A 56,496-nucleotide genomic window follows, 5' to 3' on the forward strand; every position below is an offset into this window, starting at 1 on the left:
GGCCTGGACTTGGATGACGGCTGTGGCAGGCGCCGAGGTGTTGCCATTGCGGTCGGTCACAGTGACGGTGACGGTCCGATCCACCGTGGCGGGCGCATCACTGGCGTTCGAAAAGGTCACGGCGCGGATGGCGGCTTCGTAGTCAGCCAGCGATGCAACGCCGCTGAAGGTGATCGTGTGGCCTGAGACTGACGCGCTGATGCCGGCGGGAAGTGATCCGAAACTCAACACGTCATTGGGTTGCGGATTGGTCAAGGTGACGCTTGCGCCGGTGAGGCTGGGGGAATCCGGGTCGTCGATCCTCAGGTCGATGTCGCCAATGGATACCGGTGAACCGTTTTCTGTGAACGTGGCCGCATACCCGGTGCCGGGTTGTGAGGCATCGAGATCTATCACGGGCGGCTCGATGTCGGCCGCCAGGGTGACAGAGGCGCTGCTGCCCGGGTTCCCGGCCAGGTCGGTGTAGCTGCCCGCGGTCACGGCGATGCTGGGCCTGTCCGAGCCGGACTGCGTGAAGGTGGCGGTCCAGGTGTTGGGGCCGATCTGCGTGAGTCCTGAGACGATGCCTCCGGTCACCGTGATGTCCGAGGCATCGAAGCCAGAGACCGGCTCGCTGAAGCTGAAAGTGAGGGTGGTGGAGTCGCCGGGGGCCAGCAAGACGTCCGCTGCGGAGATCGTGAGGGTGGGAGCCGTGGCGTCGAGCGTACCGGGAGCTCGATCTGCGGACGATGCGGTTTGGCCCAATTCGGTGGTGGCGGCGGCGTCGGTGTTCGTGGGGAGCTCGAACGACCGGCTGCCGATGGTTTCGGTGATACGTTCGACGCGCAGCCCCGGTGGCAAGCCACTGTTGCCGCCTGCATCGGCGGTCAAGCCGGCTGCCGGCGCATCTTGTTCGTTGGCGACCCCAGATTCCAACGATTCGATCACGCGGTCGATCTCGGCCGTGGCACGTTCGCCATTGCGAGATGCACCCTCGGCGGGAAGTCCAGCGGGCAGGGCATTTGCGTCGAGGACTTCGACATGGCGCGGTACGAACGTGGCCCCTGCCGGATCTTCAAGCTCGATGCGGGCGCCTTCGGCCAATACCAGGATTTCGTCAGCATGGACGACGTCACCCAGTTGCAAACGACGCATCCGTCCCGATGGATCGCGAGCGTAAACGATGCCTGAGAGGGCGGAGACGGTTCCGATGACAGCGGAGGCGGCTTGAGACATGGCGTTGACCTGGGTCGAAGCTTGTTGCATTTAGTGACGGTTTTATGGCGTCAGGATAAAGATCTGCCGCGGCTCGGGCCCCCTTCTTTTTGGGGGGCGTGGTGTGAATTGCTTCACAACTGAAGGCAGTTTTTTCGTCGATTGCACCCATTCGGGCTGGGGGCCGCCGATGCCAGGCGCCTGCGGGCGCTGCGAAATGCAAATCGATCGAAAAACGCCGCTCTTTCGTGACTGAGATCACGATTGAGCCTTCGATCGGGGCGTTTTGGGAGCGTGGGGCACTCAGCGTTCGGTCAGTGCCACGGATTTGGCTCGCAGTATCGGCTTGAGCAGATAGCTCAGCACAGTCTTGTTGCCGGTCAGGATGTCGACTTCGGCGGTCATGCCGGGAATGATCGGCAAGTGTTCCCCCAAGGAGGGGCGGTCGGTGCGTACTCGCACGACATAGTACGCATTGCCGCGTTCATCGACGACGGTGTCGGGACTGATGTTTTCGACTTTCGCACTCAAGCCGCCGTATATGGCGAAGTCGTAGGCCGTGAACTTGACCATGGCTTCTTGGCCCGGGCGGATGAAGGCGATGTCTCGGGGCATGACGCGGGCCTCCAGCAGCAGTGCATCGTCCAAAGGCACGATTTCGACGACATCGCGGCCGGGTTGGATGACGCCGCCCACCGTATTGGCCAGCAAGCGTTGCACGGTGCCTCGTACTGGAGAGCGCACGGCGGTTTTGTCCACCCGGTCAGCCAGCGCCACACTGCTTTCGTTCAGCGCGGCCAATTTGGCCAAGACTTCGGACAATTCTTTGCGGGCGTCGTTGCGGAAGGAGATTTCCGTCTCCTGGATTTTGCGTTGCGCCTCGACGATGGCCGCTTGCACTCTGGCGATCTGGGCCGTGGTTTGCTCGGTTTCACCGCGCAGGCGGGCGACTTCGCGTTCGAGCCGCAGCACATCCACTTCGGAGACGGCGCCAGAGGCCAGCAAGGGACGGGTTTTGTTCAGCTCTTGCTGAGCCAGTTCCAGGGCTTGTTGTGCCGATTGACGGCGTGCGCGGATTTCAGCCAGCTCTTGCTGGCGCTGCAACAACTGTTGCTGATTGATCGACAACAGATTGGCCAATTCGGCCTGACGAGCTTCAAGCAAGCGCCGCTCTTCCTCGACGATACGGGTTTCTTCGGGGTCGTGATCCGTCACAGCCGGGGGCTTGAAGGCGCCACCTTCGGCAATGGCACGCAGCCGGGCCTCCCGGGCGCGCAGGGCGAAGGCTTGAATGCGGCTTTCGTTGACGCCGGAAGCGGCTCGGGTTTCGTCGATGCGGAGCAACAACTGCCCGGGCTCGACCACTTCACCCTCACGCACGAGGATTTCGGCCACCACGCCGCCGTCGAGCGATTGCACCACTTGGAGCTGTCGCGACGGAATCACACGTCCTTCGGCTCGTGTGATTTCATCCACGCGGGCCAAGGCCGCCCACACCAGCAGCGCAGCGGTGACGATGACCGCGATTCGGACGATGCGTTGAGCCCGGTGTGTGGATCGCTGGCTCATCAATTCCTCGGCTTCCAGCTCGAAGCCATGGAATGAGCGCTGGACCTCCGCGGGGGAGGGGTCCTGTGCCAGTTGGCGCCATCGATTCCACCAATCCCGAATCATGCGGCCCTCGCAATCTTGCCGGCCGACAGTGCTTCAAGGATGCGATCGCGCGGGCCGTCGGCCACCACTTTGCCTGCGTCCACCACGATCACCCGGTTGACCAGTGACAGCAAAGACGTGCGATGCGTGACCAGCACCACCGTCTTGCCTTGGGCGAAGCGGCTGATCTTGGTGTTCACATGCGCTTCACTGGAGAAATCCATCGCGCTGGTGGGCTCATCGAGCAAGAGTACCGGGGCGTTGTGCAGCACGGCGCGGGCGATGCCGACGGCCTGGCGCTGCCCACCAGAGAGCGATTCGCCGCGCTCGCCGACCATCATGTCGAAGCCCAGCGGGTGACGATTGACGAATTCCATCAGGCCAGCGACCTCGGCAGCGGCCAGCAAAGCGGAGTCATCCGCATACGGCATCCCCAGGGTGATGTTGTCGCGCAGCGAGCCATAAAACAGCGTCACGTCTTGCGAGACATAGGCCACGTTGCGGCGGATGTCGGCCGGATCGAGCTGTCGCACATCGATGCCGTCGAGCAAGACGGCACCTTGGTCGGGGCGGTACAGCCCGAGGATGAGCTTTTGGATCGTCGATTTGCCCGAGCCGACGCGGCCGATCAGTGCCACACGGTCGCCTGCGGCGATCTTGAAACTCACGCCGTCCAAGGCCTGGTCTTGCCGGTGAGGGTAGGCAAAGCGCACATCACGAAATTCGATCTCGCCGGTGAACTCTTTGCGTTGCACGTAATGCGCGCCGGCCGGACGCTCCACCGGCTGCGACATGATTTGGTTGAGCGACTCCAGCGCGGTGCGTGCCCCTTGATATTGCATGAGCAGCCCAACGATCTGGCCTGCAGGAGCCAGCGCCCGAGACGCCAGCATCGTGCAGGCAATCAGCCCCCCCATGGTCAGTTCCCGCTCGCCGATCAGATACACGCCTGCCACGATGATCACCACCGTGACGAACTGCTGCACGCTGGCCGTGCCATGCAAGGCGCTGGCCGACAAGCGCCGCATGCGCAAATTCAGCCCGGCCAGATATTGATTGGCACGCTCCCAACGGCTTTGGATCACGCTCTCGGCAGCTTGCGTCTTGATCGTCTCGAGCCCGGTGAGGCTTTCCACCAGCGTGGCATTGCGCATGGCGCTGGCGCGATAGGTTTGCTCGGCCAAGGCATGCAATCGTCCTTGCAACACAAGACCCAACAGCAATACGCCGCCGAAAGCCAGCAGCACCGGCAGGAGCAGCCAAGGTGAGATCCAGGCGATGAGCGCCAAGAACAACAGTGCAAAGGGCAGGTCGATCAGCGCAGTGACGGTGGATGAGGCGATGAAGTCTCGCACTTGCTCGAAGCTGCGCAAGTTGGCCGCCAGCGACCCCACCGACTCAGGACGATGCTCCATGCGCAAGCCCAGCACCTGTTCCATCAGCGCCGCGGAGATCCGCACGTCGATGCGTGCGCTGGCTTCGTCGATGAAGCGTCCCCTGAGGGTGCGCATCAGCAGGTCGGCCCCGATCACCAATGCCACACCGATGGCCAAGGCCCACAATGTTTCGATCGCGTGGTTGGGAACCACACGGTCGTACACATTCATCGCGAACAGCGGAAATACCAGGGCGAAGACGTTGATCAACAACGCAGCCCACAGCACGTCTCGATAAACGAATCGTTGCTCGAAGACGGCGGACCAAAACCAATGTCGCGTTGGCTCTTGGCGCACCGGCGGAGTGCGCTCGTCGAACCGGAAATGTGGACGCACGAACAGTGTCAGGCCGGTGTACCGCTCGGCCAGCTCGGCGCGTGTGAAACTGACGGCGCCTTGGCCCGATTCGGGCAACAGCACCTGGGCCCGTTCTGCGCCTTCGTCCCAGCCCAGCAGCACGCAGGCTTTGTTCCCCCGGAGCAAAAGGATGGCCGGCAGCACGGCGGATTCGATGTCTTCCAACGCGCAGCGCTGCAGCTTGCAGGCCATGCCCGCGCGCGCGGCCGCACGTTCGGCCAGGGACAAGGTCAGACGACCGCCAACCAGGGGTAAGCCTGCCGACAAGCTGGCCCGAGTGGCCGACTGGCCATGCAGCCGACAAACCTCGATCAGGCAATCGAGCAGCGGATCGGCATGCACCAGGTCTTCACGCTGGCGGGGCGTCGGCTCGGCCACGGCGGGCGGGCCTGGCGGCGGGGCTGCAGAGGTGGCATCGGGCAAGGCGGTCATGCGCAGAATCGATGGTGCGAACTTTAGGTGATATCGGCACAGTGCACACGAAACTCACCCCGCTGGCGGTCTTCGAAGTAGCGCAGCAGGGTCTCGCGTACGGTACGAAACGCCAACTCATCCCAGGGAATCTCGTCCGGTGAAAACAGGCGGGCTTCGATCGTCTCCGGCCCGGGGCGAAAGGCCGTGTCCAAGAGTCGGGCGCGGTAGAACAAGTGCACCTGTCCAACCCGCACCACATTGAGCAGTGCAAACAATCCTTCGAGCTCGACGCGAGCACCGGCCTCCTCCTCGGTTTCCCTCAAGGCCCCTTGCTCGGTCGTCTCGCCCAGCTCCATGAAGCCGGCGGGCAAAGTCCACAGCCCGTAGCGCGGCTCGATGTTGCGCCGGCACAGCAACACCTGATCACCCCAAACCGGAATCGTGCCCACCACGTTGAGCGGGTTGACGTAATGAACGGTTCCGCAGGCCGGACAGACGGCCCGCTCACGATTGTCATCGGCCGGGACCAGGTACTGGACCGCGGTGCCGCAGGCTCTGCAGTGCTTGATCTGGCGGGCATGGAGCATGGGGGGCAGTGTAGCGTGAGCCCGTGTCCGCAACGGCGCGCGCCGGTGTAGCATCCAGGCATCCAGTCCTGCGGAGTTTCCCTTGAGTGACGTCTTTGCTCCCCCTGCTGTCGTGCGAGTTCCCGTGGCCGGATCGGCCGACACGTTCCCGGTGCACCGCATCTACTGCGTCGGTCGCAACTATGTCGAGCACGCCATCGAGATGGGCCACACGGGACGCGAAGCGCCGTTTTTCTTCCTCAAGCCTGCCGATGCGGTCCTGCCAGTGCGTGCCGGCGAGGTCGGTCAGATGCATTACCCCGGCCTGACCCGTAACTTGCACCACGAGATGGAACTGGTCGTGGCCATCGGCAAGGGCGGGCGAGACATTCCCGCGGCTCAAGCCTTGTCGCACGTGTGGGGCTATGCCGCCGGCCTGGATATGACGCGGCGCGATCTCCAAAATGAGATGAAAAAGCAGGGGCGCCCCTGGTGCATTGGTAAGGGCTTCGAGGAGTCTGCGCCTATCGGGCCCATCGTGCCGGCGGCCCAAGCGCCCGGGGTGCTGGATGCGGCCATCGAGCTCAGTGTCAACGGCCAGGTGCGCCAGTCCAGTCGTACCAGCAAACTCATCTGGAGCGTCGCTGAAGTCATCGAGCACCTGTCCAGCGCCTGGACCCTGGCCCCCGGCGATCTGATCTACACCGGCACGCCAGAAGGCGTTGGGGCCGTCGTCCCCGGCGACCTGCTCGTCGGGCGCATCGAAGGGCTGCCCGAACTCCAAGTGCGCATCATCGACTGAAGCCAGCGACGCCAACGGTCATGAAGCTGTACAACTACTTTCGGTCCTCGGCCTCGTTTCGTGTGCGAATCGCACTCGAACTCAAAGGCTTGCGCTATGACTATGTGCCGGTTCACCTCGTCAAGAACGAGCAGCTGTCGGCGCCGTTTACCGAGGTGTCGGCCGAACGGCTGGTGCCGGTGCTGCAAGACGGGGGGCTGACCCTGACGCAGTCGATGGCGATCATCGAATATTTGGATGAAACCCACCCCGAGCCGCCCCTGCTGCCTGCCGATGCGGCCGGACGTGCGCGCGTGCGAGCCCTGGCGCAGTCGATCGCATGCGAAATCCATCCGTTGAACAATTTACGCGTGCTGCGGTATCTGGTGCATGAGCTCGGTGTGTCCGAAGAGGCCAAGAACGCTTGGTACCGACATTGGGTCGAGACTGGGCTGGAAGCCGTGGAACGCCTGTTGAGCGGCTCGCCCGCCACCGGGCGGTGCTGCCATGGAGACCAGCCCACGCTGGCCGATTGTGTGCTGGTGCCGCAGATCTTCAATGCGCAGCGTTTCGACTGCCGGCTCGACCATGTGCCCACCGTCATGCGCATCTTTGAGCACTGCATGCAGTTGCCAGCCTTCGTTGCGGCGCAGCCCTCACGCTGTCCGGACGCCCAGGCGTGAACACGCAAAGCTGGTTCACGCCCACATGGGCCGCCCCGCCTGGCGTGCGCGCCGTGATGACCACTCGTGCGGGGGGCTTCAGTCAGCCGCCTTTCGACGGGTTCAATTTGGGCGATCACGTGGGCGATGATGCCCTGACCGTGGCCAGGCATCGGCAGCACCTGGCCCAGACCTTGGGCGTCACCGCCGTGTATCTGCGGCAGGTGCATGGCACCCACGTGGTGCATCTGCACACATCGATGGCCAGTCATCCGCCCCCGCAAGCCGATGCGGCGGTGAGCACCACACCGGGCCTGGCGTGTGCGATTTTGGTGGCCGATTGTCTGCCGGTCTTGCTGGCCCATGACCGGGGCCTCGGCGTGGGCGCCGCCCATGCCGGCTGGCGCGGGCTGGCCGGCGGCGTGATCGAGAACACGGTGGCTGCGTTGTGTCAGACCATCGGATGCGATCCGGGCTCGCTGGTGGCCTGGTTGGGGCCATGCATCGGGCCAAGGCGCTTCGAGGTGGGGGAGGAGGTGCGCGAAGCCTTCTGCCGCGTGCACGCCACGGCGGCCACCCATTTCCGGGCAGGCCCACAGCCTGGCAAGTGGTTGGCCGATCTCGTGGGCTTGGCGCGCGACCGACTGCGGCACAGCGGCGTGACACGGGTCAGCGCCTGCGGCGCATGCACGGTCGAAGACGTTTCACGCTTCTTCTCGTTCCGCCGCGACGGAATCACGGGCCGCATGGCCGCGCTCGTTTGGATCGCCTGAGGCTGCGGCTGCTTGCTCGCGGGCGATTGCCGCCCGTTGCGCCCGCCGCCGTGCAGGCGTGCCCAACAGGTACATCACCAACGAAACCGGCCCCAGCCCATAAAACAGGAAGGTCACGACGGCACCCAGTACCGAGCCCTGGGTGCTGATCGCTTCGGCCACAGCCATCATCAAAGCGACGTACAGCCAAGCAATGGCCACGAGGTACATGGAGCAGATGCGCCAAAGGCCTTGGGCGTCGCCCTCGGCATGCGTCAAGCAAACGGACAAACACCAATTATGCGCGCTTCGGAATGTTCGATTTCGCAAGGCGGCCGGTGTAAAAACACGACATTGGTGAATCCGTCGTGCAGCGCTGGCCACGGGGCCCCTGCCGGCATCGACCTCCGAGGAACAGATGAAGCGAACCACCTCCAGTGCATATGAACCGGCCCAGGCTCTTGGAGAGCACGTGGGCGAGGCCATGGCGGCACTGGCTCGGCTCAACATTCCGGCCGAACGGCTGGCGGCCTTGCAGACCGAGTACCTGAAAGAAGCCGCGGCCTTGTGGAATGGGTTCATCAGTGCTGGGGGCCACAGTGCGCTCAAGCCCGACGACCGACGTTTTGCTGCCAAGGAATGGGCCGAGAACCCCGTGGCGGCGTACCTCGCCTCGGTGTATTTGCTCAATGCTCGAACCTTGCTCAACCTTGCCGAAAGCGTCCAGGCCGACGAGAAAACCCGAGCGCGTCTGCGGTTTGCCGTGCAGCAATGGATCGACGCGACCGCACCGAGCAACTTTCTGGCCTTCAATCCCGAAGCCCAGCGGCGCGCGCTGGAAACCGGAGGCCAGAGCATCGCTCAGGGTTTACGCCAATTGCTGGCCGACATTCGCCAGGGCCACCTGTCTCAAACCGACGAGAGTGTCTTCGAGGTCGGGCGCAACGTGGCCACCACGGCGGGTTCGGTGATCTTCGAAAACGAAATCTTCCAGCTCATCGAGTACAAACCACTGACGACCAAGGTGTACGAGCGGCCGCTGCTGATCGTGCCGCCTTGTATCAACAAGTACTACATCCTCGATTTGCAGCCGGACAACTCGTTCATTCGCTACGCGGTGGAGCAGGGCCATCGCGTGTTCGTGATGAGCTGGCGCAATGCCGACGAAAGCATCGCGCACCTCACCTGGGACGACTACATCGACCAAGGCGTGATCCGTGCCCTGCGGGTGGTCCAGGAGGTGAGCGGGCAAGAGCAGGTCAACACCTTAGGTTTTTGCATCGGCGGCACCATTTTGGCCACGGCGCTGGCCGTTCTGGCCGCACGAGGCGAGCAAGCGGCTCACAGTGTGACGCTGCTGACTTCGTTCCTCGATTTCAGCGACACCGGTGTGCTGGACATCTTCGTCGATGAAGCGTCGGTGCAGCTGCGGGAGATGACCATCGGCCAGCGTAGCCCCACCGGTCCGGGCTTGCTCAAAGGCCAGGAACTGGCGGCAACGTTTTCCTTCTTGCGGCCCAACGACTTGGTATGGAACTATGTCGTGGGCAACTACCTCAAGGGCGAGACACCACCGCCGTTCGACTTGCTGTACTGGAATTCGGACAGCACCAACCTGCCTGGCCCGATGTATTGTTGGTATCTGCGCAATACCTATTTGGAAAATAACCTCACGGTGCCTGGCAAGGTTCGGGTCTGCGGTGAGCCGGTCGATTTCGGGCGCATCCAGGCGCCGGCTTTCATTTACGCGTCACGGGAAGACCATATCGTGCCTTGGCAGAGCGCTTATGCATCGACCCGGTTGCTCAAAGGCAAGAAGCAGTTCGTGTTGGGAGCCTCGGGACACATCGCCGGCGTCATCAACCCGCCGCTCAAGAACAAGCGCAGCTTCTGGACTCAGCCCAAGCTGCCGGCCGACCCGCAGGCCTGGCTGGCCGGCGCGACCGAACATCCCGGAAGCTGGTGGCCGAGCTGGGCTGGCTGGCTGGCTGGCCATGGCGGCCGGCAGATTCCGGCGCCACGCCGTCCCGGTCACCGTCGGTACCCCCCCATCGAACCCGCCCCTGGCCGCTATGTGAAGGCCAGGGCTTGATTCGGATTTACTGCAGGAGAACATCATGAGCGACATCGTCATCGTTTCCGCAGCCCGCACCGCGGTGGGCAAGTTCGGCGGCACCCTGGCCCGGACCCCGGCGGCCGAGCTCGGCGCCGTCGTGATCGCCGAAGCACTGCGCCGTGCCGGCATCGCGGGCGAACAGGTCAGTGAGGTCATCATGGGGCAGGTGCTACAAGCCGGTTGCGGCCAGAACCCTGCCCGTCAAGCCGTCATCAAAGCGGGCCTGCCCCACGCGGTGCCGGCCATGACCATCAACAAAGTGTGTGGATCGGGCTTGAAGGCCGTGATGCTGGCCGCACAAGCCATTCGCGATGGCGATGCCGAGATCGTCGTCGCCGGGGGGCAGGAAAACATGAGCCAGGCCCCGCACGTGCTGCTGGGCTCGCGCGAGGGCCAGCGCATGGGCGACTGGAAAATGATCGATTCGATGATCACCGACGGTCTGTGGGACGTCTACAACCAGTACCACATGGGCATCACCGCCGAGAACGTGGCCAAAAAGTATGGCATCAGCCGTGAGGAGCAGGATGCCTTGGCCTTGGCGTCGCAGCAAAAAGCCGCTGCGGCCCAAGATGCCGGCCGGTTTCGTGACGAGATCGTCGCGGTGAACATTCCGCAGAAGAAGGGCGACCCCATCGTTTTCGATACCGACGAGTTCATCAACCGCAAGACCAGTGCCGAGGCCTTGGCCGGCCTGCGTCCGGCCTTCGACAAAGCCGGCAGCGTGACCGCTGGCAATGCCTCGGGGATCAACGATGGAGCAGCGGCTGTGGTCGTGATGAGCGCGAAGAAGGCCGACCAGCTTGGGCTCAAGCCGCTGGCGCGCATCGCGTCCTATGCCAGCGCGGGTCTGGACCCGGCCTACATGGGCATGGGGCCGGTGCCGGCAGCGCGCAAAGCGCTGGAGCGTGCCGGCTGGAAAGCCGCCGACCTGGATCTGCTCGAGATCAATGAAGCCTTTGCCGCGCAGGCCTGCGCCGTGCACAAAGAAATGGGCTGGGATACGAGCAAGGTCAATGTCAACGGAGGCGCCATCGCCATCGGGCATCCGATTGGGGCCTCGGGTTGCCGCATCCTGGTCACACTGCTGTACGAAATGCAGCGGCGCCGCGCCCGCAAGGGCCTGGCGTCGCTGTGCATCGGCGGTGGCATGGGAGTTGCACTGACCGTCGAGCGCTGAAGGATTTCCAACCCCCAGGCCCGGGTGCACAGGGAGAGTACGGGTTGACCGACGAGGCCTTTCGGTCGACGCTGGATCCGGGCCGCATGAACTTCATCAGGAGCATCACATGAGTCAGAAAGTCGCATACGTCACCGGTGGCATGGGTGGCATCGGCACCGCGATTTGCCAGCGCTTGGCCAGAAGCGGGTTCAAAGTGATCGCCGGCTGCGGGCCCAGCCGCGACTACCAGAAGTGGCTCGACCAGCAAAAGGAACTGGGCTACACCTTTTATGCATCGGTTGGCAACGTGGCCGACTGGGATTCGACCGTTCAGGCCTTCGCGAAAGCCAAGGCCGAACATGGCCCCATCGATGTGCTGGTCAACAATGCCGGCATCACCCGCGACCGCATGTTCCTCAAAATGACACCGGAGGATTGGCATGCGGTGATCGACACCAACCTCAACAGCATGTTCAACGTCACCAAACAGGTGGTGCCCGACATGGTCGAGCGCGGTTGGGGACGGATCATCCAGATTTCCTCGGTCAATGGCGAAAAGGGCCAAGCCGGTCAGACCAACTATTCGGCCGCCAAGGCCGGTATGCATGGCTTCACGATGGCTCTGGCGCAGGAATTGGCGTCCAAGGGGGTGACGGTCAACACCGTCAGCCCCGGCTATATCAGCACCGACATGGTGCGTGCGATCAAGCCCGAGGTGCTCGAAAAGATCATCGCCACCATCCCGGTCAAGCGGCTGGGCACCCCTGAAGAAATCGCTTCGATCGTGGCCTGGATTGCCTCGGAGGATTCGGGCTTTGCCACGGGCGCCGACTTCTCCATCAACGGCGGCTTGCACATGGGGTAAGCCAGGACATGCGGCCGTCCCTGCGGACGGCCGGGTGTCAGTGCCGCTCTTCGTTGGCGATCAACTCGCGAGCCAGGGCGGCATAGGCCTGTGCGGAGGACGATGCCGGGGCCAGGCGAGCCGCTTCGGCATGGCGCAGGAAGTTGCGCCGCAAAGAGGCTTCATAGCTCGGGTCGTAATGCTGCACGAGCAGGGCTTCAACCAGGTCGACGAAGCGCCCCTCTCGCGCGGCCTGTTTCCAGCCGTCCACTTTGGCCCGGCCTCTCAGGGGCACCAGGTGGTCGAGCTGCTGGCACAAGGCGTCCACATCGCGCAGGAAAAAGTCGTACTCCTCCATCAGCAGCGCTATGCGCTCGGGCAATGCCAGGTCGATATGCAGACACGGGGCCTGGCGGATGCTCTCAATCAAGGCGAGGGGCACTTGCAACAGTCCCAGCTTGCGGCTCTCGCTTTCCACATAGACCACCCGGTGAGGATCGAAGGTCCGCAGGGCCTGCCAGATGCGGGTTTCGAACTGCTTCTGAGAGGGTTGGGGGCGTCCGGGCAGCAGGCCAAGCACCGAGCCCCGATGCTCGGCCAGGGCCTCCAGGTCCAACACCTGCGCCCCCTGGGCCTGCAGCGCTTGCAGCAAACGGCTTTTGCCCGAGCCGGTGCGACCACACAAGACCCGCCAGGTGTATCGCGAGGGCAGGGTCTCGAGGTCGCGCACCACGTGGCGTCGCCAGGCCTTGTAGCCGCCTTCGAGCAGATGAACCCGAAAGCCGATCTGTCCCAGCACCAAAGCCAGGGCTCCAGAGCGCTGGCCGCCGCGCCAACAATACAGCAGTGGTGCCCAGTCTTTCGGTTTGTCCATCACCTCGCGCTCGATGTGCGCGGCGATGTTGCGGGCGACCATGGCGGCACCGATTTTGCGAGCCTCGAAAGCCGAGACTTGCTTGTAACACGTGCCCACGATACGGCGTTGCTCATCGTCCAGAGACGGCCAGTTGCGCGCACCGGGCAGGCGATCCAGGGCGTACTCGGAGGGCGAGCGAGCATCGATGATGGTGTCGAAGCGGTTCAGGCCGGCGATCGCTTCGGCTGCAGCCACGGGAACGATGGGCATGCCAGGCACCTCAGGACTTCAGCAAGCGGCGCAAGGCGGGCCACACATTGTCCAGCAGCACCGGTTGGGCTGCTTCGTTCGGATGGATGCGGTCGGGCTGGAAAAACTTGGCGGCCTCCGGCACATCGGCCACCCCTCGCAACAGGAAGGGGACCAGCGGCACCTTTTCGGTAGAGGCCACGTGCTCGAAGACGGCCGCAAAGCGTTCGGTGTAAGCGCGGCCGTAATTGGGTGGCACCTGGATGCCCACCAACAGCACGCGAGCACCGGCCTGGCGCGACATGCGGACCATCTCCGTCAGATTGCGCTGGGTCGCCTCCAGCGGTAGACCGCGCAGGGCGTCGTTGCCGCCCAGTTCGATCACCACGTGGGTAGGGCGGTGCTGTCGCAACAGTGCTGGCAGGCGCGATCGCCCGCCAGCGCTGGTGTCCCCGCTGATGCTGGCATTGATGACGTTGGCTGCCATACCCTCGCGTTGCAGACGCTGCTGCAGCAGCGCCACCCAACCACTGCCGCGGGCAAGGCCGTATTCGGCCGACAAACTGTCGCCCACCACCAGGATGCGAGCCGGAGCATTGGCCCAGGTCGCCCGCGGCAGCGATAACCCGGCAAACAGGTGGACTGTGAGGGCCGCGATAAAGTGGCGGCGTTGTGACAAGCGCACGATCATGACTGAACCCATCATTGCGGTGGAGCGGCTGACCAAGCGGGTGACGGACTCCACCGGCACACTGACGATTCTCCACGATATCGATTTCGCACTGGCTCGGCGGGAATCGGTGGCCATCGTCGGGGCCTCCGGCTCGGGCAAATCGACCTTGCTGTCGATCCTTGCAGGTCTGGACACGCCCACTGCGGGCACGGTCCGGCTGGACGGCGTGGATCTTTTCGCCCTGGATGAGGACCGGCGTGCCGCAGTGCGTGCGGCCAAGGTGGGCTTCGTCTTCCAGAGCTTTCAGCTCATGGCCAATCTGACCGCCCTGGAGAACGTGATGTTGCCGCTGGAGCTGCAGGGCCGCCCCGATGCGCGCCAGCGTGCGGCGGCGATGCTCGAGCGTGTGGGGCTGGGTCAACGCCTGGGCCACTATCCTCGGGTGCTGTCCGGCGGCGAGCAGCAGCGCGTGGCGCTGGCCCGTGCCTTTGTGGTGGAACCCGAACTGCTGCTGGCCGACGAACCGACGGGCAGTTTGGACTTCGCCACGGGCGAAACTGTGATGGACTTGATGTTCTCGCTGAACCGAGAGCGCGGCACCACCTTGGTGCTCGTCACTCACGACCGTGGCATTGCCGCCCGTTGCGACCGTCAGATCCGACTCGAAGCCGGCCGCTTGATGCTTCCGGCCGAAGCCGTCTGAGCGCGCGTGGCCACGCGATGGCGCTACCATCGCGCGCAAGTATCGTTGGTTGCCCGCGAAAGATTCGACCTTGAGCTCTGCGAAGATTCTGTTCGGCTTCCATGCCGTGACGGTGCGCTTGAAGACCGCGCCGCAATCCATCGTCGACATCCATGTCGACGCCAGCCGGCGCGATCAGCGCATGCGTCAATTCCTGGCCAGGGCCGAGGAAGCCGGTGTGCGGCTGATCGACAGTGATGACGATCGACTCCAACGGCTGTGCGGCACACACCGTCACCAGGGCGTGGTCGCCCGGGTTCAGCCCCTGCCCATGGCGCGATCGCTGGACGATGTGCTCGACGGCCTGGAAGTGGCGCCCTTGCTGCTCGTGCTCGACGGCGTGACCGATCCGCACAATCTGGGGGCTTGCTTGCGCGTGGCCGATGGCGCCGGCGCGCATGCAGTGATCGCCCCCAAGGATCACGCGGTGGGCGTGAACGCCACGGTGGCCAAAGTGGCCAGCGGCGCGGCCGAGACGGTGCCGTACTTCATGGTGACCAATTTGGCGCGCACACTGGCCGAGCTCAAAGAGCGCAACATTTGGGTGATCGGCACGGCCGGGGAGGCGTCGCGAAGCGTTTTCGATGCCGACCTGAAGGTGCCGGTGGCACTGGTGCTGGGCGCCGAGGGCACGGGCTTGCGGCAGCTCACCCGCAAGACCTGCGATGAATTGGTGTCCATCCCGATGCGTGGCGTCGTCGAAAGCCTCAATGTGTCAGTGGCCAGCGGCATCTGTCTGTACGAGGCGCTGCGGCAGCGGCGCTGAGCCGCCGGCATGGGCCACGGCCAGGCCGGGCTCGTTACACTGCGGGCATTGCGGTTCGGCACACGGCCGCACCGAGGTCCGTTTTCCGGTGAATCCCATGCCTGTCATCGAAGTCCAGCACCCCCTCGTCAAGCACAAAATCGGCCTGCTGCGAGAGGCCGACATTTCAACCAAGAAATTCCGTGAGTTGACCTCCGAGGTGGCCCGACTGCTCGCGTACGAGGCCACAGCCGATTTTCCGCTGGAGAAGGTCACTTTGCAGTGCTGGAGCGGCCCCACCGAAGTCGATCGCATCAAAGGCAAGAAGGTCACGGTCGTGCCCATCTTGCGGGCAGGCATCGGCATGCTCGACGGCGTGCTGGACATGGTTCCCAACGCGAAGATCAGCGTCGTGGGCCTGTCGCGCAACCACGACACCTTGCAACCCGAGCACTATTTCGAGAACTTCGTGGGCAACCTGGAGGCGCGCACCGCCCTCATCATCGACCCCATGCTGGCCACGGCCGGCTCGATGAATGCCACGATCGATCTGCTCAAGCGCAAGGGCTGCAAGGACATCCGGGCGTTGGTGCTCGTGGCAGCCCCCGAAGGCGTGCGAGCACTGGATGCCGCCCATCCGGACGTTCGGTGTTGGACGGCTGCCATCGACAGCCATCTCAACGAGAACGGCTACATCATCCCCGGTCTGGGCGATGCCGGCGACAAAATCTTTGGCACCAAGCACGATTGATCCGCGCCGCAAAGAGGCGCGAAGCAGATTGTAAAAATTTCGATCTGTCAACAGAAATTCACGCAGGCGCCTCTTTTTCGTTGTAAAACAGCGTCGTTGCCTGGGGTGTGCCCAGGCCTCACCCTGCGTCGCCATCGGCGAGGCTGACCGAAGCCGCAGGCCGCCCCTGCGCCCCCCATGCAACGCGGGATCGGTGGCGGATGCCCGCAAGGCCAAGGGACCTGTCTCGTCTGGGCAGGCGTGACGTGTTGATCATCCCTCGCACTGGAAGGAGGAGCCCATGCCGCGTTCTTTGCACCGCCGCGCGCCGCTGCGCTTGTGGATGACGGGTTGTGTGGCCGTCGTGATGGCCGCGTTGAGCTCGCCTTTGGCGCGGGGAAAGACGGAAGACGCCGTGGACCGGCCTGGCCGTCATGCCTTGGTCAGCCCCTACGATGTCGATGAAACGGTCTCCAAGATCGAGGCGGCTGCGTCCTCGCACGGTTTGGTCGTCTTTGCCAAGCGGATTCCGCCCGAGTGCCCGGGAGCCACGCTGGTGTTGGGCTTGTCCGGCGGCGTGACGCCGGTGGTGATGGACGATGGCAGTCGTGAAATCGAGCTGCCATGGCAGATCGACGTGGTGCGCGCATCGGACGGGCGCACCGAGGTGCGGTTCCATGACCCCTGGCCATGGTCTGACATGGTGGCCGATGCACCACCGGATGCCTTGCGGGCCATTGGCCCGCTGCCGGCCCTGCTGCAGTCCGCCCTGGGTTGAGGGCCACGGGTTAGCCGGGTGGGGCCTCGCTGAGGGAAGGGGTGCGCGCACACACCCGTTGGGCCCACAAGCTCAGGGCCAGGGCCGCGATCACCCAAACCAACCCGACCCGGTGTAGCCAGTCGTAGCCCCAGTGGGCCACCAGCCAGCCTCCGGCGGCGGCTCCTGTGGCTTGCCCAAGGTAGATGGCCGCTGTGTTGAGTGCCATCAGCGCCGGCGCCATTAGGGGGGCCACATGGCTGAGCCGAGCTTGCTGGGCCGAGTTCGAGGCCATGCAACTCAGACCCCAGGGCACCAGCACGAGCAGCGTCAGAGCCAGGCCACGGGCCAGTGGCCACAGGCTCATGCTGAGCACGATCAGACCCAGCAACCAGGCCACCGCCCGGTGCGCGCCGATGCGATCGACCGTGCGCGACAGCAGCAGATTGCCGATCAGGCCCCACAGACCAAACCAGCCGAAGATGAGCGCGAGCTGACCGGGCGTGGCCTGCACCACGTCTCGAAAGTACGGTGCGAAGTAAGAGAACACAGTGAACTGTCCGGCTCCGGCCAGTGCCGTGACGCCGACCATGGCCATCCACACCGGGTGGGTCATCACGCCGCGCCAGGCGCGCAGGCTCAGCCCGGGGGGCTGGATGCCCGCTGGCATGCAGCGCAGAACGAGCCCAGCCGCCATGAGGGACAGCAGGGCGACGAAGGCCATCGCCGCGCGCCAGCCGTGGGTTTCGCCGATCCAGGCATTCAGGGGCATGCCCAGGACCGAGGCGAGGGCCCAGCCGAGAAACACGGTCGTGATGCTGCGCCCACGCTGCTGTGGCGGGGCCATGTGCCCGATCGCGGCGGCCGCTTGAGGCGTGAACACCGCAGCGGCCAGCATCGTCAAGGCCCGCAGCGGCCATAGGCTGTCGTAATCGGGCATCAGGGCGCACAGGCCATGGCCCAAGGCATACCAGACGAGAGCGCCGGCCAGCAGGCGCCGCCGGTCCCAACCCGAGACCCACACGGCCAGCATGGGGGCCCCAGCGGCCATCACGACGGCTGCTGCCGTGATGAGCTGGCCGGCCACGGCCACTGACACTTGCAACGATCGCGCCAGGTCGTTGAGTGTGCCGCCCACGACCATGACGCCACAGCCGATGACGAAGTTGCCCAACATCAGCACCCGCCGGGTCGCCGCCAGCGTGTGGGGTCCCGGCATGGCGATCGGGCTCATCCGCGGAAGACCTTCAGCGCGTCTGGGTTGACCAGGTTGGTGGGCCGGCCTTCGATGAAATTGATGACGTTCTGAAATGCTGCGCTGAAATAAAGCTCGTAACTGTCTTGTTCGACATAGCCGATGTGCGGGGTGCACACGGCGTTTTCCAGGCGCAGCAGCGGGTGGCCGGGCAAGGGCGGTTCGGTCTCGTAGACATCCACGGCGGCCATCCCGGGGCGGCCCTTGTTCAGCCCGCTGACCAAGGCATTGTCCTCCACGAGTTCGGCGCGCGCAGTGTTGACGAACAGCGCCGTAGGCTTCATGCGCAGCAGGTCATCGAGCTTGACGATGCCCCGGGTCTCGGGCACCAGGCGCAGGTGCAGCGAGAGCACGTCACTGGACTCGAAGAGGGCCTCGCGACTGAAGGCGGCCTCGAAGCCATCGGCCTGGGCGCGCTGGCGCGAAGCTTCGCTGCCCCACACCAGCACCTTCATGCCGAAAGCACGGCCGTAGCCGGCCACCAATTGACCGATCTTGCCGTAGCCCCAAAGGCCCAGCGTCTTGCCCTTGAGCACCATGCCCAAGCCGAAATTGGGGGGCATGGAAGCGGCTTTCAGGCCGGACTGCTGCCAAGCTCCATGCTTGAGGTTGCCGATGTATTGCGGCAACCGCCGCATGGCGGCCATGATCAAGGCCCACGTGAGCTCTGCCGGCGCCACCGGCGAACCCACCCCCTCAGCCACGGCGATGCCCAGGCGCGTGCAGGCGTCGATGTCGATGTGCGGGCCCACCCGGCCCGTCTGGGAGATCAGTTTCAGACGAGGCAGCTTCTCCAGCAACTGCCGAGGGAATTGTGTGCGCTCCCGGATCAGCACCAGCACGTCGGCATCGCGCAGCCGCACCGAGAGTTGGCCAATGCCCTTGACCGTGTTGGTGAAGACCTTGGCGTTGTAGGGCTCCAGCATGGCCGCACAACGCAGCTTGCGCACGGCGTCCTGATAATCGTCCAGGATGATGATGTTCATGCCTCGTGATTCTGCATCCATCGGCAGCCGATGGGCATGCGGGCTCGCAACAGGACGCAACGCGGTGCACTGGGCTCCGTGTGCACGGGTGTGCCAAACTTGCATCGCGCGGTCCCCGCGGGATCGCGGCCTTGGTGCATACGATCGACCGATGGAGACGAAACCGTGAAGTGGCTCAGAGGGATGCTGGCGGCCGTGCTATTGCTCGTGGTGGCACTGGTCGCTGCCATAGGGACCTACCGCGCATTGGTGCTGCCCAAGACCGAGGGCGAATTGAAGGTATCGGGGCTGAGCGCCCCGGTCAGCATCGTGCGCGACGAACACGGCATCCCCACCATTCGGGCGCAGAACCTGGAAGACCTGATGTTTGCCTTGGGCTTCGTGCATGCCCAAGATCGACTGTGGCAGCTGGAGATGCACCGCCGCATTGGTCGTGGCCAGTTGGCCGAGGTGTTCGGCGAGTCGGCCTTGGACACCGACCGCTTCCTGCGAGCCTTGGGGGTGAGGCGCACCGCACAGGCCCAGTGGCAAGCCGTGCAGGGCGAGACGCGCCGCGCCATCGAAGCCTATGCAGCGGGCATCAATGCCTTCGTCGAACAGCACATGGATGTGCGTCCGCCGGAGTTCCTCATCCTCGGCTTGCAGCCTGGGCGTTGGGAACCCGCCGACACCTTGGCCTGGACCACGATGATGGCTTGGGACCTGGGCGCCAACTGGAATGCGGAGTTGATCCGCATGCGTTTGGCCTTGAGTCTGCCGGTGCAGCGCATCAACGAACTCATGCCCCCGTATCCTGGGGAGGCGCCCCTGCCGCTGGCCGATTACGCCGCGTTGTATCGTTCGCTCAAGCTCGATGGCAAGCTCGGACAGCATGCATTGAACGCTGCGCCGCCGTCGGGCATCGAGGGCTTGGGTTCGAACAACTGGGTCGTCTCGGGGGCGCGTTCTCAGACGGGGCATCCTTTGCTGGCCAACGACCCCCATTTGAAGCTCAGTGCGCCGGCCTTGTGGTACTTCGCACGCCTGGAGGCGCCCGGCTTCAAAGTGGCCGGGGCCACGATGCCGGGGTTGCCGGTCGTGGTGCTCGGGCAAAACGAGCACATCGCCTGGGGTTTCACCAATACCGGGCCAGACGTGCAAGATCTCTATCTCGAAGAAATTCATCCGGAAGACCCATCCTTGTACCGCACGCCCGAGGGCTGGGCGCGCTTCGAGACCTTCGAGGAGACCGTGCGTGTGCGGGGCGGGGCCGAAGTGAAGTTCACCGTGCGGGCCACGCGTCACGGCCCGGTGATTTCGGATGCACCGGCTGCCGGAGCGGACGGTCTGACCGGCCCCAAGGAGGCGCCGCGGTATGCACTGGCCATGCGCTGGACGGCGCTGGACGTGCCCAACACCTCGATGGAAGGGGCGCTGGCGATCAACCGGGCTTCCAGCGTGCCGGCATTCATTGAAGCTGCAGCCTCGCTGAACATTGCCCCCATGCAAAACATGGTGGTGGCCGACCGCGACGGACGTATCGGCTGGGTGGCCGCCGGCCGGGTGCCGCTGCGAGCACCGGACAATGATTTGAAAGGCCAGGTGCCGGCACCGGGCTGGGAGGCCCGCTACGACTGGGTGGGTTATCTCGATACCAGCCTCACGCCGCGTGAGATCGATCCAGCGCGAGGGTGGATCGCCACGGCCAATCAACGCATCCACGGGCCGGACTATCCGCATTATCTGGGCAGCGAATGGGCGCTGCCTTACCGCCAAGAGCGCATCGAAGCCCTGCTGCAAGCGCAGCAGCGGCACGACTTGGACAGTTTCGCCCGGATGCAGGCCGACGAGCTTTCGCTTGCCACCGTCAAGCTCCTGCCGTATTTGCGCCGTGCGCAGTCTTCACACCGGCTGGCCGCACCGGTGCAGGCCATGCTCGCGCAGTTCGATGGCACGATGGCCGCACAGCGGCCCGAGCCGCTGGTATTCTGGGCTTGGATCCGGCATCTGACCGAAGGGCTGCTGGCCGACGAGGTCGGCCCCGAATTTCTTGGCCGTGCGATGTCGGGGTCACGCAATTTCCGCGACGCCGTCGAAGGCATTCTGATGCGCGACGACGCCTGGTGGTGCGATGACAAGCGCACGCCTGAGGTCACCGAAAGCTGCCAAATGCAGATCGACGCGGCCTTCCACAAAGCCTTGGAGGAGTTGGAATCCTTGCAGGGGCCCGACCCCGCCCGCTGGCAGTGGGGTCAGGTCCATCAATCCCGCGCCGAGCACCGCCCCTTCAGCCGCATCAAGGCGCTGGCTCCGCTGTTCGAGCTGCGCGTCCCCGTGGGCGGAGACACCTACACGGTGAACGTGGCGCGGGTCAACATGCGAGCCGATGCCAGCACGGGCGAGCATTACTTGAACGAGCATGGGCCGAGCTTGCGTGCCCTGTATGACGTGCACGATCCGTCACGCTCTCGCGTGATGCACTCCAGCGGTCAATCCGGCATCGTGTTGTCGCGCCACTACCATGACTTCGTCGAACGCTGGGCCAAGGTCGAATATGTGCCGCTGTGGGCACCGGCCGACGCGCAAGGAGCCACATTGCGACTGGAGCCGGCCCGTTGAGCGATCGCGTGCGCCTGCGCGGGGTGCCCGAACCCAAGCGCGATGACACGACACGTGACGGCAGCGCCCACTGTCCTGTCTTGACGCGGCTGCTGGCCGGGTTCTACACTCAGCGACGCTCCGGGGTGCACCGTGTGCTGAGATGGCGTTCGACGCCAAACCCGATGAACTTGATCCGGTTAATACCGGCGGAAGAAGAGCTGAATTTGTCCCTTGCGCCCCTGGCCCGAGCGGGTTGGGGCCCCCTTGAAAGGGGGTAGCACCCAAAGGGCACTTTCCGGAGCAGCCACGAACCGGAAAGGAGCCCCCATGAACGCCCCCGACAAGTTTGCTCAATGGCTCGCGCAGGCGCGCGAGCCCTTTCCCGCGTCTCGCAAGGTCTGGGTCTCGGGCCAGTTGCACCCGACGGTGCGCGTGCCGATGCGGGAGGTGCAGCTCACCAATGGCGAGACGGTCACGCTGTACGACACCTCGGGCCCTTACACCGATCCGCAAGCGCTCATCGATGTGCGACGCGGTCTGCCGGCGCTGCGTCAGCCCTGGATCGAGGCCCGTGGCGACACCCAGACCTATGAGGGCCGTGTGGCACAGGCCGTGGATGATGGCCTGCGCGACGCAGCCCATGAGCGCTTGCAAACCTTGCGCGCCCAGGCCGCGGGCCTGCAGCGCCGACCTCGCCGCGCACGCGCTGGTCGCAACGTCACCCAAATGCACTACGCCCGACGTGGCATCGTCACGCCCGAGATGGAGTTCGTGGCCATCCGCGAGAACGGTCGCCGGGAATGGATGCGTGAACACCTGGCCGACGCGCAACGCGAGGCGCGCCTGCGAGGCCAACCGCTCGGAGCCTGCCTGCCCGAGCTGATCACGCCAGAATTCGTGCGGGACGAGGTGGCCCGTGGCCGGGCGATCATTCCGGCCAACATCAACCATCCCGAGCTCGAGCCGATGGCCATCGGGCGCAACTTCTTGGTCAAAGTCAATGCCAACATCGGTAACTCGGCCGTGACCTCCAGCATCGAGGAAGAGGTGGAAAAGCTGGTGTGGGCCATCCGTTGGGGGGCCGATACCGTGATGGACCTGTCCACGGGTCGCAACATTCACACCACCCGTGATTGGATCCTGCGCAACTCACCGGTGCCCATCGGCACCGTGCCGATCTACCAAGCCTTAGAGAAGGTCGGCGGCGTTGCCGAGGATTTGACCTGGGAGATTTTCCGCGACACCCTGATCGAGCAGGCCGAGCAGGGGGTGGATTACTTCACCATCCATGCGGGCGTGCGTCTGGCCTACATCCCGCTGACGGCGCGGCGGCGCACGGGCATCGTCTCACGCGGTGGCTCCATTCTGGCCAAGTGGTGCATGGCGCATCATCGCGAGAACTTCCTCTACACGCATTTCGAAGAGATTTGCGAAATCATGAAGGCCTACGACGTGAGCTTCTCGCTCGGCGATGGCCTGCGCCCGGGCTCGCTGGCCGATGCCAACGACGAAGCCCAGTTCGCCGAATTGCGCACCCTGGGGGAGCTCACACAGATCGCCTGGAAGCACGATGTGCAAACCATGATCGAAGGCCCCGGCCATGTGCCCATGCATCTGATCCAGGCCAACATGGAAGAGCAGCTGCGGCACTGCCACGAAGCGCCGTTCTACACACTTGGGCCGCTGACGATCGACATTGCGCCAGGCTATGACCACATTGCCAGTGCGATCGGCGCGGCCATGATCGGCTGGTTCGGGACGGCCATGCTGTGCTATGTCACGCCCAAAGAGCACCTGGGTCTTCCCGATCGCGACGATGTCAAGCAAGGCTTGATCGCCTACAAGATCGCCGCCCATGCGGCCGACATCGCCAAGGGCCACCCGGGCGCGCGCGCGCGCGACGATGCGCTGTCCAAGGCCCGTTTCGAATTCCGGTGGACCGACCAGTTCAACCTCGGGCTCGACCCTGACACCGCGCGGGCATTCCACGACGAGACCTTGCCCAAGGACAGTGCCAAGGTTGCGCACTTCTGCTCGATGTGCGGGCCCAAGTTCTGCTCGATGAAGATCACCCAGGAGGTGCGCGAATACGCCGCCCAGCAGGGAATCTCGGAAGATCAGGCCCTGGCCGAAGGCTTGGCGGCGAAATCCGAGGAGTTTCGCCAAGCTGGTGGCGAGCTTTATATCCCGCTGCATCCTCAGGGCTGAGCCATGGCGGCGATGTCCATCGGCATTGCCGGAGCGGGCCTGTTGGGGCGTCTGCTGGCCTGGCAGTTGTCGCAGGCCGGGCACCGCGTCACCGTGTACGACCCCAGCGAGGGGCCGCTGGCGCGGGGGGCGGCGGCCTGGACGGCTGCCGGCATGCTCAGCCCTGTGGCCGAGCTCGAATGCGCCACCACCGAGCTGGCGCAGTTGGGCCTGCGCTCTTTGACGCTGTGGCCGCGCATCGTCGCCAAACTGCCCATGCCCGTGGACCTGCGCGTGGACGGCAGCATGTTGCTGGCTCACGGCAGCGATCTCGGGGCGGCCCGGCGCTTGCTCGATCTGCTGCGGGCCAAGGCGCCCGAGGGCCACCAACCCGAGCCACTGAGCCCCGAGCGCTTGCGCGAACTCGAACCGGCGATCCATGGGCCAAGCCATGCCTGGTGGCTGCGCGAGGAGGGGTGCATCCATCCCGTACAAGCCCTGCAAGCCTTGACCGAAGCCGCCAGTGGGCAAGGCGTTCGATGGCACTGGGGTGCTGCGGTGCGCGAACTGCAGCCCGGCCGAATCGAGGGGCAGGCTTACGACTGGGTCTTCGATGTGCGTGGCCTGGGGGCGCGGCCTGCGCTGCCCGTGCGTGGCGTTCGCGGTGAGATCTTTTGGCTGCACGCGCCGGGCGTGGTGCTGCACCGGCCGGTGCGTTTGCTGCATCCTCGCTGGCGGGTCTATCTGGTGCCACGCCCTGATGATGTGATCGTCGTTGGGGCCAGCGAGATCGAATCCGAAGATCGCTCGCCGGTGTCCGTGCGCAGCACCTTGGCCTTGCTGTCGGCGGCTCACAGCGTGGTGCCTGAGCTGGCCGAAGCGCGCCTCGTCCACACCGAGGTCAATCTGCGCCCGGCCTTGCCCGACAACTTGCCTTGCGTGGAGATGCTGCCGGGGCTGACTCGCATCAACGGCCTGTTTCGCCACGGCTGGTTGCTGGCGCCCGCGCTCGTCGAGCAAGCGGTCGCGGCGATGATGCCAGCCCTCCACCCCGAGGTCGATCCCGCATGACGCACACCGACGTTTCCTCTGCGACCTGCCAGGTCCGGGTCAATGATGAAGTCCATCGGATCCAAGTGGGCACCACGCTGGCCCAACTGCTGGCGCTGCGCGGGCTGGAGCCACAAAGCGTTGCCACGGCGCTCAATGGCGAGTTCGTGCCGCGAAGCGAACGGAGCCATTGCGTGTTGCGTGATGGCGATTGCGTGACGTGTTTTCAACCCATCGTAGGAGGCTAGCCATGCCCACGGACGATTTCATGCTGGCCGACGTCAGCCTACGCAGCCGCTTTTTGCTTGGCACGGCTGGCTATCCCTCCCCGCAAGTGCTGAGCCAGGCGATCGAGGCTTCGGGCACCGAGGTGGTGACCCTGGGCCTGAAACGCCAGCTGGCCGCAGGCGGCGCCGACAACGGATTCATCGACATCGTGCGCCAAAGTGGTGTCCGGCTGCTGCCCAATACCGCCGGCTGCCGCAGCGCCCGCGAGGCCGTCACCCTGGCGCATATGGCGCGCGAGCTGTTGCACACCCATTGGATCAAGCTCGAAGTGGTGGGCGATGAGCACACCTTGCAGCCGGATCCCTTCGAACTGGTGCAAGCCGCCAGCCAGCTCGTCAAAGAGGGATTCGAAGTGTTCCCGTATTGCACCGATGACCTCGTGACTTGCCAGCGCCTGCTCGATGTGGGGTGTCGCATCCTGATGCCGTGGGCCGCCCCGATCGGCTCAGGGCAGGGGCTGCTCAACCCCTGGGCGCTGCGCACGCTGCGCGCCCGCCTGCCCGAGGCCACGCTCATCGTCGATGCCGGCATCGGGGCGCCCTCGCATGCCGCGCAGGCCATGGAGCTGGGCTTCGACGCCGTGCTGTTGAACTCGGCCGTGGCCCATGCCCGCGATCCGGTGGGCATGGCCACGGCCTTCCGTCATGCGATCGAGGCCGGACGACGAGGCTATTGCAGCGGCCTGATCGAACCGCAATCCATGGCGGTGGCCTCGACGCCCGTGGCCGGACGGCCCTTCGACCTGTGAAGCCGCCCATCGTCTGGAGCATCGCCGGCTCCGATTGCGGAGGCGGGGCCGGCCTGCAAGCCGATCTCAAAGCTTTCGAGGCTTTCGACGTACACGGCTGCACCGCGGTGGCTGCCCTCACGGCGCAACACTCACGGGCCGTGTTGCGCGTCGATGCCGTGGATGCGGACGTGCTCGAGGCCCAACTGGCGGCGCTGGCGCAGGATCTGCCGCCACGGGCGATCAAGCTCGGCTTGTTGGGCAGCGTCGACAATGTGCTGTGCGTGGCCCGCTGGGTCGACCGCCTGCGCGAACAGGCTGCGGTGGCCTTGGTGCTCGACCCGGTGCGGGCCGCCAGCACCGGGGCCGTGTTTGCCCATGCCGCGTTGCGCCAAGCCTTTCTCGACGAGCTGCTGCCCCGGGCAACGCTGATCACCCCCAATCGCCACGAGGCCGCCTGGCTGCTCGACCGAGAGCTCCGGGACGAGCATTCGCTGCCGAGCGCAGCCCGCGCCTTGCAAGCCCTGGGCCCTGGGGCCGTGGCCATCACCGGCGGCGATGCCGGCGGGCCTTGGGCCCGTGACTGGATCCTCACGCCCCAGGCCGAGGGCTGGCTGGATCTGCCACGCATCGACACGCAGCATCATCACGGCAGCGGTTGCGTGTTCGCGGCCTCGGCCGCCGCTGCCCTGGCTTGGGGGCATTGCGAGGCCGATGCGCTGGTGCTGGCCAAGATGGCCACGGCCGAGGCTCTGCGGCGCGGCCATCCGGCGGGGCAGGGCGCCGGCCCGGTGCGGCCGGGTGGGGGATTTGCCAGCCGACTGGCCAACCTGCCTCGGTTGCGACAGCCCGACTGGCCCGTGGACGAGACGGAGGGGTTTGCGCCCCTGCAGCGACCGGTGCTGGGCTTGTATGCCATCACCGACAGTGCCGAAGGCATCGAACGCCTACTGGCCGCAGGGGTGCGAAGCCTGCAGCTGCGCATCAAACGGGCCCCGGATCCCGCGCTGCGCGAGGCGGTGCGGCGCAGCGTCCGTGCGGCGCAGGCCGTAGGCGCGCAGCTGTTCATCAACGACCACTGGGCCTTGGCCTTGGAGGAAGGGGCGTATGGTGTGCACTTGGGGCAGGAAGACCTGCTCGCGCTGGACGCGCAGGCCTTGGTTGCGCTGCGCCGCGCCGGCGTGCGGCTGGGCTTGAGTACGCACAGCCACTGGGAGGTCTGCCGGGCCTTGACACTGCGTCCGAGCTACATCGCCTGCGGACCGATTCATCCCACCACGACCAAGCAGATGCCTTGGATGGCGCAAGGCGAGGACAACCTGGCCTACTGGTGCCAGTTGCTCGATTGTCCGGTGGTGGCCATCGCGGGCATGGACGAGGCCCGGGCCCGCGAAGCAGCGCGCTGTGGTGCCGCGGGCGTGGCTGTACTGCGCGGCTTGGGGCAAGCCGATGATCTGCCTGCGACAGTACGACGTCTGCATGAAGCGATCATGGAGGGCGCTTGGGGCCCGCGTCGTCCGGCGCCCCCGCGTGCGAGGCCCAGTCTGCCCGGTCCGGTCTCGTGAACGGCCGGGGCGATACACTGCGGGTTTCATTGCTGCACACGCTCTCGAACGATGACCGAAGCCACCGTCTCGTCTCAGCCCGTTCACCTGATCCGGCCTGGCAAACCTGCCGAGCCGGATGCGCCGCGCTGGCCTCGGCCAGCCGTGTTGGCCTTGTTCGAGCTGCCATTCAATGATTTGCTATATCGGGCGCAACAAGTGCACCGTCAGCACTTCGATGCCAACGAGGTGCAGCGCTCGACGCTGCTGTCGATCAAGACCGGTGGCTGCCCCGAAGACTGCAGCTATTGCCCTCAGTCGGTGCACTATGACACCGGCGTGCAGGCCGGCAAGCTGCTGGATGTGGACGAGGTGCGCCGTGCGGCGGCGGCGGCCAAAGAGCAGGGTGCCAGCCGCTTCTGCATGGGCGCGGCTTGGCGAGCGCCCAAAGACCGCGACATCGAAAAGGTGGCCGAACTCGTGCGCGCGGTCAAAGACCTGGGTTTGGAGACCTGCTGCACCCTGGGCATGCTGACCGACCGTCAGGCGCGCGCGCTCAAGGAGGCGGGGCTGGATTACTACAACCACAATCTCGACACGGCCCCCGAGGCCTACGGCCGCATCATCAGCACGCGCGACTACCAAGATCGCTTGGACACCTTGGAACATGTGCGCGCTGCGGGCATGCACGTTTGTTGTGGCGGCATCGTGGGAATGGGCGAATCGCGGGAAGAGCGTGCCGGGCTCATCGCTCAGCTGGCCAACATGGACCCGTATCCGGAGTCGGTACCGATCAACCATCTGGTGCAAGTGGAGGGCACGCCCCTGCATGGCCTGGACCCGCTGGACCCGCTCGAATTCGTGCGCACCATCGCCGTGGCGCGCATCACCATGCCTACCGCTCGGGTGCGTTTGTCGGCCGGGCGCCAGCAAATGAGCGAGGCCGTGCAGGCGCTGTGCTTTCTGGCCGGGGCCAATTCGATTTTCTACGGCGACAAGCTGCTGACCACCGGCAATCCAGACTGGGAGCGCGATCAAAGCTTGTTTGCCAAGCTGGGCCTGCGCAGTTGCTGATGCAAAGCACACAGCGCATGGCGCATGTGGCGCCAGCCATCCTCCGGACATGAAACTCGTCGTCCAAGAACTCGTCGAGCTGCTTCAGGTCGAGCAGCTCGAACTCAATCTCTTTCGCGGTGTCAGTGGAGACATCGGCAGCCCGCGCGTGTTTGGTGGCCAAGTGCTGGGCCAAGCCCTGATGGCTGCGGCTCGCACGGTCGATCCTTTGCGCCGCATCCACTCCCTGCACGCGTACTTTCTACGCCCCGGGGACAAGCATGCTCCCATCGTGTATGACGTAGAACGCATCCGCGACGGTGGCAGCTTCACCACACGGCGCGTGGTCGCCATCCAGCACGGACAACCCATCTTCAACTTCGCGGCCTCGTTCCATGTGACGGAGGAGGGCGCCAGTCATGCCAGCACCATGCCGCAAGTGCCCGGCCCTGACGGTTTGGTCAGCGAATGGGAGCTGCGTCAAGCCTGGCTGCACAAAGTTCCCGAGTCGCTGCGCGGTGTGCTCCATGCCGAGACGGCCATCGAGATCCGGCCACTGACGCCACTGGACGCCTTCGATCCACCGCCTGCACCGCCCCGACACGATGCCTGGCTGCGCGCGGCCGATCGGCTGCCCGATGATCCGGTGCTGCACCAGGCCATGCTGGCGTACGCGTCGGATTTCGGATTGCTGCGGCCGGCGCTCATGCCCCATGGCTTGAGCTTTTACAAAGGCAATGTCCAGGTGGTCAGCCTCGACCACGCCATGTGGTTCCATGGCGACTTTCGCATGGACGAGTGGCTGCTCTACACCACCGAATCGCCATGGGCGGGTGGCGCGCGCGGCTTCAGCCGCGGGCAAATTTACACCCATGATGGGCGTTTGGTCGCCTCCGTGGCTCAGGAAGGGCTGATGCGCCCAACGGCGGCAAGGCGCCGCGATGCCTGAATGCTAGGTGCCGGGCTTGGACAGCGCCAGGCGCAGCCCGAACAGCATCAGCGCCATGCCGGTCATGGCATTGAGCGTGTGCACGATGCTGGGCCGTCGTAACCAGCCCGCCAGCGGCCGCGTGGCCAGGATCAGGGCCCCAAACCAGACCAGCCCCATGGCGGCATGGATGCCCGCCATCACGACACTGAGGGACAGCACGTCGGCCTGCGCAGGCATGAATTGGGGCAGCAGGCTCACATAGAACACGCCGACCTTGGGATTGAGCAGGTTGGTCAGCAGCCCTCGAAGAAACCAGCCCGCACCGCCGTTGCCGTCCGAACTCGGGCTGGCCGCGTTGAACTGGAAGGCCACCGGGGCCGTCGTGAAGACGGTCCACAGCAGGCGTGCGCCGAGGTAGAGGAGATAGGCTGCCCCAGCCATCTGCAACAGACCATAAGCCACTTCCGACACGGCCAGCAAGGCCCCCAGGCCCAAGGCCACGAGCAGCCCCCAGGCCAGCACTCCGCAGACGATGCCCACGCCTGCACGCCAGGCCGGCCGCGGGCCTTCGACCGCCGCGGTGCGCAAGACGAGGGCCGTGTCCAGGCCGGGCGTGATGGTCAAAACAGCGGCGGCAGCGCTGAAGGCCAGGATAGCGGTTGCAGTACTCATCGAGTCTCCCATTGGGCGCCAGGGGCAAGGCCTCGCATGGACGATGCTGAGCGGCACACCGCTAGCATACGGACATTCTCTCCGAAGGAGTGCCCTATGCGTGTGGCCGATTTCTTTCGCCAAGCGGTTGCAGTGGCGATGTTGGCTTGGGCGCATACCGCAGCCCAAGCCGTCCTGAAGCCTGGGCAGCTCGCGCCACTGTTCACCATCCAGGCCGCTCGCGCAGGCGAAGTCTTTGAGTTCGACCTGTCACAAGCCTTGTCTCGCGGACCTGTGGTCTTGTACTTCTACCCCAAGGCTTTTACGTCCGGCTGCACTTACGAGGCCAACCTGTTCGCGCAGGCCAGTGATCGGTTTGCCGTGCTGGGCGCCACGGTCATTGGGGTCTCCAATGACGACATCCAGACGCTTCAGCGTTTTTCGATCGAGGCGTGCCGCAACAAGTTTGCCGTCGGTGCCGATGAAAGCGCCCGGGTCATCCGTGCCTACCAGGCCCAAATCGCCGCGCGATCCCAAATGGCCGACCGCATTTCCTATGTCATCAGTCCGGAGGGCCGAATCGTCCATGTTCATCATGACCCCAATCCGGAAGGACATGTGGCCACGACCTTGCAGGCCGTCGAACGTTTGCGCTCATCATGGCCCCAGCGGCGCTGAACGCGGCCATGTCCGACGGACCGATCGTCGGCCGGGGGCGGGCTGTCGCGCTTGGTGATCGGCACCAATAATTTGACATAATATACATTATCGATCATTAGACCAGTCCGTGCGCTTCAGCGCTGCCAGAAAATGCAGCACTTCGGCGTCGGGCACCTGGTGAAAGTCGAGGTAGTGTGCTCCGACGCCGCGAAACCATGAGGGTTGGCTCAAGCAGACGATGCGATCGACCTGCCGGGCCAACACGGCCAGGCTGTCGGCTGCAGCCACCGGCACGGCCAGGCTGTCGGCTGCAGCCACCGGCACGGCCAGGATCACCGCAGCGGGCTGTGCTGGGCGCAGGCCGCGCAAGGCCGCTTTCATGGTCGTGCCGGTGGCCAATCCATCGTCGACCACGATCACGGTGCGGCCGCCAAGTGGGGGCAGCGGCCGGCCATGGCGATACAACGCACGCCTGCGCTCGATTTCCTGGAGGGCGTCGCGCTCCTGATCGGCCAGGTAGCGCGCATCGGCCCCGGTGTCGCGGCACAAGGCTTCGTCGACCACCATGTGTGGCGGCTGGCCTTCGACGACCGCAGCGACGGCCAGTTCGGGCTGGCCAGGCGCGCCGATCTTGCGCACCAGCAAGACATCGAGTGCCGCTTGCAAGCGCTGGGCGATCGGTGCGGCCACCAACACACCGCCGCGTGGCAAGGCCAACACCACGGGGTGACGGTCGCGCAAGTCACCGAGCTGATCGGCAAGTCGCTCGCCCGCTTGCCGTCGGTCCGTGAAGGTGGATTCCATGGGCCAAGCCCCCCCGCGACAAGCATAGATCGAATTCCATGGGATGCGCGACCGCCCCCCGCAGCCAGCCGCCAGGGCCAAGGGCTCTGAGGCGCCACGCGCAGGTGCTTCAGGACAGCGCGGCGATGACCTCGGGTGGGGCCTGAACGAGCTCGATCAACACACCCTCCCCGCCCAATGGAAATTCATCGTTACCCTTGGGGTGGATGAAGCAGATGTCGTGACCAGCGGCGCCTTTGCGAATGCCGCCCGGTGCGAAGCGCACGCCGCGCGCGCTGAGCCATTCCACGGCTTTGGGCAGGTCGTCCACCCACAGGCCGACGTGATTGAGCGGCGTGGTGTGCACAGCCGGCTTGCCGTGGGGATCGAGCGGCTGCATCAAGTCCACTTCCACCGCGGTAGGTCCGTGGCCGAGCTCGCAGATGTCTTCATCCACATTCTCGCGTTCGGAAACGAAGCGGCTCTTGACCTTCAGCCCGAGCAAATCCACCCACAGCGCGTGCAGACGCTGTTTGTCGGCTGCACCGATGGCGATTTGCTGAATGCCCAAAATTCTGAAGGGCCGATCGTCGATGTCGGCGCTCATTCGAACCTCAATATGGGTTGGTCGACCGATAAGCTTTCGCCGGGCGTGGCCAGGATTTCGGCGACCACGCCATCGCGGGCGGCCGTGAGCACGTTTTCCATTTTCATGGCTTCGATCACGGCCAAGCGTTCGCCGGCTTGCACGGCCTGCCCCGGCTGCACTAGCAATTGAGTGAGCAATCCGGGCATCGGCGAGAGCAAAAATTTACTGGTGTCCGGTGGCGCCTTGTAGGGCATCAGCTTGAACAGCTCGGCTGCGCGGGGGGACAAGACCAGCGCTTCGATGTGTGCGCCGTTGTGCATCACTTGCAGCCACACGCCATGGCGCTCGATTTGTGCGGTGAACGGGCGGCCATTGCAGCGGCCGCTGGCGCGCACGCCGCCAAAGCGCCAGTCTTTGTCGATGTCGTAGAGCTGCTCACCGATGCGCACCGTGACGGCGCCGCCGGCAGGGCCAAGCACCTGCACGGCATGGTGAGTATGTTGGCCCTGTTCGCCCTTGACGACCACGACATGGTCGATGACCGCACGGGGCTGGTGGCCGGCCATCTGCCCACCGATGCCCAAGGCGCGCTCCCGATACTTGCGATGGGTCGCTGCTGCCAGCGCCACGAGAAACAGCGGATCCTCATGCGTGACGCTGCGGGGGGATAAGCCTTGTGGGTAGTGCTGGGCAATGAATCCCGTGTTGAACCGTCCGGCCTGGACATCGGGGTGCGCCAGCAGCGCGGCCTGGAAGGGAATGTTGCTGGCCACGCCGCGAATCACGAAGCCGTTGAGGGCCTCGCGCATTTTGGCAATGGCGTCGGCTCGATCGCGCCCATGGACGATGAGCTTGGCGATCATCGAGTCGTAGTACATCGGGATCTCGCCGCCTTCATAGACGCCGGTGTCCACCCTCACCCCGCCCTGCTCGGGCACGGGCTGGGATGCCTCCATGGTCGCCGGCGGGGGCAGGTAGCGCACCAGACGTCCGGTGGAAGGCAGGAAGTTGCGCAACGGGTCCTCGGCATTGATGCGGCATTCGATGGCCCAGCCGCGGCGGGCGATGTCATCTTGGCCGAAGGACAGTTTTTCGCCCGCAGCGATGCGGATCATCCACTCCACCAGATCCAGTCCGGTGATGCATTCGGTCACCGGGTGTTCCACCTGCAAGCGGGTGTTCATCTCCAGGAAGTAGAAGCTCTGGTCTTTGCCGACCACGAATTCCACGGTGCCTGCGCTTTGGTATTTCACGGCTTTGGCCAGCGCCACGGCTTGCTGGCCCATGGCGCGGCGGGTGGCTTCGCTGATGAAGGGGCTGGGCGCCTCTTCGATGACTTTTTGGTGCCGGCGCTGGATGGAACATTCACGCTCCCACAGGTAGACCATGTTGCCGTGGGCGTCGCCCAGCACCTGGATTTCGATGTGCCGCGGTTCTTCGACGAATTTTTCGATGAAGACGCGGTCGTCGCCGAAACTGTTGCGGGCCTCGTTGCGACAGGAATTGAAACCTTCGAAGGCTTCTTTGTCGTTGTAGGCCACGCGCAGGCCCTTGCCGCCGCCACCGGCGCTGGCCTTGATCATCACGGGATAGCCGATCTCGCGGGCGATTTGCACGGCCTGCTCGGGCGTGTCGATCGCATCGTTCCAGCCGGGGATGGTGTTGACACCGGCTTCCTGGGCCAGCTTCTTGGAGGCGATCTTGTCGCCCATGGCAGCGATGGCTTCGTGCTTCGGGCCGATGAACACCAGCCCCTCTTCTTCCACGCGGCGGGCAAAGGTCTCGTTTTCGGACAGAAAGCCATAGCCGGGGTGGATCGCCTGAGCGCCGGTGCGCTTGGCTGCGGCGATGATCTTGTCGGCCACCAAGTAAGACTCACGGCTGGGCGCGGGGCCCAGCAGCACGGCCTCATCGGCCAGCTCCACGTGCAAGGCATCCTTGTCGGCCTCGGAGTAGACGGCCACCGTCTGGATGCCGAGTTTTTTGGCGGTTTTGATCACGCGGCAAGCGATCTCACCGCGGTTGGCAATCAGGATCTTGTCGAACATCTTCGGACTCCCGGCGGTCAGAGGGGGATGTTCCCGTGCTTGCGCCAGGGGTTGTCAAGCTTTTTGTCCTTGAGCATGGCCAGGCTGCGGCAGATGCGCTTGCGCGTCTCGTGCGGTTGGATCACGTCATCGATGAAGCCGCGCGCACCGGCCACGAAGGGGTTGGCGAAGCGGGCCTTGTACTCGGCTTCTCGTGCGGCAAGCTTGGCAGGGTCGGACTTGTCTTCGCGGAAGATGATCTCGACCGCCCCTTTGGCCCCCATCACTGCGATCTCGGCATTGGGCCACGCCAGGTTCACGTCGCCGCGCAAGTGCTTGGAGGCCATCACATCATAGGCACCCCCATAGGCTTTGCGGGTGATGATGGTGATCTTGGGCACCGTGGCTTCGGCATAGGCGTACAGCAACTTGGCGCCGTGCTTGATGATGCCGCCGTACTCCTGACTGGTGCCCGGCATGAAGCCGGGCACGTCGACGAAGGTCACCACCGGGATGTTGAAAGCATCGCAAAAGCGCACGAAGCGCGCCGCCTTGATCGAGCTCTTGATGTCCAGACAGCCGGCCAGCACCAACGGCTGGTTGGCCACGAAGCCCACGGTGTGGCCGTCCATGCGGCCAAAGCCGATCACGATGTTTTGCGCGTAGTCGGGCTGCAGCTCGAAGAAGTCGCCATCGTCCACCACCTTCAGGATGGCTTCTTTGATGTCGTAGGGCTTGTTGGGGTTTTCCGGCACCAGGGTGTCCAGCGACGGAATCAGCCGATCGGGCGCATCGCCACTGGGTCGCACCGGGGGCTTGTCTCGATTGTTCAGCGGCAAGTAGTTGAAGAAGCGTCGCAACATCAGCAGCGCTTCCACGTCGTTGTCGAAGGCCAGGTCGGCCACGCCACTTTTGGTGGTGTGGGTGGTGGCCCCGCCGAGTTGCTCGGCCGTGACGTCTTCGTGTGTGACCGTCTTGACCACCTCGGGACCGGTGACGAACATGTACGAAGAGTCTTTGACCATGAAGATGAAGTCGGTCATGGCCGGGCTGTAGACCGCCCCACCAGCGCAAGGCCCCATGATGAGGCTGATTTGCGGGATCACGCCGCTGGCCAAGACGTTGCGCTGGAACACCTCGGCATAGCCCCCCAGGGAAGCCACGCCTTCCTGAATGCGCGCACCGCCCGAATCGTTCAGGCCGATCACCGGTGCGCCGACCTTCATCGCCTGGTCCATGATCTTGCAGATCTTTTCGGCATGGGCCTCGGACAACGCGCCGCCAAAGACGGTGAAATCCTGACTGAAGACGAACACCAGACGTCCGTTGATGGTGCCGTAGCCGGTGACCACGCCATCGCCAGGGATCTTGGTGTGGGCCATGCCAAAGTCGGTGCAACGGTGCTCCACGAACATGTCCCATTCCTCGAAGCTGTCTTCATCGAGCAGCAATTCCAGGCGCTCGCGCGCCGTGAGCTTGCCCTTGGCATGTTGGGCATCGATGCGCTTTTGGCCTCCGCCCAGCCGGGCTGCAGCGCGTTTTCTTTCGAGTTCTTCGAGGATGTGTTGCATGGGCACTCCGTGAAAGGGGACCGGGTCAATGGGCCGGGGGAAGGTCGGACATGAACGACGCCAGCAGCCGGCGCGCCGCAGTGGAAGCCGGCAGGCTGCCCTCCTCGACTTGGCGGCTGATCTCGCCGAGTTGGGGGGCAACAGCCGGATGTTGAAGGAATCGCTGTCGCAAGCCGGCATGCACGCCATCCCACATCCAAGCCAGGGCTTGGCGGCGGCGGCGCGCATCGAGCCGGCCGTTGGCCGTTTGCAGCTCGCGGTAGCGCGACACGGCTTGCCAGAAGCGGTCCAGACCGTCGCCTTTGAGCGCGCTCAACTGCATCACTTGGGGGTGCCAGACCGACGGGTCATGCGGCGCATGGTCTGGCTGGCCACGCTGGCCGAGCAGCCGCAGTGACGAGGTGATCTGCGCCTGGGCCCGCGTGGCTGCAACGGGGTCGAGATCGGCCTTGTTGATGACCACCAGATCGGCCAATTCCATCACGCCTTTCTTGATGGCTTGCAGGTCGTCGCCGGCGTTGGGCAATTGCAGCAGCACGTACATGTCGGTCATCCCGGCCACCGCGGTTTCGCTCTGGCCCACGCCCACGGTTTCGACGATCACGATGTCATAGCCTGCGGCTTCGCACACCAGCATGGCTTCGCGGGTTCGTTCGGCCACCCCGCCCAGGGTTCCACCCGAGGGGCTGGGGCGAATGTAGGCCTGCGGATGCATCGACAGCCGCTCCATGCGAGTCTTGTCGCCCAGGATGGAGCCACCCGAGACGCTGGAGGACGGATCTATGGCCAGCACCGCCACACGGTGCCCCTGCTCGATCAGATACAGACCCAAGGCTTCGATGAAGGTACTCTTGCCCACGCCAGGCACGCCGGAGATGCCCAGCCGAAAGCTGCGTCCACTGTGGGGAAGCAATTGCGTGAGCAGGGCGTCGGCGCGCTGTCGGTGATCCGCACGTGTGGATTCGAGCAGGGTGATCGTTTTGGCCAGGGCCCGACGTTGCGCAGCGCCGGATGCACCCAGCAGTTGCGACAGCAGCATCGCATCCGCAGGGGGCAAGTCGGCCGCGAGCGATTCGGACGGGCTGCGCTCGTTCACGGCACTCAGGCTCGCTGGAGTTGCATGCGGATGTGCTCGAGCACGTCCTTGGCCGAGGCGGGAATGGGGGTGCCTGGCCCGTAAATGCCCTTGACCCCGGCCTCGTAGAGGAAGTCATAGTCCTGGCGAGGGATCACGCCGCCGACGAAGACGATGATGTCGTCGGCGCCTTGCTCACGCAGGGCTTTGATCAGAGCCGGCACCAGGGTCTTGTGACCCGCCGCCAGCGTGGAGATGCCCACGGCATGCACGTCGTTTTCGATGGCTTGGCGGGCGCATTCCTCCGGGGTTTGGAACAGTGGCCCGATGTCCACGTCGAAGCCCAGATCCGCATAAGCCGTGGCCACGACCTTGGCACCGCGGTCATGACCGTCCTGCCCGAGCTTGGCAATCATCACGCGCGGACGGCGGCCAGCTTCCTCGGCAAAGGCGGCAATCTCGGTCTTGAGCCGTTCCCACCCTTCGGCCGAGTCATAAGCGGCGGCATACACCCCAGTCACCTTTTGCGTATCGGCGCGATGGCGCCCCCAAACCTTCTCCAATGCGTCGCTGACTTCCCCAACGGTGGCCCGCACGCGCATGGCCTGAATGGACAGTTCCAGCAAATTGCCTTGGCCCGATTCCGCGCAGCGCGTCAAGGCGTCCAACGCGGCTTGGACCGCCTGGGCATCACGCGTGGCGCGGATGCGCTGCAGCCGTTCGATTTGCTGCTGACGCACCTTGAGGTTGTCCACTTCGAGGATGTCGATCGGGTCTTCTTTGTCCAGCCGGTACTTGTTGACGCCGACGATCACGTCTTTGCCCGAGTCGATGCGGGCTTGTTTTTCTGCGGCACTGGCTTCGATCTTGAGCTTGGCCCATCCGGATTCGACGGCGCGGGTCATGCCACCCATGGCCTCGACTTCTTCGAGGATCGACCAGGCTTTGTCGGCCATGTCCTGGGTGAGCCGCTCCATCATGTACGAACCCGCCCAGGGGTCGATCACATTGCAGATGTGGGTTTCTTCTTGAATGATCAACTGGGTATTGCGCGCGATGCGGGCCGAAAATTCGGTGGGCAGTGCGATGGCTTCATCGAAGCTGTTGGTGTGCAGACTTTGCGTGCCACCGAACACCGCGGCCAAGGCTTCGATGGTGGTGCGCACGATGTTGTTGTAAGGGTCTTGCTCGGTGAGCGACCAGCCCGAGGTCTGGCAGTGGGTGCGCAGCATCAGGCTCTTGGGGTTCTTGGCGCCAAAGTCGCTCATGATGCGGTACCACAGCAGCCGCGCCGCGCGCATCTTGGCGATCTCGAGATAAAAGTTCATCCCGATGGCCCAGAAGAAGCTCAAGCGGCCCGCGAACTCGTCCACATCCAGCCCCTTGGCCAAGGCGGTTTTGACATACTCCTTGCCATTGGCCAGCGTAAAAGCCAGCTCCAACGCTTGGTTGGCACCGGCTTCTTGCATGTGGTAGCCCGAGATGCTGATCGAGTTGAACTTCGGCATCTTCTTGGCCGTGTACTCGATGATGTCGCCGATGATGCGCATGCTCGGCTCGGGCGGGTAGATGTAGGTGTTGCGGACCATGAACTCCTTGAGGATGTCGTTCTGGATGGTCCCACTGAGTTGGTCCTGCGCCACGCCCTGCTCTTCCGCGGCGACCACATACCCGGCCAGCACTGGCAACACCGCGCCGTTCATGGTCATGGAGACGCTGACCTTGTCCAGCGGGATGCCATCGAACAGGATCTTCATGTCTTCCACCGAATCGATGGCCACGCCGGCCTTGCCCACGTCCCCGGTGACGCGGGGATGGTCGCTGTCGTAGCCGCGATGGGTGGCCAGATCGAAAGCCACCGAAATCCCTTGAGCGCCAGCGGCCAGGGATTTCTTGTAGAACGCATTGGATTCCTCGGCGGTAGAGAACCCTGCGTATTGACGGATCGTCCAGGGCCGTGAGGCGTACATCGTGGCCTGAGGCCCACGCACGAAGGGGGGAAAGCCCGGCAAGGTGTTGGTGTACGGCAGGCCTTGCAGGTCTTCGGCCGTGTACAGCGGCTTGACCACCAGTCCTTCGGGGGTGACCCAGTTCAATGCTTCGAGCCGGCCGCCAGGAGCGGCTTTGGCTGCGGCCTTTCTCCAAGCGTCGAGATCGGCAGGCGGGTAAGACGCGGGCGTGTGTTCGGCCATGGTGGACTTCCGTGTCGAGGCCCGGCCACCGGCCGGGACGTCTGCAGCATACGCCGAGGCTCGCAATTTCCGGCCAAGGCCTGCGGTCGCTATAGCGCTCTGACGCGCTCTGACGGCGAGCTGATCGTAATTCAAAATTGAATTATAGACACACCCGCCCTCTTTCGGCGACACTATCGGGGTATGAACGTGCATGCGCCGCCCTCCTCCTTGCAGGACCGCCCTCTGTACGAGCAGGTGGCCGAGCGCTTGCGCGAGCGCATCCTGACGCACCGCTTGCCGCCAGGCAGTTGGATCGACGAGCAGGCCCTGGTACGGGATTACGGGATCAGTCGCACGCCGCTGCGTGAGGCGCTGAAGGTGCTGGCGTCGGAGGGGCTGGTGACGATCCGGCCCCGGCGCGGCGCGTACGTGACCGAAGTGTCAGAGCGCGACATGCGCGAGGTCTATCACTTGCTGATGCTGCTGGAAAGCGATGCGGCCGCGGAGGTGGCGCAAAGGGCATCGCCGGCGCAATTGGCCGAGTTGGAGGCCTTGCACGCGCGGCTGGAAGCCGCCGTGCACGATCGCGAGGCCTTTTTCGCGCTCAATGAGGCGTTTCACATGCGCTTGCTTGAGATCGCAGACAACCGTTGGCGGGTGCAGATCGTGACCGACTTGCGCAAGGTGATGAAGCTCAACCGTCACAACTCGCTGCTGAGCGAGGGGCGACTGGCGCAGTCGCTGCAGGAACATCGGGACATTCTTGCCGCCTTGGGCCGGCGCGATGCCGAAGCGGCCCGCGCCTTGACCCAAGCGCATTTTCGCCAGGGTTTGCAGGCGGCTCGCTCGATGGCCCCCCGTGGGCTGGCAGCGACGCTGGGGGGTCAATCTTCGTCCGAGCAGGGTTCGGCGTCGATCATGTCGTCGTAGGCGGACAGCTCTGGGCGCACCGGGCCGAGCAAAGGTTTGTCCAGCGGGCGGCACACTCGGCTTTGCAGGCGCTTGAGGCGCTCGGACCGCTCCATGGCATCGAACACGGATTGCGGATCCATCATCAGGGTGAAGGGATTGATGCTGCTGTGCAAACGGTTCATGGCCACGCTCCTTGGACATTGCGCATGGCCCCACTCTAGGCTCGCCATGCCCAGCTCGACAGTGGATGCAAGGCCAAAACGCGTGTCAGCGTGATTCCGACACGTTGTCGGATTCGCCAGCGCGGCGTTCGAGCTCGCGGGCCAGCTTCACACGCTCGACCGAGCGGGCAAAGTCAGCCGCCGTCAGGCCATCGTCGTTGCGCAGCCGGGGGTCGGCGCCGGCGTGCAGCAGCATCCAGGCGCTGGCTTCGCTGCCATAGCGTGCAGCCATCATCAAGGGCGTGTTGCCGTTGGGAGCGCGTGCATCGAGTGCCGCGCCATGGCCGATCAAAAGCTGCACCACGCGCGGCTCGGGACCCGCGGCCGCATAGTGCAGCGGGGTCCAGCCGGGCCGATCCAACCGTGCCCCCCGTACCAGCAATGCCCGCGCCAGCTCCCACTGCCCACGCAACGCGGCCAGCATCAGCGGGGTTTCGCCGGCGGCATTGGGCTCGTCGAAGCGGAAGTCGGGCTGGCGCACCAGCGCCCGTGCCGCCTCGTAGGCCTCGTAGTGAAAGGCCAGACTCAGCGGACTGCGCCCTTGCGGATCGACGGTGTTGGGATCGAAGCCCCGGGCGAACAGGGCCTCCAGCGTGCGCGCATCGTCAGACCGCAGCGCGCGGAAAAAATCGTCATAAGACCCGGCGATTGCCGAAGAAAAACAAAGTACGACAATGAGATAGACGATCTTTTTCAAGTTCGACATGAAGATTGATCCGCCGCTGGGCGTGGGCATCACTGTGCTGCAGGGATGCCGAACAAGCGCTCGAAATTGTGGCGGGTGGCCTGTGCGACCGTCTCGACACTGAGGCCTTTGAGCCGGGCCAGTTCGGCCGCCACATAGGGCACGTACGAGGGATTGTTCAGTTTGCCGCGGTGTGGCACCGGCGCCAAGTAGGGACTGTCGGTCTCGATCAGGCAACGCTCCAGCGGCACCTCGGCGGCCACCTGGCGCAGCTCGGCGGCATTTTTGAACGTCAGGATGCCCGAGAACGACAGGTAGAAGCCGCGTTCCAGCGCGGCTTGCGCCACCTCGCGGGTTTCAGTGAAGCAGTGAAAGACGCCACCGACCTCGCTGGCCCCCTCCTCGTCGATCAAGCGCAGCGTATCCTGCGCAGCCGAGCGGGTGTGGATCACCAAAGGCTTGCCAGCGGCTCGGGCAGCGCGGATGTGCACGCGAAAACGTTCGCGCTGCCATTCCATGTCGGCCGGCGTGCGCGAGCCCAGGCGGTAATAGTCCAACCCCGTTTCGCCCAAGGCCACGACTTTCGGCCGAGTGGCCAAGGCCGCAAGTTCGTCTACCGTGGGTTCACGCACCCCTTCGTTGTCGGGATGCACCCCGACGGTGGCCCAAAAGCCTTCGTGCTCGAGTGCCAGCGCATGGACCTGCTCGAACTCTTCCAGCGTGGTGCAGATGCACAAGGCGCGGTGGACGCCGGCTGCGCTCATGGCCGCACGAATGGCTGGCAGTTGATCACGCAGTTCCGGAAAACTCAGATGGCAATGGGAATCGACGTACATGGGAATGGAAGCCTTGGCTGCGGTCCGCACGCACCGCAGTGTGCCGCAGGACGCCACGGCTCGGTCGCCCAGATTTCGCTGCCCGCAAGCCGCGCAGGGACTCCGGGGCGTCAGATCGTCTGGGTGGGCTTGGACGACTGGATCGCCGTGCCCAGCAGCTCCTCGATCTTGACCTTGAGCAAGCGCGATTTCTCGTCGTTTGGAAAGCGCACGCCCACCCCCTGGGTACGACCGCCCGAAGCATTGGCCGGCGTGATCCAGGCGACCTTGCCGGCCACTGGATAGCGTTGCGGGTCGTCGGGTAGCGACAGCAACAGGTAGATGTCTTCCCCGAGCCGGTATTCTCGCGTGGTGGGAACGAACAATCCACCCTCGGTGAACACCGAGATGTAGGCGGCATACAGGGCGCCTTTTTCGCGAAATACCAATTGGATCACACTGGGGCGCGCGTGCGAGCCCCCGACAGGCGACGGCGTGAGGATGTGGGGCGGACGACTGTTCGCTTCGCTCATGCGGTGCAGTGTAAGGCGCGGCTGGCGCTGCTCACAAGGGCGTCGCACATCAAAGCCGCATGCCATGGATGCTCATCGTGACGCGCCACACGTTTGAGCTCGGCCTGCCAAACCAACAGCGGGGGCAGTCGCGGCTGCAGCCCGCGCCATGCTTCGGCGGGGAAGTAGCGTGGTGAGCCGCCCACGGCCAAGCGCATGGCGTCTTCACAGCAACGGCTCATGGCATCGATCAGCACCGGCACGGGCCAGCCAGACACCGCCTGTACGTCGCCGGCGGCCAGGGCGCGAGGCAGGCGCACCCAGGTCTCGGGGCGCAGGCCCCGATGGTGCCATTCGAGCGCCACCAAAGGCAGCCCTCCAGCCGCATCCAACAACACCTCCGGCGATGGCACGCCCTGCTCGCTCAACCAGGTCAGGGCGAGATCGCGCGGCACGCTGGGCATGGGCACGAGCTGGCAGCGGCTGCGCAGCGTGGGCAGCAGACGGTCGGGCGCTGCGGTGCACAGGATGAAACGGGCCCGGCCTGGCGGCTCTTCCAGGACTTTGAGCAAGGCATTGGCCGAGACCGCGTTCATGCGCTCGGCCGGGTGGATCAGCACCACTTGGGCGCGGCCTCGCGACGAGGTTTGTTGGGCAAACTCGATCGCCGCGCGCAAGGCTTCGACGCGAATGTCTTTGCTGGGCTTGGACTTGCCGGAGTCAGAGTCTGGCTCGGCTGGCGGCTCCCAGCCCAGGGTCGCTGCCATGGCCTCGGGCACCAGCACCCGCAAATCGGGATGGGTATGGGCACGACACAGGGTGCAGGCTTCACACCGGCCGCAGGCCGTTGCATCGGCCTGCGCAGCCTCGCACAGCCAGGCCTGGGCCATGGCCAGCGCAAGCTCGAACTGACCGGCTGCGGCCGGTCCATGCAACAACAGGGCATGCCCTCGTTGGCTGCGCAGCATCAGCGGCAGCCAGGTCGCCAGCCAAGGCAGTTCGTTGGCGGTCATAGGCCGCGGGCCGCCAAGGCGGCTTCCACCTGGGCGCGCACGGCTGGGACCGCGGCATTGGCATCGATCACGACGAAACGTTGTGGATGGGCCCGCGCGCGTTCTCGATACCCGTCGGCCACGCGTTCGAAGAAGCGCTGCGGCTCCTGCTCGAAGCGATCGGGCAGGCGGGCATGAGTCAGGCGTTGCGCAGCGACCTCCGCCGGCAGGTCGAACCACAGCGTGAGGTCCGGCTGCCGGCCCTCTTGTACCCAGGCTTCGAGCTGACCCAGCACCGCTTTGTCGAAACCGCGTCCGGCCCCCTGGTAGGCGAAAGTGGCGTCGGTGAATCGGTCGCAGACGACCACGGCGCCGCGCGCCAAGGCGGGCTCGATCACTTCGCGCAAATGGTCGCGTCGCGCGGCAAAGATCAACAAGGTCTCGGTCAGTGCGTCCATGGGACGGTGCAAGATGAGCTCGCGCAAAGCTTCGGCCAGCGCGGTCCCCCCCGGCTCGCGGGTCTGCACCACCTCGAAGCCTTGGGCACGCAGGCGCTCGACGATGGCCGTCACATGGGTCGACTTGCCGGCGCCGTCGATGCCTTCGACGGTGATGAAGCGGCATGCGGGCACGCAAGCGGGTGGCATCAGGGGCCTCGACGTTGATAGCGGTTGACGGCGCGGTTGTGCTCGCTCAGGGTTTCGCTGAAGACGCTGCTGCCGTCGCCACGGGCCACGAAATACAGCGCTCGCGTGGGCTCCGGATTGACGGCTGCCAGCAGCGAACGCTTGCCGGGCATGGCAATCGGCGTGGGTGGCAGCCCACCGCGGGTGTAGGTGTTGTAGGGCGTGTCGGTTTCCAGATCGCGCCGACGCAAGTTGCCGTCGAAGGACGCCCCCAGACCGTAAATGACGCTCGGGTCGGTCTGCAGCCGCATGCCGATGCGCAAGCGGTTGACGAACACCCCGGCCACCAGGCCACGATCGGCGTCCAAGCCGGTTTCCTTCTCGACGATGGAGGCCAGGATCAGGGCTTCATCGGGCGTGCGCAGTGGCAAGTCGGCGGCGCGTTGTGCCCATGCGGCAGCCAATTGGCGATCCATCGCATGCAGGGCCCGTCGTAGCACGGCCAGATCGCTGCTGCCGCGGCTGTAGGCGTAGGTGTCGGGGAAGAAGCGGCCTTCGGGGTGCAGGCCGGGGCGTCCCAGGGCTTCCATGATCTGGGCATCGCTCATGGCGGCCGTGTCGGCACGCAAGCCCTCGGCACGGGCCAGTTCATCGCGGAATTGACGAAAGGTCCAGCCCTCGATCAGACGCGTCGTCACCAGGGTTTCGTCGCCGAGCACCATTTTGTCCAGCAGGGCCATCGGGGTGGTGCCCGCAGTCACTTCGTAGCTGCCGGCACGGATGCGGCGCGCCTGGCCGGACCAGCGGAACCATTCATACAGCAGCCAGGGTGAGGTTTGCACCCCGGCGGCCACCCAGGCTTGCGCGATGGCGCGCGGGCTCATGCCCGGCTCCACCGACAGCTCCACGGTGGGGCTTGCCAGATCCAGCGGGCGGTGCAGCCACCAAGCCGCCACGCCGGCCAAAGCCAGCGCAGCGAGCACACACAGCAGCAGCAGGCGTCGCAGCAGTTTCATCGGGGTCCGGGGCCGGCGGGCCCGCCCCGTGGCGGGCAGACTCTCGGGCCCGTGATCATAATAGACGCATGACTGCAGCTTTGGATGAGACCCTGATCATGACGGCCGCGCGCTTGGAGGGCGCCACGGCCTTGCCCCATCTCGGCGTGATCCATGCCAGCGGCGAGGATGCCGCCAGTTTCCTGCATGGCCAGCTCACCCAGGACATCGTGCACCTGCCCCGAGGGGAGGCCCGTTTGGCTGGGTATTGTTCGCCCAAAGGGCGGCTGTTGGCAACATTCGTCGTGTGGCGAGAGGCCGATGACCGCATCGCACTGGTGTGCAGCGCCGATCTGTTGGCCAGCACACTCAAACGCCTGTCGATGTTCGTCTTGCGAGCCAAGGTCCAGCTCAGCGATGTTTCCTCGCAGTGGCGCGTGTGGGCTTGGGTTGGCGAGGCGGTGCGTCAGACCGCGCCGGCACAGCCGTGGGCGCTGACCGATTTCGAGGGCGGGCGGTTGATCCGCCTGCCGGATGTGGCCGGTCAAGCGCGCGCGTTGTGGGTCGGCCCGTCTGCGACGCTGGCACCGGCCTTGCAAGCCCGCGGTCCGTTGGACGAGGCCGGCTGGCTCTGGCTGGAGGTGCAAAGCGGGATTCCTCGCATCACCGCAGCCACCGTCGATCAGTTCGTGCCTCAGATGGTCAACTTGGAAAGCGTCGGCGGCGTCCATTTCAAGAAAGGCTGCTATCCCGGGCAGGAAGTGGTGGCCCGCAGTCAATTCCGCGGCACGATCAAGCGTCGGGGCTTTCTCGTGCACGGCCCGGTGGCCCTGGCGCCGGGCCAAGACATCTTTCACAGCGCCGACCCGGCTCAGCCCAGTGGGTTGGTGGTATTGGCCGCGCCGGATCCTCGGGGGGGCTCGGCGGGTTTGGTCGAGTTGAAGCTGTCAGCCACCGAAGGCGGCACGCTGCATGCGGCAGCGTTGGACACTCCGGCATTGCGGCTGTCGCCGGTGCCCTACCCTTTGCTGGCCGATGTTTGAACCCGGTCGCTCAGCTCGGTGTGCTGGCCGGTGTGCCGGCCAGCTGCCCGCCGGTTGCGGGGCGCTCCCCCGCGCGGGCCGGGGCCAGCCGCGGGGAAGAACGTGACATCCTTCACACCCAGGCCCCTGGACGCAGGGGACGGCGCTGCCGAGAACCGTTGGCTTTTCATCTACTATCGGGTGGCTTCGAAAGACGCAGCGGCCGCCGCCGAGGCCGTGCAGCGCCTGCAGTGCCGCCTGCGTCAGGCATGGCCCGATCTGCAGGCTCAGTGGTTGAAGCGCCCGGACGAGAAAGACGGCATGCAGACCTGGATGGAGATTTATTGCAGTCCTGGCGGCATCACGGCCGCCGTCCAGGCCCATATCGAGCGCGAGGCCCAAGCGCTGGCGCCCTGGTGCCATGGCCCCCGGCATGTGGAGGTCTTCGTGCCATGTGTCTCGTAGGCTTGGCCATCGATGTGAGCCGGCGCTTTCCGTTCGTGGTGGCGGCCAATCGTGACGAGTACTTCGACCGGCCCACGGCCCGGCTGAGTTGGTGGCAGCCCACCCCTGGCGGGCCGGAGATTCTGGCAGGGCGAGACCTGCAAGCCGGCGGCACCTGGATGGGATTGACGGCTGCAGGCCGCTTCGCCCTGGTCACCAATGTGCGCAACCCGAAGGACCTGGACCCTCAGGCCCCCTCGCGCGGCCAGATCGTGCCGCTGTGGTTGCGCGGCGATCTGTCGATGGACCGCTTCTGGATGCAAGTGGGTCTGTCGGGCTATAACGGGTTCAATGTCATCGCTGCGGATTTTTCTGCGGGCGAGTGTTTCTGGGGGTCGAATCGAGCCCGCTATCCGAAGCGGCTGGAACGGGGCATCTACGGTCTGTCCAATGCGTTTCTCGACACCCCTTGGCCGAAGGTCGAACGCCTGAAGCAACGTTTGCGCAGTGCGCTGCGGCAGGCCGATACGGCCGATGGCCTGGCCGACGCACTGTTTGCGGCACTGGGCGATCGCACGCTGATCGCGGACGAATTCTTGCCTCACACCGGCGTGCCGCTACAGTGGGAGCGCTGGCTGTCGCCAGCGTTCATTCGCACCCCCGATGGACGTTACGGCACCCGTGCGTCCACCGTGATCATTACCGAGCGTGTGGGACGCAAGCTCCACACCCATGTGATCGAGCGCAGCTTCAGCAGCACGCGCGGCCCGGGGGTGGCCTTGTTGCGGCGTTCACTGCTCAAAGGCTGGCCGCCACGCACGGCCCGCCAACTTGGTTCGGTGGACCTTGCTCCGATCGCGGGACATGCCTCAGGAACGGGACTGTCGAGGACGTCGCCCCAAGCCGGTGCCGGCCGTGCGTGAGGCCTTGGCTTTACAAGGTCTTGACCATTTCGATGTGAGGAATGCCCACCTCTTCGAACTGCGGACCACGGGGCGCGAAGCCCGAGCGCGCATAGAAGGCAGCGGCCGAGGTTTGCGCATGCAGCACCGCCTCGCGATAGCCGCGCTCACGAGCAGCGCGCATCAAGGCTTCCAACACGGCCCGTCCGACGCCACCGCCGCGCATGGTGCGCAAGGCCGCCATGCGACCGATCTTGGCCACCCCGGGAACGTGTTCGAGCAATCGGCCCGTGGCCAGCGGCATGCCAAAGCGGTTGTAGGCCACGGCATGCACGCTGGTGGCGTCGGCCTCGTCCCACTCCATCTCGGGAGGGATGCCCTGTTCCTCGATGAACACGGCGCGACGAATGGCTTGGGCGTCCTGGCCCAAGGTCTGCCAGGTGCCGAGCCGGACTTCGATCATCGATTGCCCGGCCTCGAAAGCCTGCAGGGCCTCGCGCAGGGCCGTTGGCACGGGTTTGGCAGTTTGCGTGCGGGGGTCGGCGAACACGTAAATCAGCTCCCCGCTGATGAGATGCGCATCCTGACGGAAGATGCCCAGCTGGAAGTGCATCGAGGAGTTGCCGATCCGTGCACAACGCACGCCCACTTCGAGCAGGTCATCGTAACGCGCCGATGCGTGGTACTCGATGCTGGCCTTCTTGACGTACAGGTCGCCGTCCAAAGGTTTCATCGCCTCGGGGTACGGCAGCGCCAAAGCGCGCCAGTAATCGGCCATGGCGGTGTCGAAGTACGTGAGATAGTGCCCGTTGAAGACGATGTTCTGAGCGTCGATTTCAGCCCATCGCACTCGCAGCCGATGGAGCAAGCGGAAGTCGTTGCGTTTCATGAGGGGATTCCAAAAGCATCGCGCAAGCGTGCAGCGATGGAGGCCTGGGCTTGACGGGCTTCCGGCAGCGCCCGGCCCATCTTGATGAAATCGTGCGTCACCCCGCGGTACAGCTCCAGCTCCACCGCCACGCCGGCCATGCGCAGTCGGTCGGCGTAGGCCAGGCCCTCGTCCACCAGCGGGTCGGCCTCGGCCAAGCCGACCCAGGCGGCGGCCACGCCCTCGAGGTCGTCGGCCAATAACGGCGCAAAGCGCCAGTCGGTGCGGCGATCAGGGTCGATGTAATGATTGAAGAACCAATCGATGGCCGGCCGCTCCAGGATGTAGCCCTCGGCGAAACGCCGGTGCGATTCGGTGTCTTGATGGGCCGAGGTGCCAGGGGTGATGAGCACTTGCAAGGCGAGATCGAAGCCGGCGTCGCGGGCCAACAAAGCGCACACGGCGGCCAAAGTCCCACCGGCACTGTCGCCGCCGACGGCCAGCCGCGTGCCGTCCAGTCCCCAGCTTGCCGCTTGGCGTCGAAGGTCTTGCAAGGCCGCCCAAGCGTCGTAGACGGCCGTCGGGAAACGGTGTTCGGGGGCCAGTCGGTACTCCACCGACACCACTGCGGCGCCGCTGAGTTTGGCCAGCTGGCGGCACAGGCTGTCGTGGGTCTCGATGCCGCCGATGGTGAAGCCTCCGCCGTGCAGGTAAAGCATGGCAGGCAAAGGCTCGTGTGAATCGGCATACAAGCGGGCAGGCAGCATGGCGCCTTCATGTCCGGCAAGCCGGTGGTCTTCCACACGCGCCAGCGCAGCCCGCGGCAGATCCAGGATTTCGGCGGCGGCCAGGTAGGCCCGGCGGGCCTCGGCCACCGGCAGCCGATGCAAAGGCGTGAAATTGGCGCGGCGGATGCGTTCGATCACGTCGCGCATGCGGGGGGTCAGCAAAAATGGCTCGGCAGGTGAATTCACGGCCAAAACAGTCGCAGGCGGCGTCGAACCGCCCCGGTGGGCCAGCAGGTGACGCCTAGGTGTCATGGTGCATCCGGATGGTTCCGGGACAATGCCGCAAGGATACTGATTCTTGGCACTGTCCGCCGTCTAGCTTGAGAGCGCAGATCATGGCCCTCATCCACTACATCACCCAGATCCAGTTCGATTTCGGCGCCGTGCGCCAACTGCCCGACGAATGCGAGCGCATCGGCATGCACCGGCCGCTGGTGGTGAGCGATCCCGGAGTCAAGGCCGCCGGCGTGCTTCAGCGGGCCTTGGACGCGCTAAAAGACCTCCCGCTGGCCGTCTTCGACCAAACTCCATCGAACCCGACCGAGGCGGCCGTGCGCGCCGCGCAGGCCATCTATCGGGCCCAGGGCTGCGACGGGTTGATCGCCGTGGGTGGCGGCTCCAGCATCGATTTGGCCAAAGGGGTGGCCATTGCCGCCACGCATGAGGGGCCGTTGAAGACCTACGCGACCATCGAGGGCGGCAGCCCGCGCATCACCTCCCGCGTGGCGCCGGTGATCGCCGTGCCCACCACCGCCGGCACGGGCAGCGAGGTGGCCCGCGGGGCCATCGTGATCGTCGATGACGGCCGCAAGCTCGGCTTTCATTCCTGGCACCTCGTGCCCAAGGTGGCCATTTGCGATCCCGAACTCACCCTGGGCTTGCCCCCCTTGCTGACGGCGGCCACCGGCATGGATGCGATCGCGCATTGCATGGAGACCTTCATGGCACCGGCCTTCAATCCGCCTGCCGACGGCATTGCGCTCGATGGGCTGGCGCGAGGCTGGGCGCATATCGAGCGCGCGACACGCCACGGCGCCGACCGCGAAGCCCGTCGGCAGATGATGAGCGCCTCGATGCAAGGCGCCTTGGCCTTCCAGAAAGGGCTGGGCTGCGTGCATTCGCTCAGCCACAGCCTCGGTGGCGTCGATCCGCGTCTGCACCATGGCACGCTCAATGCGATGTTCCTGCCCGCGGTGGTGCGCTTCAACGCCGCCGCAGAGTCGGTGCGCGCCGAGGCGCGGCTGGAACGCATGGCCCAGGCCATGGGACTGACCTCGGCCGCAGACATCCCCGATGCCATCCGCGACATGAATGCTCGGCTGGGGCTGCCGCGGGGGCTGGCTGATATGGGGGTCCGGCCGGATGTGTTCGACCGCGTGATCGAAGGGGCCTTGGCCGACCATTGTCACAAGACCAACCCGCGGCAAGCCAGCGCCGAGGACTATCGCGCAATGCTCGAGGCGTCGATGTGAGTCTGGGGAGCCGACCCCTCAGACGACCCGGGTGATCATCACCTGGTCGATGCGGTAGCTGTCCACATCCATCACCTCGAAGCGCCAGCCGCCCCAGGTGAGCGAGTCGGTGCGCCTGGGAATGCGGCGCAGCATCACCATCAGGAAGCCGGCCAGGGTGTCGTATTGGCCCTGGTGCGGCAGTTCGTCGATGTCCAGTGCCCGCATCAAATCGGGGATCGGGGTCATCCCATCGGCCAGCCAGGAGCCATCTTCGCGGCGGACGATTTGCTCCTCGTCATCGCCGCCGACCAGGCTGCCCATGACCGTGCTCATCACGTCGTTGAGCGTGATCACCCCCACGACCAGGCTGTACTCGTTGACGATGACGGCAAAGTCCTCATGGGCTTGGCGGAACTGTCCAAGCATCTCCGACAGCGTGAGGCGGTCTGGCACGACCAGCACCTTTTTGATCAAGGATTGGCCGATCTCACCTTGCAGCGAGATCGGCTCGTTGCGCAGCACGCGCTGGAACAGATCGGTGGCATCGACATAGCCGACCACCTTGTCGATGTGGCCATCACAGACGAGATAGGTGGAATGCGGCTGTTCGGCCACGCGGGTGCGGATCAGCGCATCGTCGTCGTCCAGCAGGAAGTAGACGATGCGCTCGCGCGTGGTCATGGCGCTTTCGACCGTGCGGGTGTCGAGTTCGAAGACGTTTTCGATGACTTGCTGCTCTTGCTCGGCCAGCAATCCGGCCTGAGTCCCTGCCTCGGCCATGGCCAGGATGTCGTCCGGCGTGATGCGTTCGTCGCGTGACACCGGCAACCCGAACAACCTGAACAGCCCGGTGGCCAGCGTATCGAAGATCCACACCAGCGGTTTGAGCAGGTGCATGCACCAGCGCATCGGACCGATGAGCCGCACCGCGATGCGTTCGGGTTCGATCATCCCGGCCCGCTTGGGGAACAGGTCGGCAAAGACGACGAACAAGCCGGTCACCAACAGGAACGACAGCGCAAAACCCACGCGCTCGGCGGCCACGGGGTCCAAGACCCATTGCAATCCGGCGGCGAAATACGGTGTCAAAGTGCCTTCCCCGACGATCCCGCCCAAGATGGCCACGGCGTTCAGGCCGATTTGCACCACGGTGAAGTAACTGCCGGGCTGGTCTTGTACGGCCAATACTTGTGCGGCGCGCGCATCGCCCTCGTCGGCCATTTGACTAAGGCGCAGGCGTCGGGAAGCCGCTAGCGAGATTTCGGCCATGGAAAAAAATGCGCTGACACCGATCAGCAAGACGATGACGATCAGGCTGGCGGTCAGGCCCATGGGATGTCCTCGGTTTCAGTCGTGCAGTTCGATCTCACAAGGGGTTCAAAACATTCGCGGGGGTCCCGCCTTCGAGCCATTGTGCCCATTCCTCGGCCAAACGCTCGCTCTCATCCACGCAACGCTGCCATGCACGAGATCGGGCCTCGTTGTCGCTGCCATAGCGTTTGAAGTCGGTGCGGTCAGGCAGCTTGCGGTCAGGCAAGCTCGCCACCCACGAGGCAGCCGGCGCAAGCACCAGCACGTTGGCCAGCGCCGCCGTGGCCCGGTGGCGATGGCGCAGCGGCTTGTCCAGCCAGCCAGGCACGACGGCCTGCTGGAAATGCGGGTAGAGCACAATGCCCTCCCCCATGCTCGCATAGTTCCAGTGCAGATGGTAGTCGGTGATGCCGCCATCCCAATAAGCTCCCGGGGGCGCTCCGGCAATGTCGTGCACGGCCTTGAGCACGAAGGGAATGGAGCACGAAGCCAGCAGGGCCGCCTCGAAATTGTCGGCATCGAGCGTGACGCGCCGGTGGCGCAAGTCCGACAGGTCCACGGGCAACGGCTCACCGGGGGTGGAAAACAGCACGCGTTCCAACCACAGGCTCAAACCGGGCCGAGCCACGGCATTGGTCAAGGCCGCGCCGAGGTAGCCCAAAGGCGTGCGCAGCCGCCCTTCCCGGCTCAGGACATGGCGGCCGCGTGAAACCACGATGTGCAGCCGATACCGAGGATGACCGACCAGGGACTCGATGTGGCCATCGAAAAAGTCGTGCAGTTCTTCAGCGAAGACGCGACTGACTTCCTCGGCCGTGGGATAGGTTCTGCCTGGCGGTAGCTCGTAGCGCTGATGGATGTAGTCGTGGGCCAAGCGGGCAAAGGAGGTCTCGGCCTGCTCGAGCATGCCGGTGGCCATGCGCCAAGCGCCGATCGAAGCCCCTACGAGATGGACCGTCTGGTCTGAGCGTGTCAGCCAGCGGCCAAAGATGTGACGGTCCAGATGGTTCAGGATCAGGCCCTTGGGTCCACCAGCGGCTCCGGCCACGACCTTGACGGCCTGAGGGGACAGGCCGTGGCGCTCGATGTGCCGGCGCGCAGCCGGCCCGGCGTACAGACGCAAAGACTTCATGGGCAAAAATGACGCAAAAAACAAGGCGCGGCAAACCGCGCCTTGCGAGGCTGCGAAAACAGCCGTGAGATTATCGTGTGTGTTGGACGATCACGCCGCAGGCGATGCGCGCACCGGAGTTGCCAGTGGGCTGGGTGCGGTAGTCGTCGGGCTCGGCATGCACGATCAGTCCGCGACCGACGATGTCGGCGGCCCCGCGTCCGATGCTCACCCCACTGAGGGTAAAGCGCATATCGGCCTCGCCGTTGGCATTGCTGCGCAGGTTGGGCATGTCGCCCGCATGGCGAGGCCCTGCCTGGCCGCCGTGGGGATGGCCGCCGGGGTTGAAGTGCCCACCGGCGCTCATGCCGTCGCCGCTGGAGCAGTCCCCTTTGTCATGGATGTGGAAGCCATGCTCGGCATTGGGTTTGAGACCTTTGACCATGGCGTGCACCATGACTTGATCCTCACCCATCTGGTGGAACATGACGCGACCGCTGGCCCCCTGGCCCCGCGTGGGCTCCAGAACCGCCATGGCCATGGGCCCGCCCATCATCCGGCTGTGGTCCATACCTGCATGCGGGCCGGCACAGCCGCCCAGCGCCAAGGCGGCCACAGCGGCCGTCAGGCCACCTGGCAAGACAGCGTTACGGGGCATGATCCAACTCCTTCGTCGGCCATCGACGCCTTGTACGATAGTCCGTCCGGCGCAGGAATGCCAGCCCTGTTTCAACGCTTGGACTGCAGTTTCGCGAACGCCGCGGCCATGGCCGAGGGCATGGCAGATTGGGGCACCCCCCGGCCGCGGCCTGGCCGGTCCTGAGGCGACGGGGAGCGCTGGTCGTTGCCCATGCGCCCCCCCGTGGGGGCATCGAGCCGCATCGTCAGCGAAATGCGCTTTCGAGCAAGGTCGACCTCCAGCACCTTGACCTTGACGATGTCACCGGTCTTGACGATGTCGCGCGCGTCGTGGACGAACTTGTTGGACAGTTGGCTCACATGCACCAGGCCATCCTGGTGGACGCCCAGGTCCACGAAAGCCCCAAACTGCGCCACATTGCTGACCGTGCCTTCCAACACCATGCCGGGCTGCAGGTCCTTGATGTCTTCCACCCCCTCGTTGAAACGGGCCACCTTGAAGTCCGGGCGCGGATCGCGACCGGGTTTCTCCAGTTCGGCCAGGATGTCGCGGACCGTGATGGCACCGAATTTCTCATCGGCGAAGGCTTCGGGTTTGAGCTTGCGGATCACGTCGGCGCGCCCCATCACCTCGTGAATGGGCTTGCCCACATGCTGCAGCATGCGCTCGACCACGGGATAGGTTTCGGGGTGCACGCCGGACATGTCCAAGGGATTGTCACCGTCGCGGATGCGGAGGAAGCCTGCGGCCTGTTCGAACGTCTTGGCGCCCAGACCGGCGACTTCCAACAATTGCTGGCGATTGCGGAACGCGCCATGTGCGTCGCGCCAGCGCACGATGGCTGCGGCCACACTGGCGCTGAGGCCCGACACGCGCGCCAACAGCGGAGCCGAAGCGGTGTTGAGGTCCACACCCACCGAGTTCACGCAGTCTTCCACCACCGCATTCAGGCTGCGGGCCAGTTCGGCCTGGTTCACATCGTGTTGGTATTGGCCCACGCCGATGCTCTTGGGTTCGATCTTGACCAGCTCGGCCAGCGGATCTTGCACACGCCGCGCAATGGACACCGCGCCACGCAGGCTGACGTCCAGATCGGGCAACTCTTTGCTGGCGTATTCCGAGGCGGAATAGACCGAGGCCCCCGCTTCGCTGACGACCACCTTGTCGATCTTGGTGCCCGGCGCCATGTGCTGAAGACGCTTGATCAGATCGGCCGCCAGCCTGTCGGTTTCACGGCTGGCCGTCCCGTTGCCAATGGCAATCAAATTCACGCCATGGGTGGCACACAACCGACCCAAGGTGTGCAGGGCTCCGTCCCAATCGTTGCGCGGTTCGTGCGGGTAGACGGTGGCCGTGTCCACGACCTTGCCGGTTTCGTTGACCACAGCCACTTTCACGCCGGTGCGGATCCCCGGATCCAGCCCCATCACCACACGCTTGCCCGCCGGGGCGGCCAGCAACAGGTCGCGCAGGTTTTCGGCAAAGACCTTGATGGCCACCTTCTCGGCCTCTTCACGCAGGCGGGCGAACAGATCGCGCTCCAGGCTGAGACTGAGCTTGACCTTCCAGGTCCAGGCGATGGTCTTGCGGATCAGTTCGTCGCCGGGCCGTTGGGCATGGCTCCAGCCCAGATGACGCGCGATGCGTCCTTCGGCCAGGGTCGGCCGGCCGGGGACGACCTCCTCGTCCAGCACCAGCTTGGCGTCCAGGATGTCCTGCGCCCGTCCGCGGAAAACCGCCAGCGCTCGGTGCGAAGGTACGCTGCGGATGGGCTCGGCGTAATCGAAATAGTCCCGAAACTTGGCCACTTCGGGGAGGTTTTCGTCCTTGCCAGCCATCAAGCGCGACTGGAAGATGCCCTCCTCCCACAGCCATTCGCGCAACTGGCCCACCAGCGCGGCGTCCTCAGCCCAGCGCTCGGACAGCAGGTCGCGCACACCATCGAGCACCGCGTGGGCATCGGCGAAGCCCGCTTCGGGGTTGACGAAGGCGGCGGCCTCGGCCAGCGGCTCCAGCGATGGATCGCCAAACAATCGGTCGGCCAAAGGCTCCAAGCCGGCCTCGCGGGCGATCATGCCCTTGGTGCGCCGCTTGGGCTTGTAGGGCAGATACAAATCCTCGAGTTCTTGCTTGGTGGGGGCGGCCTCGATCGCGGCTTGCAACTCGGGGGTGAGCTTGCCCTGCTCGGCAATGCTCTTGAGCACCGCGGCACGGCGGTCCTCGAGCTCGCGCAGGTAGGCCAGTCGCACCTCGAGTTCGCGCAACTGCGCGTCATTCAAGCCGCCCGTGGCTTCTTTGCGGTAGCGCGCGATGAAGGGCACGGTCGCCCCCCCATCGAGCAATTCCACGGCCGCATGCACTTGTTGCGGCCGAACGTTCAACTCAGCGGCAATCTGATGAAGGATTTTGTCCAAGGCGGTAGAGGCTCACATGAAGCAAACTCGGCAGTTTGCCATAGGCACCTGTTCCCGCAGCTGGTCCTGGGCCGCTTCTCGGGGGTGCCTCACCCCATGGCGGCCCGCAACGCGCTGCGCAGCTGCTGGCCAATGTCCGGCCGGCTCTCGAACGGGTCGCTCGGGTTGCGCCCAAGCACGATGTCTTCCAGTCGCTTTTGCACGATGCCCAACGCCTGCGGATGGCTGTAGATGTAGAACTGCCGCGCACGCACGGCATCGAGCACCTTCGCGGCGACTTCGGCCGCGGTGACCTTGCCGGAGGTGACGGCTTTTTCGCTCATCGCACGGGCGATCATCTGGCTGGGCGTGGGCGGCGTGCTTTGCGCCTGCGGGGGACGGTTGCGCTCGGATCGGTGGATGCCGGTGGGCACGAAGTAGGGACACAGCACCGAGGCGGTGACTTGGTCGGTGACCAAGCGAAGATCCTGGTACAGCGTTTCAGACAGACTGACCACGGCGTGCTTGCTGACGTTGTAGACCCCCATGTTGGGCGCGTTGAGCAGGCCTGCCATGGAGGCGGTGTTCACGATGTGGCCTTCGTAGGCGGCATCGGCGCGTGCCGCTTGGAGCATCATCGGCGTGAAGACACGCACCCCATGGGCCACCCCCATCAGATTGACGCCGAGCACCCATTCCCAATCCTGCACAGAGTGCTCCCAGATCAATCCACCGGCGCCGACACCCGCATTGTTGAACACGAGGTGAGGAACGCCGAAGCGTTCGACGGTGGCCGCCGCCAGGGCTTCGACTTGCTCGCCGCGCGAGACATCCACGCGCTGAGCCAGCACCGGCGCGCCCAAAGCTTGAACCTCGGCGGCGGCCAGCTCCAGCGCGTCGGGCTGCACATCGGCCATCACGACATTCATGCCCTCGCGTGCCGCCAGGCGGGCCAGTTCCAGTCCGAAGCCCGATGCCGCACCGG

The 56,496-nt window shown here is 65.0% G+C and carries 53 protein-coding genes and 1 riboswitch (1 of these 54 only partly in view); of the genes, 24 read left to right on the forward strand and 29 right to left on the reverse strand.

Going from position 1 to position 56,496, the window contains the following annotated elements:
* From CTA01S_RS04525 to CTA01S_RS04540, 4 genes are all read right to left on the reverse strand, one after another.
* Window positions 1-1,245: Ig-like domain-containing protein (locus tag CTA01S_RS04525; RefSeq protein ID WP_232300992.1), on the reverse strand; the 1,245-nt coding region annotated here is incomplete at its 3' end.
* A 252-nt stretch (window positions 1,246-1,497) separates the two neighbouring features.
* Window positions 1,498-2,868 (reverse strand): HlyD family type I secretion periplasmic adaptor subunit, encoded by a 1,371-nt coding sequence (locus CTA01S_RS04530; protein ID WP_062192686.1) that lies wholly within the window; start codon window positions 2,866-2,868, stop codon window positions 1,498-1,500.
* The gene (locus CTA01S_RS04535; RefSeq protein ID WP_062192689.1) at window positions 2,865-5,072 is read right to left on the reverse strand and encodes a type I secretion system permease/ATPase; all 2,208 of its coding nucleotides are present in this window, start codon (window positions 5,070-5,072) and stop codon (window positions 2,865-2,867) included. The genes CTA01S_RS04530 and CTA01S_RS04535 overlap by 4 nt, the downstream gene beginning before the upstream one ends.
* Window positions 5,073-5,095: 23 nt before the next feature.
* Entirely contained in the window at window positions 5,096-5,641 is a 546-nt protein-coding gene (locus CTA01S_RS04540; protein ID WP_062192693.1) for an NUDIX hydrolase, read from the reverse strand.
* 82 nt (window positions 5,642-5,723) lie between these two features.
* Between CTA01S_RS04540 and CTA01S_RS04545 the strand changes: the two genes are divergently transcribed.
* The 6 genes from CTA01S_RS04545 (at window position 5,724) to phbB (ending at window position 11,958) form a co-directional block, all read left to right on the forward strand.
* Entirely contained in the window at window positions 5,724-6,422 is a 699-nt protein-coding gene (locus CTA01S_RS04545; RefSeq protein ID WP_062192697.1) for a fumarylacetoacetate hydrolase family protein, read from the forward strand.
* 20 nt (window positions 6,423-6,442) lie between these two features.
* Window positions 6,443-7,084, forward strand: a complete 642-nt coding sequence (gene maiA / locus CTA01S_RS04550) for a maleylacetoacetate isomerase (protein WP_062192700.1) — start codon at window positions 6,443-6,445, stop codon at window positions 7,082-7,084.
* Window positions 7,081-7,836: a peptidoglycan editing factor PgeF gene (gene pgeF / locus CTA01S_RS04555; RefSeq protein ID WP_062192703.1), complete on the forward strand. Its 756-nt coding sequence runs from the start codon at window positions 7,081-7,083 to the stop codon at window positions 7,834-7,836. Before maiA ends, pgeF begins: the two co-directional genes overlap by 4 nt.
* Before the next feature lie 397 nt (window positions 7,837-8,233).
* Complete coding sequence (phaC, locus tag CTA01S_RS04565; protein ID WP_062192707.1) at window positions 8,234-9,907, forward strand: class I poly(R)-hydroxyalkanoic acid synthase; 1,674 nt, start codon at window positions 8,234-8,236, stop codon at window positions 9,905-9,907.
* 25 nt (window positions 9,908-9,932) lie between these two features.
* Window positions 9,933-11,111 (forward strand): acetyl-CoA C-acetyltransferase, encoded by a 1,179-nt coding sequence (locus tag CTA01S_RS04570; RefSeq protein ID WP_062192710.1) that lies wholly within the window; start codon window positions 9,933-9,935, stop codon window positions 11,109-11,111.
* 109 nt (window positions 11,112-11,220) lie between these two features.
* Window positions 11,221-11,958, forward strand: a complete 738-nt coding sequence (gene phbB / locus CTA01S_RS04575; protein WP_019560720.1) for an acetoacetyl-CoA reductase — start codon at window positions 11,221-11,223, stop codon at window positions 11,956-11,958.
* 37 nt (window positions 11,959-11,995) lie between these two features.
* Here phbB and mnmH read toward each other — a convergent pair whose 3' ends face one another.
* Both mnmH and CTA01S_RS04585 read right to left on the reverse strand, forming a co-directional pair.
* The gene (gene mnmH / locus CTA01S_RS04580; protein ID WP_062192714.1) at window positions 11,996-13,063 is read right to left on the reverse strand and encodes a tRNA 2-selenouridine(34) synthase MnmH; all 1,068 of its coding nucleotides are present in this window, start codon (window positions 13,061-13,063) and stop codon (window positions 11,996-11,998) included.
* Between the two features lie 10 nt (window positions 13,064-13,073).
* The gene (locus CTA01S_RS04585) at window positions 13,074-13,733 is read right to left on the reverse strand and encodes an arylesterase (protein ID WP_062192718.1); all 660 of its coding nucleotides are present in this window, start codon (window positions 13,731-13,733) and stop codon (window positions 13,074-13,076) included.
* On the opposite strand from CTA01S_RS04585, the gene CTA01S_RS04590 reads away from it, so the two are divergent.
* From CTA01S_RS04590 to CTA01S_RS04605, 4 genes are all read left to right on the forward strand, one after another.
* Window positions 13,732-14,418, forward strand: coding sequence for an ABC transporter ATP-binding protein (locus tag CTA01S_RS04590; protein ID WP_019560723.1), 687 nt, complete (start codon window positions 13,732-13,734; stop codon window positions 14,416-14,418). The genes CTA01S_RS04585 and CTA01S_RS04590 overlap by 2 nt on opposite strands.
* Before the next feature lie 70 nt (window positions 14,419-14,488).
* Window positions 14,489-15,223 carry a 23S rRNA (guanosine(2251)-2'-O)-methyltransferase RlmB gene (gene rlmB, locus CTA01S_RS04595; RefSeq protein ID WP_062193079.1) on the forward strand — a complete coding sequence of 245 codons (735 nt, stop codon included), beginning with the start codon at window positions 14,489-14,491 and terminating at the stop codon, window positions 15,221-15,223.
* Window positions 15,224-15,320: 97 nt separating this feature from the next.
* On the forward strand, window positions 15,321-15,953 hold the full coding sequence (gene upp / locus CTA01S_RS04600; protein ID WP_019560725.1) for a uracil phosphoribosyltransferase: 633 nt from the start codon (window positions 15,321-15,323) through the stop codon (window positions 15,951-15,953).
* Between the two features lie 280 nt (window positions 15,954-16,233).
* A complete protein-coding gene (locus tag CTA01S_RS04605; RefSeq protein ID WP_019560726.1) occupies window positions 16,234-16,710 on the forward strand; it encodes a DUF302 domain-containing protein in 477 nt (158 codons plus the stop codon).
* Window positions 16,711-16,720: 10 nt separating this feature from the next.
* On the opposite strand, the gene CTA01S_RS04610 is transcribed toward CTA01S_RS04605, so the two are convergent.
* Entirely contained in the window at window positions 16,721-17,908 is a 1,188-nt protein-coding gene (locus CTA01S_RS04610) for an MFS transporter (RefSeq protein ID WP_062193081.1), read from the reverse strand.
* An 11-nt stretch (window positions 17,909-17,919) separates the two neighbouring features.
* Window positions 17,920-18,930, reverse strand: a complete 1,011-nt coding sequence (locus tag CTA01S_RS04615) for a D-2-hydroxyacid dehydrogenase family protein (protein WP_019560728.1) — start codon at window positions 18,928-18,930, stop codon at window positions 17,920-17,922.
* Window positions 18,931-19,095: 165 nt separating this feature from the next.
* On the opposite strand from CTA01S_RS04615, the gene CTA01S_RS04620 reads away from it, so the two are divergent.
* The 8 genes from CTA01S_RS04620 (at window position 19,096) to CTA01S_RS04655 (ending at window position 29,308) form a co-directional block, all read left to right on the forward strand.
* Window positions 19,096-21,528, forward strand: a complete 2,433-nt coding sequence (locus tag CTA01S_RS04620) for a penicillin acylase family protein (RefSeq protein WP_232300993.1) — start codon at window positions 19,096-19,098, stop codon at window positions 21,526-21,528.
* Between the two features lie 111 nt (window positions 21,529-21,639).
* Window positions 21,640-21,742, forward strand: a riboswitch (TPP riboswitch).
* Window positions 21,743-21,837: 95 nt separating this feature from the next.
* Window positions 21,838-23,718, forward strand: a complete 1,881-nt coding sequence (gene thiC, locus CTA01S_RS04625; RefSeq protein WP_019560730.1) for a phosphomethylpyrimidine synthase ThiC — start codon at window positions 21,838-21,840, stop codon at window positions 23,716-23,718.
* A gap of 3 nt (window positions 23,719-23,721) precedes the next feature.
* On the forward strand, window positions 23,722-24,768 hold the full coding sequence (locus CTA01S_RS04630; protein ID WP_198150778.1) for an FAD-dependent oxidoreductase: 1,047 nt from the start codon (window positions 23,722-23,724) through the stop codon (window positions 24,766-24,768).
* Window positions 24,765-24,995: a sulfur carrier protein ThiS gene (gene thiS, locus CTA01S_RS04635; RefSeq protein WP_019560732.1), complete on the forward strand. Its 231-nt coding sequence runs from the start codon at window positions 24,765-24,767 to the stop codon at window positions 24,993-24,995. The genes CTA01S_RS04630 and thiS overlap by 4 nt, the downstream gene beginning before the upstream one ends.
* 2 nt (window positions 24,996-24,997) lie before the next feature.
* Window positions 24,998-25,783 carry a thiazole synthase gene (locus tag CTA01S_RS16600; RefSeq protein WP_062192726.1) on the forward strand — a complete coding sequence of 262 codons (786 nt, stop codon included), beginning with the start codon at window positions 24,998-25,000 and terminating at the stop codon, window positions 25,781-25,783.
* The gene (gene thiD / locus CTA01S_RS16855; RefSeq protein WP_062192731.1) at window positions 25,780-27,327 is read left to right on the forward strand and encodes a bifunctional hydroxymethylpyrimidine kinase/phosphomethylpyrimidine kinase; all 1,548 of its coding nucleotides are present in this window, start codon (window positions 25,780-25,782) and stop codon (window positions 27,325-27,327) included. Before CTA01S_RS16600 ends, thiD begins: the two co-directional genes overlap by 4 nt.
* A gap of 51 nt (window positions 27,328-27,378) precedes the next feature.
* Window positions 27,379-28,380, forward strand: a complete 1,002-nt coding sequence (gene bioB / locus CTA01S_RS04650) for a biotin synthase BioB (protein WP_062192735.1) — start codon at window positions 27,379-27,381, stop codon at window positions 28,378-28,380.
* 49 nt (window positions 28,381-28,429) lie between these two features.
* Entirely contained in the window at window positions 28,430-29,308 is an 879-nt protein-coding gene (locus CTA01S_RS04655; protein ID WP_062192738.1) for an acyl-CoA thioesterase, read from the forward strand.
* Between the two features lie 3 nt (window positions 29,309-29,311).
* On the opposite strand, the gene CTA01S_RS04660 is transcribed toward CTA01S_RS04655, so the two are convergent.
* Window positions 29,312-29,962, reverse strand: coding sequence for a LysE family translocator (locus CTA01S_RS04660; protein WP_062192742.1), 651 nt, complete (start codon window positions 29,960-29,962; stop codon window positions 29,312-29,314).
* A gap of 96 nt (window positions 29,963-30,058) precedes the next feature.
* On the opposite strand from CTA01S_RS04660, the gene CTA01S_RS04665 reads away from it, so the two are divergent.
* Entirely contained in the window at window positions 30,059-30,619 is a 561-nt protein-coding gene (locus CTA01S_RS04665; protein WP_062192747.1) for a peroxiredoxin, read from the forward strand.
* A gap of 87 nt (window positions 30,620-30,706) precedes the next feature.
* On the opposite strand, the gene CTA01S_RS04670 is transcribed toward CTA01S_RS04665, so the two are convergent.
* From CTA01S_RS04670 to scpA, 6 genes are all read right to left on the reverse strand, one after another.
* The gene (locus CTA01S_RS04670; protein ID WP_062192750.1) at window positions 30,707-31,405 is read right to left on the reverse strand and encodes a phosphoribosyltransferase; all 699 of its coding nucleotides are present in this window, start codon (window positions 31,403-31,405) and stop codon (window positions 30,707-30,709) included.
* A 109-nt stretch (window positions 31,406-31,514) separates the two neighbouring features.
* A complete protein-coding gene (locus CTA01S_RS04675) occupies window positions 31,515-31,991 on the reverse strand; it encodes a VOC family protein (RefSeq protein WP_062192754.1) in 477 nt (158 codons plus the stop codon).
* On the reverse strand, window positions 31,988-34,021 hold the full coding sequence (accC, locus tag CTA01S_RS04680; RefSeq protein ID WP_062192759.1) for an acetyl-CoA carboxylase biotin carboxylase subunit: 2,034 nt from the start codon (window positions 34,019-34,021) through the stop codon (window positions 31,988-31,990). The genes CTA01S_RS04675 and accC overlap by 4 nt, the downstream gene beginning before the upstream one ends.
* Before the next feature lie 17 nt (window positions 34,022-34,038).
* Window positions 34,039-35,571 carry an acyl-CoA carboxylase subunit beta gene (locus tag CTA01S_RS04685; protein ID WP_019560742.1) on the reverse strand — a complete coding sequence of 511 codons (1,533 nt, stop codon included), beginning with the start codon at window positions 35,569-35,571 and terminating at the stop codon, window positions 34,039-34,041.
* 25 nt (window positions 35,572-35,596) lie between these two features.
* Window positions 35,597-36,610, reverse strand: a complete 1,014-nt coding sequence (gene meaB, locus CTA01S_RS04690) for a methylmalonyl Co-A mutase-associated GTPase MeaB (RefSeq protein WP_062193085.1) — start codon at window positions 36,608-36,610, stop codon at window positions 35,597-35,599.
* 62 nt (window positions 36,611-36,672) lie between these two features.
* The gene (gene scpA, locus CTA01S_RS04695) at window positions 36,673-38,838 is read right to left on the reverse strand and encodes a methylmalonyl-CoA mutase (RefSeq protein ID WP_062192763.1); all 2,166 of its coding nucleotides are present in this window, start codon (window positions 38,836-38,838) and stop codon (window positions 36,673-36,675) included.
* A 183-nt stretch (window positions 38,839-39,021) separates the two neighbouring features.
* Here scpA and CTA01S_RS04700 point away from each other — a divergent pair, with 183 nt between their 5' ends.
* Window positions 39,022-39,750 carry a GntR family transcriptional regulator gene (locus CTA01S_RS04700; RefSeq protein ID WP_019560745.1) on the forward strand — a complete coding sequence of 243 codons (729 nt, stop codon included), beginning with the start codon at window positions 39,022-39,024 and terminating at the stop codon, window positions 39,748-39,750.
* On the opposite strand, the gene CTA01S_RS04705 is transcribed toward CTA01S_RS04700, so the two are convergent.
* The 7 genes from CTA01S_RS04705 to mltG form a co-directional block, all read right to left on the reverse strand.
* A complete protein-coding gene (locus tag CTA01S_RS04705; protein ID WP_019560746.1) occupies window positions 39,705-39,914 on the reverse strand; it encodes a hypothetical protein in 210 nt (69 codons plus the stop codon). The genes CTA01S_RS04700 and CTA01S_RS04705 overlap by 46 nt on opposite strands.
* A gap of 85 nt (window positions 39,915-39,999) precedes the next feature.
* Window positions 40,000-40,659: an ankyrin repeat domain-containing protein gene (locus CTA01S_RS04710; RefSeq protein WP_062193089.1), complete on the reverse strand. Its 660-nt coding sequence runs from the start codon at window positions 40,657-40,659 to the stop codon at window positions 40,000-40,002.
* Between the two features lie 29 nt (window positions 40,660-40,688).
* A complete protein-coding gene (locus tag CTA01S_RS04715) occupies window positions 40,689-41,474 on the reverse strand; it encodes a TatD family hydrolase (RefSeq protein ID WP_062192767.1) in 786 nt (261 codons plus the stop codon).
* Window positions 41,475-41,584: 110 nt separating this feature from the next.
* The gene (locus CTA01S_RS04720) at window positions 41,585-41,986 is read right to left on the reverse strand and encodes a PilZ domain-containing protein (protein WP_019560749.1); all 402 of its coding nucleotides are present in this window, start codon (window positions 41,984-41,986) and stop codon (window positions 41,585-41,587) included.
* Window positions 41,983-42,978 (reverse strand): DNA polymerase III subunit delta', encoded by a 996-nt coding sequence (gene holB / locus CTA01S_RS04725; protein WP_019560750.1) that lies wholly within the window; start codon window positions 42,976-42,978, stop codon window positions 41,983-41,985. The genes CTA01S_RS04720 and holB overlap by 4 nt, the downstream gene beginning before the upstream one ends.
* Window positions 42,975-43,604, reverse strand: a complete 630-nt coding sequence (gene tmk, locus CTA01S_RS04730; RefSeq protein ID WP_019560751.1) for a dTMP kinase — start codon at window positions 43,602-43,604, stop codon at window positions 42,975-42,977. Before tmk ends, holB begins: the two co-directional genes overlap by 4 nt.
* Complete coding sequence (mltG, locus tag CTA01S_RS04735) at window positions 43,604-44,599, reverse strand: endolytic transglycosylase MltG (protein WP_062192770.1); 996 nt, start codon at window positions 44,597-44,599, stop codon at window positions 43,604-43,606. Before mltG ends, tmk begins: the two co-directional genes overlap by 1 nt.
* A gap of 68 nt (window positions 44,600-44,667) precedes the next feature.
* Between mltG and ygfZ the strand changes: the two genes are divergently transcribed.
* The 3 genes from ygfZ (at window position 44,668) to CTA01S_RS04750 (ending at window position 46,967) form a co-directional block, all read left to right on the forward strand.
* Entirely contained in the window at window positions 44,668-45,621 is a 954-nt protein-coding gene (ygfZ, locus tag CTA01S_RS04740; protein ID WP_084362299.1) for a CAF17-like 4Fe-4S cluster assembly/insertion protein YgfZ, read from the forward strand.
* Window positions 45,622-45,723: 102 nt separating this feature from the next.
* A complete protein-coding gene (locus CTA01S_RS04745; protein ID WP_198150780.1) occupies window positions 45,724-46,065 on the forward strand; it encodes a DUF4936 family protein in 342 nt (113 codons plus the stop codon).
* Window positions 46,053-46,967, forward strand: a complete 915-nt coding sequence (locus tag CTA01S_RS04750; protein WP_019560755.1) for an NRDE family protein — start codon at window positions 46,053-46,055, stop codon at window positions 46,965-46,967. The genes CTA01S_RS04745 and CTA01S_RS04750 overlap by 13 nt, the downstream gene beginning before the upstream one ends.
* 10 nt (window positions 46,968-46,977) lie before the next feature.
* Here CTA01S_RS04750 and CTA01S_RS04755 read toward each other — a convergent pair whose 3' ends face one another.
* Together CTA01S_RS04755 and CTA01S_RS04760 are read right to left on the reverse strand one after the other, a co-directional pair.
* Complete coding sequence (locus CTA01S_RS04755) at window positions 46,978-47,835, reverse strand: YbgC/FadM family acyl-CoA thioesterase (RefSeq protein ID WP_019560756.1); 858 nt, start codon at window positions 47,833-47,835, stop codon at window positions 46,978-46,980.
* Window positions 47,832-48,794, reverse strand: a complete 963-nt coding sequence (locus tag CTA01S_RS04760; RefSeq protein WP_019560757.1) for an alpha/beta hydrolase — start codon at window positions 48,792-48,794, stop codon at window positions 47,832-47,834. Before CTA01S_RS04760 ends, CTA01S_RS04755 begins: the two co-directional genes overlap by 4 nt.
* A gap of 143 nt (window positions 48,795-48,937) precedes the next feature.
* Between CTA01S_RS04760 and gbd the strand changes: the two genes are divergently transcribed.
* Entirely contained in the window at window positions 48,938-50,074 is a 1,137-nt protein-coding gene (gbd, locus tag CTA01S_RS04765) for a 4-hydroxybutyrate dehydrogenase (RefSeq protein WP_062192774.1), read from the forward strand.
* An 18-nt stretch (window positions 50,075-50,092) separates the two neighbouring features.
* On the opposite strand, the gene paeA is transcribed toward gbd, so the two are convergent.
* From paeA to CTA01S_RS04790, 5 genes are all read right to left on the reverse strand, one after another.
* Window positions 50,093-51,388 carry a polyamine export protein PaeA gene (gene paeA, locus CTA01S_RS04770; protein ID WP_062192777.1) on the reverse strand — a complete coding sequence of 432 codons (1,296 nt, stop codon included), beginning with the start codon at window positions 51,386-51,388 and terminating at the stop codon, window positions 50,093-50,095.
* Window positions 51,389-51,422: 34 nt separating this feature from the next.
* Entirely contained in the window at window positions 51,423-52,499 is a 1,077-nt protein-coding gene (locus tag CTA01S_RS04775) for a patatin-like phospholipase domain-containing protein (RefSeq protein WP_019560760.1), read from the reverse strand.
* Between the two features lie 70 nt (window positions 52,500-52,569).
* A complete protein-coding gene (locus CTA01S_RS04780; RefSeq protein WP_062192781.1) occupies window positions 52,570-53,136 on the reverse strand; it encodes a superoxide dismutase family protein in 567 nt (188 codons plus the stop codon).
* Window positions 53,137-53,207: 71 nt separating this feature from the next.
* Window positions 53,208-55,532, reverse strand: coding sequence for a Tex family protein (locus CTA01S_RS04785; RefSeq protein WP_026330159.1), 2,325 nt, complete (start codon window positions 55,530-55,532; stop codon window positions 53,208-53,210).
* An 89-nt stretch (window positions 55,533-55,621) separates the two neighbouring features.
* Window positions 55,622-56,496, reverse strand: partial view of an SDR family oxidoreductase gene (locus CTA01S_RS04790; protein ID WP_019560763.1) — the 3' portion only. It continues 34 nt past the right edge of the window; only the last 875 of its 909 coding nucleotides appear in the window; the start codon falls outside the window, past its right edge — the gene reads right to left on this strand; its stop codon occupies window positions 55,622-55,624.

Origin of the sequence: Caldimonas taiwanensis NBRC 104434 (genome assembly GCF_001592165.1) — a bacterium.
In the GTDB taxonomy this organism is placed as follows: domain Bacteria; phylum Pseudomonadota; class Gammaproteobacteria; order Burkholderiales; family Burkholderiaceae_C; genus Caldimonas; species Caldimonas manganoxidans.

Bases quoted from the DNA above. Each gene is read 5' to 3' on its own strand.
- CTA01S_RS04530 (WP_062192686.1), bottom strand. From the start codon at position 2,868: ATGATTCGGGATTGGTGGAATCGATGGCGCCAACTGGCACAGGACCCC.
- CTA01S_RS04535 (WP_062192689.1), bottom strand. From the start codon at position 5,072: ATGACCGCCTTGCCCGATGCCACCTCTGCAGCCCCGCCGCCAGGCCCG.
- CTA01S_RS04540 (WP_062192693.1), bottom strand. From the start codon at position 5,641: ATGCTCCATGCCCGCCAGATCAAGCACTGCAGAGCCTGCGGCACCGCG.
- maiA (WP_062192700.1), top strand. From the start codon at position 6,443: ATGAAGCTGTACAACTACTTTCGGTCCTCGGCCTCGTTTCGTGTGCGA.
- phaC (WP_062192707.1), top strand. From the start codon at position 8,234: ATGAAGCGAACCACCTCCAGTGCATATGAACCGGCCCAGGCTCTTGGA.
- CTA01S_RS04570 (WP_062192710.1), top strand. From the start codon at position 9,933: ATGAGCGACATCGTCATCGTTTCCGCAGCCCGCACCGCGGTGGGCAAG.
- phbB (WP_019560720.1), top strand. From the start codon at position 11,221: ATGAGTCAGAAAGTCGCATACGTCACCGGTGGCATGGGTGGCATCGGC.
- mnmH (WP_062192714.1), bottom strand. From the start codon at position 13,063: ATGCCCATCGTTCCCGTGGCTGCAGCCGAAGCGATCGCCGGCCTGAAC.
- CTA01S_RS04590 (WP_019560723.1), top strand. From the start codon at position 13,732: ATGACTGAACCCATCATTGCGGTGGAGCGGCTGACCAAGCGGGTGACG.
- CTA01S_RS04585 (WP_062192718.1), bottom strand. From the start codon at position 13,733: ATGATCGTGCGCTTGTCACAACGCCGCCACTTTATCGCGGCCCTCACA.
- upp (WP_019560725.1), top strand. From the start codon at position 15,321: ATGCCTGTCATCGAAGTCCAGCACCCCCTCGTCAAGCACAAAATCGGC.
- CTA01S_RS04605 (WP_019560726.1), top strand. From the start codon at position 16,234: ATGCCGCGTTCTTTGCACCGCCGCGCGCCGCTGCGCTTGTGGATGACG.
- CTA01S_RS04610 (WP_062193081.1), bottom strand. From the start codon at position 17,908: ATGCCGGGACCCCACACGCTGGCGGCGACCCGGCGGGTGCTGATGTTG.
- CTA01S_RS04615 (WP_019560728.1), bottom strand. From the start codon at position 18,930: ATGAACATCATCATCCTGGACGATTATCAGGACGCCGTGCGCAAGCTG.
- thiC (WP_019560730.1), top strand. From the start codon at position 21,838: ATGAACGCCCCCGACAAGTTTGCTCAATGGCTCGCGCAGGCGCGCGAG.
- CTA01S_RS04630 (WP_198150778.1), top strand. From the start codon at position 23,722: ATGGCGGCGATGTCCATCGGCATTGCCGGAGCGGGCCTGTTGGGGCGT.
- thiS (WP_019560732.1), top strand. From the start codon at position 24,765: ATGACGCACACCGACGTTTCCTCTGCGACCTGCCAGGTCCGGGTCAAT.
- CTA01S_RS16600 (WP_062192726.1), top strand. From the start codon at position 24,998: ATGCCCACGGACGATTTCATGCTGGCCGACGTCAGCCTACGCAGCCGC.
- bioB (WP_062192735.1), top strand. From the start codon at position 27,379: ATGACCGAAGCCACCGTCTCGTCTCAGCCCGTTCACCTGATCCGGCCT.
- CTA01S_RS04655 (WP_062192738.1), top strand. From the start codon at position 28,430: ATGAAACTCGTCGTCCAAGAACTCGTCGAGCTGCTTCAGGTCGAGCAG.
- CTA01S_RS04660 (WP_062192742.1), bottom strand. From the start codon at position 29,962: ATGAGTACTGCAACCGCTATCCTGGCCTTCAGCGCTGCCGCCGCTGTT.
- CTA01S_RS04665 (WP_062192747.1), top strand. From the start codon at position 30,059: ATGCGTGTGGCCGATTTCTTTCGCCAAGCGGTTGCAGTGGCGATGTTG.
- CTA01S_RS04670 (WP_062192750.1), bottom strand. From the start codon at position 31,405: ATGGAATCCACCTTCACGGACCGACGGCAAGCGGGCGAGCGACTTGCC.
- CTA01S_RS04675 (WP_062192754.1), bottom strand. From the start codon at position 31,991: ATGAGCGCCGACATCGACGATCGGCCCTTCAGAATTTTGGGCATTCAG.
- accC (WP_062192759.1), bottom strand. From the start codon at position 34,021: ATGTTCGACAAGATCCTGATTGCCAACCGCGGTGAGATCGCTTGCCGC.
- CTA01S_RS04685 (WP_019560742.1), bottom strand. From the start codon at position 35,571: ATGCAACACATCCTCGAAGAACTCGAAAGAAAACGCGCTGCAGCCCGG.
- meaB (WP_062193085.1), bottom strand. From the start codon at position 36,610: ATGCTGCTGTCGCAACTGCTGGGTGCATCCGGCGCTGCGCAACGTCGG.
- scpA (WP_062192763.1), bottom strand. From the start codon at position 38,838: ATGGCCGAACACACGCCCGCGTCTTACCCGCCTGCCGATCTCGACGCT.
- CTA01S_RS04700 (WP_019560745.1), top strand. From the start codon at position 39,022: ATGAACGTGCATGCGCCGCCCTCCTCCTTGCAGGACCGCCCTCTGTAC.
- CTA01S_RS04705 (WP_019560746.1), bottom strand. From the start codon at position 39,914: ATGAACCGTTTGCACAGCAGCATCAATCCCTTCACCCTGATGATGGAT.
- CTA01S_RS04710 (WP_062193089.1), bottom strand. From the start codon at position 40,659: ATGTCGAACTTGAAAAAGATCGTCTATCTCATTGTCGTACTTTGTTTT.
- CTA01S_RS04715 (WP_062192767.1), bottom strand. From the start codon at position 41,474: ATGTACGTCGATTCCCATTGCCATCTGAGTTTTCCGGAACTGCGTGAT.
- CTA01S_RS04720 (WP_019560749.1), bottom strand. From the start codon at position 41,986: ATGAGCGAAGCGAACAGTCGTCCGCCCCACATCCTCACGCCGTCGCCT.
- holB (WP_019560750.1), bottom strand. From the start codon at position 42,978: ATGACCGCCAACGAACTGCCTTGGCTGGCGACCTGGCTGCCGCTGATG.
- tmk (WP_019560751.1), bottom strand. From the start codon at position 43,604: ATGCCACCCGCTTGCGTGCCCGCATGCCGCTTCATCACCGTCGAAGGC.
- mltG (WP_062192770.1), bottom strand. From the start codon at position 44,599: ATGAAACTGCTGCGACGCCTGCTGCTGCTGTGTGTGCTCGCTGCGCTG.
- ygfZ (WP_084362299.1), top strand. From the start codon at position 44,668: ATGACTGCAGCTTTGGATGAGACCCTGATCATGACGGCCGCGCGCTTG.
- CTA01S_RS04750 (WP_019560755.1), top strand. From the start codon at position 46,053: ATGTGTCTCGTAGGCTTGGCCATCGATGTGAGCCGGCGCTTTCCGTTC.
- CTA01S_RS04755 (WP_019560756.1), bottom strand. From the start codon at position 47,835: ATGAAACGCAACGACTTCCGCTTGCTCCATCGGCTGCGAGTGCGATGG.
- gbd (WP_062192774.1), top strand. From the start codon at position 48,938: ATGGCCCTCATCCACTACATCACCCAGATCCAGTTCGATTTCGGCGCC.
- paeA (WP_062192777.1), bottom strand. From the start codon at position 51,388: ATGGGCCTGACCGCCAGCCTGATCGTCATCGTCTTGCTGATCGGTGTC.
- CTA01S_RS04775 (WP_019560760.1), bottom strand. From the start codon at position 52,499: ATGAAGTCTTTGCGTCTGTACGCCGGGCCGGCTGCGCGCCGGCACATC.
- CTA01S_RS04780 (WP_062192781.1), bottom strand. From the start codon at position 53,136: ATGCCCCGTAACGCTGTCTTGCCAGGTGGCCTGACGGCCGCTGTGGCC.